Source organism: Neobacillus ginsengisoli, from assembly GCF_030813055.1.
On sequence record NZ_JAUSTW010000003.1, the window covers coordinates 519,043 to 576,713 of the forward strand.

Genomic DNA, 57,671 nt, shown 5'->3' on the forward strand with positions numbered 1-57,671 from the left:
CTGGGTAATCGTAGGCAGAATGACTTCGATTGTGGTTCCCTCATTTTCTTTACTGTGAATCCTTAACTCTCCGTAATGGCTCTCGATAATTTTATAGCAGGTCATAAGGCCAAGGCCGGTGCCCTTTTCCTTTGTGGTATAAAATGGTTCTCCCAGTGTCGAAATTCTATCTTTCGGTATTCCGATTCCTTGATCGCTAATTTGAATAATGATTTTGTCCTCTTCTTTTGACTTCACTTTAATATCAATATTTCCGCCTCGCGGCATGGCTTCAATTGCATTTTTAAGAAGGTTTAGAAAAACTTGTTTTAACTGATTTTCTTCGCAGCTGACCATGGGCAAATCGCTGTTAAACTCCGTAAAAATTTGGACATTGTTCAAAATAGACTGGGTATTAATTAAGGTGACGACATCCCTTATTAAAGCCCTTACATCTTTTTCTGCAAAAACAACAGCAGTCGGTTTGGCAAGAACAAGAAATTCACCCACAATGGAATTAATCCGTTCCAGCTCTGATAACACAATATCTATGTATTCTTCCTTCGGTGGACCGGATTTGAATAGCTGAACAAAACCTTTTATGGACGTGAGGGGATTACGGATTTCATGAGCAATGCCCGCTGCCATTTGGCCCAATAGCGCCAGTTTTTCTGACTTTTGCAACAGCCGTTCCGTTTCTTCCTTTCTTTCCGTGATATCCTTCCCAATGGAAAGCACAGCCTCTTTTCCGCCAAAAATGATATACATGGATGTTACTTCAAAGAAAAACGTCGTTCCATCCATTCGTTTTGCTTTATATTCGATTGTGTTTACCGGACATTTCGCTTTCTTTATCTGCTTATATCGTTCTATCATTCGTTCTTCATACTCAGGAGCAATAAAATCAAAAATAGATTTTCCGAGTAGTTCTTCCATGCTGGCAACTCCCGCCAGTTCCACTGCAGCTTTATTTGAATATAGAATCTTATGATCACTTGTGACATAAACAGGCTCCGGTAATGAATCTATTAATTGCTTATAGCTTGATTCACTGGCACGGGCTTTTTTTTCATAATATCTTGACTTATCATATTGCCATCCAACAAGCCAAGCAATAAAGGTAAAAATAAAAAAGTCTATCACAAAAAAAGGCCTATGGTCCACAAGCATTTGGTAGCAGGTAAATAAGATCGAAATGAACACCAGAATAATCTGACCTGATTTATTCATAACATTGCCCTCTTAAATTGTATATTCTGTTTATATAATAGCATAAATTAATTAGAATAAAATGATAGATTAATGGATTAAATAATTAGAGAAGCTGGGATATGCGCCTCTAGTCTCCTTTGATTTTTTCTATGTCTTATTTTCCACTGCAATCAAACCCTTTTTTACTGCCTCAAAACCGGCTCCATAAAGGTGGTTTGGCTCGTTGAAGAACAATTGCCGCCTTCAAAGAAATTGTCCACGAACGGTGCCTGTCACTGTTGTCTTATTATTAATATGACAATTGTGATAATTAAACAGAGAAAGGGAATGGTGCTGTTTTTATGAGGGTTCAAATGGAGGTCTTCTAAGATCAATAAGGTTGCTACATAAATAAGGGTCCCTGCTCCACCATAGATAAGGCTTGGGAATTTCACGATGAAGTTGGTAAAGAACGAGCTTATCCAGACCAACAGCGAAACACTGATACTTACTCCTAAAATAATTAATAGAAAGTTTCCCCGGGCTATTGCACTAATGGCCAAAATATTATCAAGGCTGATAATTAGATTAGTCGTTAATATAAACTTGATTGCACCTTTTACGCTCGCTGTCTTATTTCCGGAATAATTATTATTAACAAATAAATTGGTTGCAATCCAAATTAATACCAGTCCACCGGCCAATTTTATAAAAGGGATCTCAATAATGAAAGTAGCTAAACTTGAAAACAGGATATAAATGACACTGATTCCAAACATAACAGCACCCAAAACTTGTTTACGTTGTTCTGACGAAAGTTCGCGTATGGCGATCCCAATAATGAAGGCGCTGTCCGCACTAAGGATTAAGTTTATAAAAATTATTTTCAATAAATCAATTAGAACCGACTCACCCATGAACAATCTATCTCCTCATTTGGAAAGCCCTTAAGGGGGATGGACTTGAAATTTTTTAATAGCTTGATAGTGCATAACTTATATTATTCTAAAAAATAGTGTACACGAACAGAAATAACCGGGTTTTTCCATTATTATGTTTCCTTATGGCACGATGAAAGAAATATTTCCTGTTTCCTCCAAGCACTTGAAGTCCGCCGGCTACTTCCAAGGCTGAACCTAATGACACAAGATGTTGGCAATAAAGGCCCTCGAAGAACTGAAGCTTTTGGATAAGTTAGCGATTACTATTTTAAATAAATGCAATTCCAGCAAAAGCGTTTCGACGATCCTGATTTTATTATGCTTTTTTAGCTCCATGCTGGTAACGAATGATGCCACATTAATTACCTTTGTACCATTGACACTTATTATAAGTAAAATAACAGAAACAAGCATGTTGGATACCATTATCCTTCAAACAATTGCTGCTAATGTCGGCAGCAGTTTAACACCGATAGGGAATCCGCAAAATTTGTTCATATATACGTATTATGGAATTAAGCCGATGCATTTTTTTTCGACAGTCATTTTCTTAGCAGTGCTCGGAATAATTCTTTTATTTTTTAGGCGGACTTGGTACAATCATTGCTTCGCTGGCCAGCGTCATCTCCTATAAGCTGTTTATTAAAAGGAATCCTACGAAAAGTAAAAAATACCTAATTCGGTTTAGCCTATACAATTTTTCAAGTTTGGCATTTTTATCTATGGTTTATTATATTGTTATGAAAATCCTACATTTCTTTTAAAACACCACTTCAGAACCAACGCAAAAAAATAACCATCAGCAATCGTAAGGTAATTGTAAAAAGGGAATACTAGTTTCTAGTATCCCTTGTTTCCTTTTGCGTTTTGGCTTTAAAAAACAACTTCATCAAGGGAGGCGTAACAATGGTAGTTACAAGAACCACCACCACCATTACAGCAAACATAGTTTGACTTAATAGCTTTGATTCTAAACCAATCGAGGCAATAATTAATGCTACTTCACCGCGGGAAATCATGGCAGAACCTATCCCCAATGAGCTGTTCCAACCAAATCCGGCAGCTTTTGCACCAATCGCAGCACCAATTAATTTCGTAAGAATAGCTAAAATACTAAAGAGAGCGATAAGCCCTAAATTTTGTGAAATACCGGTAAACTCCGCCGTTATTCCAATAGAAGTAAAAAATATCGGAACAAAAATGGAATAACTAATCGTTTCAACCTTCTCAAAAACCTCGTGCTTGTAGTCCGTTACACTTATTGCCACACCCGCAATATAAGCTCCAATGATCGCTGCAACACCTGTGTATTCTGCTAAGTAAGCATATACAAAACAAATAATGAGAGCGGACGAAATGACAGTTTCCGTTACTTTTAACAAGGCAAATTTTTTCAAGAACCAAGGGACTGCTTTCCAGCCAACAAGAATAGCTCCGGCGAAAAATAATACCTTTTTTAAAATAACTGCAGTTAAATTAACCTCTCCGCCTGCAAAGCTCATTAAAAACGCCAGTGCAATAATGACGACCACATCATCAATTACTGCAGCACCTAAAATAGTAGCGCCTTCAGGAGTTTTTAACTGATTCATCTCTTTAAGTGCTTGGACGGAGATACTGACACTTGTTGCAGAAAGCAATAGCCCCAAAAACCAGGATTGCATCATAGAAAAATGAAAAATGCTGCCCGCAAAATACCCTAAAACAAGCGGAACAATTATGCCTCCAAAACCAACAAAGGTAGACGCCTTCCCCGTTCGTTTGAATTCATCCACATCCGTTTCCAATCCGGCAATGAACATTAATAGGATAACCCCGATTTGACTGAATTCAGCTAATGTTTTTGTCTCGTTGACTACCCCTAAAACCGATGGACCAAGGAGAATTCCAATCAAGAGTTTGCCAAGCACGGACGGCTGCCCTAATCTTACGCTAAGGCTTCCGGCTATTTTGGATGAAATTAAGATAATCGCTAGTTGTAGTAATAACAATTCATTACCGCCTTTCGTTATTATAATGAGATTTATTTTTAAAAAAATACAAAAAGAGCCTGTTACCAAAGGACATAATAATCCCTTGGTGACAGGCTCCTCCAAGTACGCTCAGTATTTTATTAAATATATTTTATCATAATCCTACGTGCTTTTATTAATTTACTTGAAATTACTTATAAATAATTGCAAATACGTAAATATATTGTATAATAAACTTACAAATACTTAAAAAAGTTGGTGTTATTCCTTGTATCAAGAGGAAAGATTAGTAGCTATTTTGGAATTCCTTAAAAGGAATAACAGGATTTCTGTTGAACAAATTTGTTCACTCTTTGATGTTTCAAGAGATACAGCCAGACGGGATCTTGTCAGGCTCGAAGAAGAAAAATCGATTGTGCGGACTCGTGGCGGGGCTATTCTTCCATCCGTTCATAATGAAGTAAAAAACTATTCTCATCGCCTGAAAACGGTATCTGAAGAAAAAAGGATAATTGGAAAAAAAGCTGCCTCTTTAATCTATCCCGGCGACAGGGTGATATTGGATGCCTCAACAACCGTTCAATCCTGTGCGGAACAAATCGAAAACACGGATTGTACCGTTATTACTAATTCCATCAACCTGGCTGAAGTATTATCCTCCAAACAGGACGTGAATATCCAGCTCTTAGGCGGGAAACTGCAAAAAGAGCACCGCTTTTTATACGGTTCATCTGTAGTCGAAAAACTCTCGGAATACCATGTAGATAAAGCTTTTATCGGTGTAGTTGGTATATCTGAAAGAGGATTAACGATTGCCCATGAGGAGGATGGCACGGTTAAACGAAAAATGATCCGGCAGGCGAAGCAAGTGATTGTTTTGGCAGACCATACAAAGTTAGGCATCACTGATTTTTTCCGTTTTGCTGATCTAAAAGATATTGATCTATTAATTACCGATAAAACGCCTCCGAAAGCGTTCATCGATTTGTTAAGAAAAAACAATGTAGAGCTCTTAACAGCAGAGCAGGAAAACGAGGGAGAGGATTAAAATGGTAAAATTGATTGCTGTCGATTTGGATGGTACGTTGCTGAATGAAGAAAACCAAGTAAGCAAAGGGAATTTGGAAGCCATCAAATTTGCTCAATCCAAGGGTGTTGAAGTCGTGATCGCGACAGGACGTGCCCATTTTGATGTTCAGACCATTTTTAAAAATATCGATATGAAAACCTGGATTATTGGGGCGAATGGAGCGACTATCCACCAGCCAAATGGCGAATTGTTTCACTCTGTACCTATCAATCGGCCGGATGCCTTAAACATTCTAAGCTGGCTTGAAAAAGAAGACTACTATTATGAAGTGTTTAGCAATCATTCCATATTGACGCCGCTGCATGGCCGGGAGCTTTTAACAATCGAAATGGACAGAGTGAAAAGTGCGAACCCGAAAGTAAGCATCGATCAATTGAAATACGCAGCTGAAAAGCAATTCAGCCAAACAGGATTTTCTTTTATCAACTCTTACAAAGACCTTTTAGAGGCTGATGTGGATTTTTATAATATCCTTGCCTTTTCATTTGATGAAGAAAAGCAAAGGAAAGGCTGGGCAAATTTTGAAGGTATGAAGGATGTAACGCTTGTTACATCTGCTAAACATAATTTTGAATTAGAGCACAAAAATGCCTCAAAAGGAATTGCCTTAGAAATTCTTGCCAACGAGCTGAAGATCAACTTAGCCGATACAGCTGCTGTTGGCGACAGCTTCAACGATTTATCGATGCTAAGAATTGCCGGAAGAAGTGCAGCAATGGGAAATGCCCAAAAGGAAATTAAAGATTGCTGTCAGGAAGTGACCCTTTCGAATGTCGAGGACGGAGTTGCTCATTTCATTTATTCATTAACACATGGTACCCGTCAACTTGCATTGTGATTTTTTTTTAAATCACGGTACTTAAATTCTCATTGGCGTAACGCAATTGCGGCGTGACAATCTGAGTTTGAGCAATAAATAAGCAGATATAAAAGAATAGTTGAGTTATTCTTCTTTGAGTGTTCAGTTAAGAACACTCATTTTTTTTGGTGATTATGAATACACTTTCTGCATGGCTCAAGGTTCATCATCTAGCTTTTCATTCGCTTCACTAAACGATTTATCAATGTTTATTACATAAATATCACCAGATGAATAGTCCGTTCTTAATTCCCATTCTTGTGGTATTTTTAATCTTTTGTAGATAGGGGTCAAAACTGCTTTTCTCTTTTGTTCTATTTGCTGAAAACGAGTGAGAAAAGCGTCAAAATCAGCAACATTAGAAACTGAAATATTCATTTTATTAATCGCTGTATCTATTGCCTCTAATTCAATAAAAGCTTTTGTTTCATCCTGTGTCAGTTTTCCAATTATCATTCCATCAACAGATTTATTATCTGTAATAGTAGCCGGAACCATGCTTTTGGGGACTACATTTATATCCTGTTTCGTTGTATTTTGGTATTCAGTCTTTTTTAATACAGACACGGTTCCATTTACCTCTAAAATCGCACACTCAACTTCCTCAATATTGAAGATATCCTTTCCCCTCAATGCCTGCTGAAGAGAATCTATTGTATATCCAATCTTCTGCATCGATTCTTCCAAGATTTGTCCTTTTTTTATTAAGGTAGTAGGTTCTCCAGCTATCCATTTCCTATAGCGCTGATTTCTAAAAGCAAGGTTATTCAAGATGAATACAACTCCACCCATAATAAAGAGTGCAAGAATAAAATACAGGAACTTAATTTTAATATTAAATGTTAAATTTCCTGCAATAGTACCCATTGTAATCGAAGCAATGTAAAGGTGATAAGTTTTATGGGCTATCGTCTGTTTGCCCAGAAGAAGTACAAAAATCCATAATAATAAGAAAGCTGTAAACGTTCTAAAGATGATTTCTACAGAATCTGGCATCACTTTTTCTCCCTTTAAAAATCAAAACTAAACTATTGGTTGGCTTATTATACCCAAAGATACGCATTTATATGGAACACACGAAGCGTTGTTTTTGTCCTCCTCAGATGGACAAAAATCCATTTTGTCCACAAAGGGTGACAGGCACCGTGTTCACTGTGGAATCCGTATCACAAACGTACTCCCTTTCCCCACTTCGCTACTCAATTGAATGGTTCCGCCATGGGTGTCGACAATCCACTTTGCGATGGAGAGTCCCAGGCCGTGGCCGCCCATTTGCCGGGAACGGGATTTGTCTGCACGATAGAAGCGTTCGAAAATATGGTTTTGATCCTCTTGTTTGATTCCGATACCAGTGTCCTGAACTTTAATGCACAGCTGACGTGCTTCTTCTGAAAGCGAAAGCTGGACTTCCCCTCCGTTTGGTGTGTATTTAATCGCATTGTCTAATAATATATATAATAGCTGTGATAATCGTTGCGGGTCTCCCGTTGCCATCAGTGTGGCCGGTGCCTGCAGGTTCAAAGAAATTTGCTTGGAAGCTGCCAGCGGATTGACAGACTCCATCGCTTTATCCGCTTGTGCGCGGAAGTCGAACGATTCCGTTTTCGTTTCGATGGTATTCGAATCGGAACGAGCCAGTGTCAAGAGGTCGCTAACCAAATTCGTCATCCGCTTCACTTCCTGCCTCATATTCGAAAGCAGCCTCCCAACAAAATCCCCCTCCTCCTCTTTCACCGGTTCGATCGTCATTTCCATCGCATCAATCGAAGATAACAACACACTTAATGGTGTCCGTAATTCATGTGAGGCATCTGCAACAAATTCCCGCTGCCTCGAAAATGCTCCGCTTATCGGGATCATCGCTCTTTTGGACATGACCACACTCATGAAGGTAGCAACACCGAAAAATACAATGCCTAACGCTACAAGAATCATGAGGAGCAAATGGAATAGCTGATAAGCAAATGAGATATCTTTTCCGATATACAACTGTCCAATGAATTGACCATTATTGTAAATCGAATGGCTCGCAACCATTAGCCGAATATCATGAGCATCCTCATGCGGATGAAATTCCCCCTTGTTGCCCCTTCCTCCGAGATTGCTTTCCACATGCAGTGTTACCTTGCGAATTTCATTTTGGAAACTGCTCTTCACAAGGTTCAGCAAATCCGGACGCAAGCGACGATCCGCTTCATTGCCCAAGATCAATTCTCCATTCGCATTGACAACATAATAAAAATATTGATTGACCCCGGCAAACACAATCTCTTGATTTTGAATTCCGTGCAGATCCCTTTGTTCATTTTTCATTAAATAATTCTCAATGAAGCTTGCTTCCTGGTTCACTAATGAATCCAGTTCATGCTCCTGATTCTTAAGGATAATCACATAGAGGACAGAATAGACAATCACAATAAAAAGGATGAGAAAAAGCATCAGCAGTCCGCTGTACATCCGAGTCAGCCGCCCTTGTGTGCTCTTAAAAACATCCTTCTCACTACGGTTGGTTACTGCCCGAAAGAATGAAAGAAGCTTAGTGTTCAACCTTGTAGCCCACCCCCCTGATACTTTGAAGCAAATTTTGTTTTCCCACGATGTCTAACTTCTTTCGAATCAATTTGACTGTGGCATCAATGGTTTTCAGTGCTACCTCCGAATCAAAGCCCCAGATTCGCTCAAGAATAACCTCACGCTGCAGCACTTGTCCTTTATTTTGCACCAATAAATCCAAAAGCTGAAATTCACGGGGACTTAACTGGACTTCTGCCCTTCCTAAACGAACCTCGTGGCTCATCCGATTTAGAACCAATCCATCAATCTCAATTTCCTCTTCAAAAATCGGCGCATAGTTTCGGCGGGAAAGAGCGCGCAGCCGCGCTAAAAGTTCGCCAATTTCAAACGGTTTGACAAGATAATCATCCGCTCCGGCATCCAGCCCCTCAATCCGATCCTCTACTGTGTCTTTTGCCGTTAACATCAGAATTGCACCCGCGTAACCTTGTTTTCGTAAGCGGCGGCAGACCTCGACCCCCGTCCCGTTCGGCATCATCCAATCCAGGATTAACACATCATAGTGTGTGGAGGTGGCATAATAGAAAGCATCTTCCCCTTCCATCACCCACTCAACCTTGTAATCTCCCTTCTTTTTTAACATATAAACAATCAATTCACCAAGCTGTGAATCATCTTCAGCTAATAAAATATTCATGGGTTTAAACTCCTTTAAAATCCGAGATTTTCCGCAACTGCCCGAATTATACCGGAGTTAACTTAAGATATTTTTAAAAATAAAATAGCCGGTAAAGAGAGACTGACTTAGCAAAACTATTCCCCATACCACCGCCGGAATCAATGCTCCTTGAGCAAGAACAGCCGTCCTCGCGGGGTTTTTCCGACGCATAAAGCTTTGCCGGCACAATTGGAAAGAATTTAAAACCGATTGAATCAGAATGAGAGATGCCAGGAAAATACTGATATGCATAATCGCCAGTTCATACCTGAAGTAAATCGGCACTGCAAGTAAGGAAACAAAGGAGAGTGCCCAGATAAAGCCAAAAAAATTACGAATCCATAGCAGCAATGATAGAACCAGTAAACTGATAAAGAAATAAATGATGCTATCGTAGTGACCTTTTGATACTAAATAAAATAACCCGATTGCCGTTAACGAGGTTCCCGTATACCCCGCATAGGCGATTAGGGCTTTTCTGAAGCGGGATTGTGCATGGTTTGCTGCCTGCCAAGAGCCATCCCTTTGCAATTTAATTTTTTCGCCGAAGCCTCCTTTTAAAAATAACACACAGATTACCTCGTAAAGCAGTGTGTAACAGAGAGATAGGTATACCCTTAAAAAAGGAATCCCGGTTACGAGCAATGCTGCTGCCAGATAAATCAGGATAAGGATAGTAGAATTCACGTTTAAGCTCCATTCTTTTTTTGTATAAAACCCACAAATATGAATAATTGTGAACTTCACGGATTCACGGCAAAAGTTCGCGGGATTACTGAAAAAGTTGGCGGAATCCCCCCTAGAATTCACGGAATGAGAAAAATCACCCCCGCTATAAAGAAAAAGAAGCACCTAACCAATCTCTCGGGGGTGCTTCCTTTCCTACTTGCGCGTCTATTTTCCTGCCTCTAACTAGATTACCTTTTCCTTCTCATTTTTCAATTTTTCAATTTTTCAATTTCCTTTTCCAATTCTTCATCGTTCACAAAATCCTGGTGCTCAAGCTTTGGATTGGAAAACTGACTGCCGGCCTGGACCTGCGCTTCCATCAATAAAATCCGCTCCTCCGCCCTGGCAACCCCTCTCGCGATATTTTCTGTTTGAAAACTGAAAGTTGCTTTCTGAATCTGTTTAATAGACTGGGCAACATTTGCCCGGGAAGCTAAAAGGATTTTCTTATGCTGCATTTCATTATACGTTTCTTTCAGTTGATTCAATTTTTCAATCAGAATCTGAGTTTGTCCTTTAATGGCTCCAAGCTGTTCCTTGTAAAGGCTTAGCTGCTTTTGATTGACAAGTTTTTCTTGAACCGCCAATTTCGCGATATCATCCTCGCCCCGTTCAATGGCCAATTTTGCCTGACGAACTCTCTTCGCTACCAATGCTTCTGTTTCCAAAATGAGCGCAGCTTGTTTTTTCTCCACAAAAATCTGGCTGGCCAAGGCTTTCTGACCCTTTGCAATCTCCTGCTCCATTTCTCTCGAATACTCATTCAACATCGCAATTGGATCCTCGATACCATCCAGCAATCCATTAATTTCCGCCATCGTAATCGTTTTAATTCGTTTAAAAATACCCATTTTTATTCAATCTCCTTTTCATTCGTTAAATTTTTTTCCCACTGATCTAAAATACGTGCATTATGGTTAATGACAGGTGTATGTGAACTCATTAAAGGTGTTTCAATAAACCGCTCCATCGAGGAAGCCTTTGCCTTCCTTCTAAGCCATCTCACTAAGAGAACCAGAACAGCCAGTCCGATAATGAGGAATAGTAATGGACCGAACAAATGGAAATCTCCTCCGTGATGCGGGCCGTTCATAAACTGCTGTTGTCTAAAGCCGCCTCGGCGCCCCCATCCTTCCGAGCGAAATCCATTAGGTCCCCCGTAAAAGTCGCGATGCCCTCCTAAAAGATGCCGGAAAAAATTAATTCCAACAATGATAGCAGCGACAATCGCTCCCCAGAAAATACCTAACTTTACTCGAGTATTCATCTCTATCTTTCCTCCTTTCATTACTTGATGAATTGAAGTTTAATAGAGAATGGTGAAAACTTGGTGAAAACTAATACTAGTAAAACTATTTTTTCACACCATGTCCATTACCCACCATCCTCCCTATATAGAAAGTGAAGGGCGGGGGGTGTTGGGAGTTGGGAATTCAAAACACCTGTCCTCTCTATACGGACAAACTCACCCAAGTGTCCACGAACGGTGCCTGTCACCACATCGATTTAAAGGTCATACATTATTTATGGGAGTGATTCTAAATGGGCTATATTGTTGATATTTCAAAGTACGAGCCATCTAACTAAATTGATTGGCCGACGTTTTCGAAGAAGGTGGATCTATTAAAAAATCTAACGGTAAAATAGATCATTTATGGTTTTATAATAGTCAGCATTTGGATATTAAAGGGGGAGAATCTCAGAAAGGAGATAAATTTATCATTACGGACGAGCTATTGGTATACGGTACTCGTATGGTGAAGTGCCATGATGGAAAATATCGGACAGCGGATCCTAAATATGTAGATGTGTCACCCAAGCCACTGGATTGGCCCTACCGTGTAATAGTTGAAGGCATCACCAATAAACTAGCAATTGAAATTGTCCGTTCCCTGCAATCACACTATCAAAAAGCATCGGTTCATGGAGAATCATTTTTGAATTACAAAGCCCATCAACAAGATGGGCTTTTGCTATATTTTCAGAATGAATGTCACCATCTACTCCAACACCCCAGGTCTTCCCAGCAGATATCCCTGGGTAAAACGGACTCCAATATATTTGGCTGCCGCCAGCTCGACATCCTTTTCGATGCCTTCTAAGATTAGCTTGCAGTTATATTGATCGCAATATTTAATCAGTAAGTCGATCATTGTTTGTTTTTGTTTCGATTGACACAAATCTTTAGCAAAATAGCGATCTAATTTTAAAAAGTTCGGAGCTATTTCAATTAATAGTTGCAAGGCATTATATCCTTTGCCAATATCATCTATTGCAATGAGGATTCCATGCTCTTTGATCTGAGCAATTTTTTCCTTAAAGGCTTCAAAATGAGTATCTGAGATAATTTCCGATTCTGCAATTTCAAGAACAATTTTAGTGTTTTCCTGATGACTATGAAGGCTTTTCTCCGTCAAAATCGTCTTTAAAACAGATAGGAAATCGGGATGTACGATCGATGATGGGAATACATTTATAAACAAATAACCATCCGTTTGGGGTCCTTCCGAAAAATAGCTTCGGACCGCTTTTTGCATGGAAAGCGAATCTAATTCAAAGAGCCGCTTCTCTCTTTTTGCCTCCTGAAAGGCGATTTCGGGATTGGCGGAAAAGCTAGTTCTTAATAGAACCTCATAGCCTATTTTACTCCAGTTATTGATCTCAAAAATCGGCTGAAAAACGTGGTAAAAATCTTCATTTTCAATTACCTGCTGAATGGACATAATAGGTGATAATTCCTCCCAAAATAAAAAAGAATGCACCCGAATAATAGGAACATCTTTATCCTTATTCCTTCGGTATCTCGTCTATCATAGCATGTGAATGCCTTAGACTCGCAGCTTTGCGTCCTAATCTTTCAACTAGTTTGCCATTTCGTTTATATGAAATTATAGTTATTTAGACACTCGAATAGATTATCACAAAACAAAAATTGGTACCACCAACTTTAGTAACACCTACTTAAAATTTAGAAAGAAAATTCTAAACTTTAATATTCCTCAATGTCCTTTCCACACGGACACTCATACCCCCTTGTCCACCGACGGTGCCTGTCACCATTTTTTCTGTTAACATAGTGATGAGGTGAATGTTATGGTTTGGAAGATAAATAGTTCTGTGAAGAAGAGTATCGATCGCTTTGGGGTCACGATTGATGAGGTGATACTTCCGAATGGGGAGGAAAAGACCTTTTCTTATTTGGATTTTGCGAAAGGTGTTTGTATTCTGCCGATTACGGAGGATCACGAAATTGTATGTTTAAAGCAATACCGTCATGCCATTAAAAGCTGGGAATGGGAGCTGCCTGCCGGAATGATTGACATAGATGGCACCCCGCCAATTGAAACCGCCAAGAAAGAGCTGGAGGAAGAAACAGGGTTTAAAGCAGATCAGTGGTTAGATTTAGGAAGCTTTTATCCTTCACCGGGCTCCACCAGTGAGGAAATCTTTTTGTTTGCCGCTGCCGGATTAACGGCTGCCGAACAAAATTTAGAAAGCAGCGAACAAATTGAATTACATAAAATCAGCATGGAAGAATTGAAGACCTTGATCAAAAAAGGTGACTTCAAGCATGGCGCAGGACTTGCAGCAATTCTACGATATAAATTCATAACTGATTAGCAATACAAAATTACAAACACCCCCGTCTCAAATCACCGATCGGAGACAGGGGTGTTTTGTTTTAACTTCTGGAAAATTTCGACTTATTTCCCGCTTTTCCCTTATTAATTAAACATTTGATTAACAATACCATCTAAAGGGCTACACGTTCCCCTCTAACTTTCTCTAATGAAGAATCTTTACGCGTTCGATGCATCCGGCTATAACAAATAGGAATCAGAAATAAGCTAATAAAGGTTGAACTGATGAGCCCTCCTACCACCACGATCCCGAGAGTTTGGGAGATGACCGTATCTGTCCGTGACGAAAGAGCAAGAGGCAGCAAGGTTAAAATGGTTGTGAACGCAGTCGTCAGAATCGGCCGTACGCGAGAAAGCGTCCCTTTTAATATGGCCTCTTCCGCTTTCATCCCGCTTGCCAAGTTTCTTTCAATTTTATCAACGAGGACAATTCCGTTCGTCACCACAATCCCCGTTAGCATCATAAGTCCGACGAAGGCCGCAAGATTCCATTCCTTTCCGAAGATAAACATTCCAATGACTGACCCGATGAATGCTAATGGAATGCAAACCAACACCGATAGCGGCGCTTTCCATCCGCGAAAAACGGCACTAATAATTAAGAGCACCAGCAATAAAGAAAAGAATAACGCAATCGCCATTTCATAAATCATTTCATACACTTGCTGAGGGGCACCGGCGAAGGAGTACTTTACACCCTCCGGTAACGGGATTTTCCCCAATGCCGTTTTAACTTGGTTCGTCACCTTTCCGATATCACTTGAAATGATATTGGCTGTTATGACAGCATACGGATGCCCATCCTTCTCTTGAATCATCGAAGAACCCGATGGCATTAGCAAAGCAAGCTGATCCAAAGTCACCTTTTGCCCATCCTTATTCACAAAGGTCTCTCCGCCCATTAAAGAAAAAATATCTTTAGAGGTACCTTTTTGTATATCGGAGTGAATAACAATGGGAAATGTATTTTGGTTAATGGAAATGAACCCTTTTGTTCCGTCTGCGGTATATTGCTGAATCCGATTTAAAACATAATCAAGCTTAATACCGTTATTTTCGATGGCCTTCCGATTTAGTGTGATCTGATACTGGGTTGTATGATCCCCATCATCCGCCGTCCCCTGCACAGCCAGTCCAGGCACCAGCTTCAGCTGATTGCGAACCGTTTGCGCCATCGATTCCAGCGTCTGACTATCAGCTCCCGTAAGATTGATCTTCAATTGCGTATCATCGCCAGCAATACTTGCATTTGAAACTGTATAGACAGCCTTGCTTGACAATGAATTTAATTGCTTCTGCAATTCAGGAATAAAAGCAGCTACATCTGTCCCCTTCTTAACAGTAACAGACAAATTAGCAATATTCGGTTTCTGAATCCATCCTCCTCCCGTATCAAAAACATCATCCGATTGCGGCGTAAAGGAGGAACCCAGTCCTGATGAAAATGAATCCACTTTAGGATTTGTTTTCATTAATGCTTCCAATCTCTGCACTTCTGCGTCCACTTCGGTTAATGAAGAAGTCTGCGGCATTTCCACTTGAACACCGATTTGACCGGTGTTATTGCTCGTTGGTAAAAAATTAACCGGAAGAAGGGCTGCGCCAACAGAAGCTAACAAAAATAAAGCTAAAAAGGCAATTACCACTTTCCGCTTACGTGCAAACACCCAGGTAAAAATTTTATGGGCAAATGGTTCTAAATTATCACCGACGGCAACCGGTTTTCCCTTCCAAAATAGATTGTAAAGAACCGGTACAACTAAGATCGAAACAAATAGGGAAAGGATAAGTGCAATCACAACTGACCATGCAAATCCCGAAAAGGCCGAACTGACCATCCCGCCAACAAGGGCAATCGGAACATAAACGGCAACAGTCGTTGCGGTAGAAGATACGATCGCAGGAATCATTTCCGACACGGCCTGTGTTAGTAAATGAACGCTGTTGATCCCTTTTGCCGCATGCACTTTTCGGTTCATATTATCCAGAATGACGATCGAGTCATCGACCACTCGGCCCATCGCCACGATAAGCCCTGAAACGGTAAGAATATTAAGGCTGATTCCCATTATTTTTAATAAACCGGTTGTCGCCAAAAGACAAATCGGCAGTGAAATAGCGATTAATAAGGTAGAACGGACTTTTCGGAAAAAAAGAAAAACGCAGACCATCGAAAATAAGCAGCCTAATAAGCCCTCTTTTATAAGACCTTTTAATGACGCATTGACCTGCTGACCTTGATCAAAAAGGATCGATAGTTTGATATCCTTATTTTTCAAAGCAGGAATATCCTTTATACTACTCTTAATTCGATCGGAAACATCCGTTATATTGGTTGAAGGAGTTTTTAAAACATCTAAAAGGACACTTGGCTCTCCGTTCGTTCTTGAAACCGTCTCCAGGTTGACAATAGAATTTGATATGTCAGCTACTTTCGAAAGCGGGACTGTTTTTCCATCACGGTCATGTATGGGCAACTGCATTAAATCCTGTTGATTTAACCCCCAGCCCGAAACTTGGAGCGGAATCGAAATCCGGTTGTTTGTCACCTTTCCTTCTACTCCGGTTGTATAGTTCTCTTCAAGTGACTGCTTTACATCAGTTACCGTTAATCCTGATTTGTTTAGATCGTTCATTCGAATGTTAACGGCATATCCCGCCGTTCCGCCACCGGATACCCGTACATCTTTTACACCGGGGACTGTTTTCAACCGGTTGACAACATCTTCTTGAATCGCCGTTCGAAGCGTATTCTCCGTTAGATTGTCAGAAGAACTCATCAGACTAATTCTCATAATCGGTAAGGAATGTGTACTAAGTCTAGTTACCAAAGGTTTATCAATACCAGTCGGCAGTTGGATTCCCTCTAAGGCTTTCGATACCTGTTCCTCCGCCTTCTCCATATCATAATTCATCGAAAAATTAAGACTTACCAATGAACCGCCATTAAATGAGTTCGTCTCTACATCTTGAAGGCCGTCTACTACCCGTACAGCCTGTTGAATCGGTTCTGTAATCTCCTTTTTGATTTGATCCGCTTGGAAATTTTCGGCACGAACAGTGACCATTAGGGTTGGATTATTAATTTCAGGCAGGTAATCCCGTTGAATTTGCAGTGCTGACATTCCACCCCATACGAGAATTAGGACGATCAAGGTTACAATCAAAATGGCACGTTTCATCGTTTCATCTATTATTCGTTTCATGTCATTGTATTCGGGCCTTGTTAAGCCCGAAATCGCTCCCCCTCTTATGAAAAACTAATGATTTACGTAACCCAATGGCAAACAGAGGCCCTGAAGATCTCCATACTTAATAAAAATAGCTACCTTTATGGGGTAGCTATTTTTATTTACCTTACCAGCCTCTTGCAATCGTATCCACGCATTGCATATCTGACTTTGTAAAATAAATTAATTGTCAGCAGGAGACGGAGCACTGCTTTCAGGTTGTTGCTGTACTTCATCTGGAGTAAGGGCCTTTTTCTCACCTGGATAAGGTTTATCAAAACCTTTTGTAGCGTACCAAACAGAGTGGTTCAGCATGTTGGCATTGACTGCATCCGGTGAAGCGTGCTTCCCGGAAAATTCATCCTTGTGTTTGTTGGACCATTCCGTCCACTTTTTCGAAAGATCCTGTGCTTCAGGTGTTACATTTGTTGTGTTGGCAAGTGCTGCCGTGTTGGAACCCGGTTGGCCATTTAACGTGTCAAGCGGAATTTGATTTGGTACAAAGTTGTATGGCGTGAAGTCCGGCTTATCTGTAAAGAGCTCACTCATCGGCTCTGCTGCTGCATCGTTTTGATTCATAGCAGGAAGTCCGAGAATTTGTTCAATACTGCGAACCATGTTGATAACTGTCCAATAATGGCTATCCGTAATTCCTTTTTTCACCCAAGGACTGATAACATATGCAGGCTCACGATGGCCGTCAACGTGGTCTAATCCATTTTGAGCATCATCTTCTGTGACAAAAATAGCCGAGTCTTTCCAATATGGGCTGTGAGAAATCAAGTCAACAATTTTACCTACAGCCAAGTCATTGTCGGCAACCATTGCTTGCGGTGTTGGATTGTTTGTTGAATTTCCAGCTGTGTGGTCATCCATTACCCACATTGTGTTTAATGCCGGTAAGTCATTATTTTTCACGTGTTTTTCAAATTGTTGCTTGAAAATTTCAAAACGGTACTGATCTGGGATATTCGTGTCAAACGTTGGGAAAGGCTTGTATGTGATCGGCCCAAGTGACGGAATATCATAGGTTGCCGAATAGTCGCCTACCGGTACATGAAGGCTACCTTGCTGCCCGCCGGAAAGGATTTGGTAATCTTTCCACCAGTCTATCCAATTTCCGTATGGTTCCGGACCGGTGAAGCCAGTCGTATCTTCCCCGAAGTTCTCAACAGATTTATTATATTTTGCTGCTTGATCCCATAAGTGGCCTGTAGGTGCATAGGCCATTGCGTCCCCTGCCCCGCCCGGGTAGCTTTTTACATTCGCTGTATCTGTTTCTTTATCTTCATAGTCTGTATTGGTTCCTTGCATAACCCATTGGTGTCCGCTTGCTGACTGGATGCCTGAAGTATAAACGTTGTCTAAAAGCGGGAAGGTAGATGCAAGTTTATGCAAGTTTGGAGTTACTTGTTGCGGGAACTGCGTTAAAGCCGGTTCGCCGTTTCCTTTTCCAAGGTCACCAAGTACTTGGTCATACGTTCTGTTTTCTTTGATAATATAGAATACGTGCTTAATCGTTGAAGGCTCGCCCACTCGTTCAGGCATAGCAACAGGTTTCTTATTTTCACGCGGCTTAGCGTTTAGATCTTTTAAGCCGTACCAGTTATTGTCAGCATATACCTGCTTTGTGCCCTTTACAAGATCCTCAGCAGTTGGGAATGGGATCAATGAAAGCGATCCTTCTTGTGCATAAGAAGAGTGGCCATGTACTGTAATACCTTGAATCGTTAGATCACGTGCGTCTCCGCGTGAACCAATTCCATCCGCATTCGCAACAACTAGATTTTTATTAGCAGAATCCACTGCGATATCAACTGGGAACCATGCTGTCGGTAAAAGTCCTTGTAGTTCAGGAGTCTTATCAGGGCCTTGCCAGTCATATACGGCAATCGCATTATCACGGCCAAGGCTGACCATTAACTTGTTATCTACAACTTTCACTGCGTTTGGTGCAGATCCCTTTTGAGCATTCGGGTATGGTTTAATATCAATTGTTTGAACTACGTTATTTGTCTTCGTGTCGATAACAGAAACGGTGTCACTGTTCGTGTTGGTTACGAATATGTACTGACCTGACTGTGTCATCCGTTCAGGCTGTACACCAACTTCAATCGTTTTTGTAACAGTGTTCGTAGCAAGGTCAACAACTGACACAGTTCCTGTTGTAGTGGCACCTGTTTTAGGATCTACGACAACTTTAGTACCAGAAGAGTCAACAGTCGTGTCTCCTGCCTTAGCTATTCTGCCGCCTTGGTTTGTAACGTATGCAGTATTGCCATCAACTAAAACGCTTGTTGGGGCATTTTCAACTGCAACTTTGGTTAATGCACCTGTTTGCGGGTCAATTACTCCAAGGCTGTTATCACGGTTTAGGGCAACTAGCAGTTTGCCTTGCGGTGTAACTGTGATATCAAGCGGATTAATATTTCCTCCAACTGTTGCTTTTGGAAGGCTAATGCTCTTTTGAATCACAGGAGTTCCGTCCGGATTGATGGACATTACCACAACTTTACCTGTTGTGCCTGATGAACCCGTTGCATAAAGCTGACTTCCATCCTTTGAATAAGCTAAGCCCCACATATGGGAAAGACCTAGTGAAAAATTTTGGGTAGTCAATTTTCCCGTTGCAAGATCAACGACATTGATTCCTTTTCCACCGTAATCACTTCGACCAACTATGGTCACGGCAGTTTTACCATTTGGATTTACTGCCACAGAAATCGGGTTCCCGCCAAATTCAATTTGTTTCCCAGCGGGTGTAATCAGCTGGTTAACAGGAGTTTGAACAGAACCATCAGCTTGTTTTCCAACAAGATTGCTTCCAAAGGGACCATCTTGTGCAGCGTAAACGCCTGCAGAACCAAGAAGGAAAGTACTTAGAGTAAGTCCGGCAATAAGCTTTTTCTTCTTTCTAAATTTCTTTAACAAAATTACCACTCCTATCAATTTGTTTGTACTGCTACAAATCTAGGATACTTAGAATTTATTAATCCATCATTTCGGTAGTGTAAAGAAGTATTAAGTGTTTGTAAAATTATGGAACATTTACTCAAGCGGGTAGAAAGGCACTTGAATTGTTGATTGACTAAGGGACTCCAGGTAAAATTACCCGGCAAAAAACGAATTCAACGGGAATTTACTCCCCCTGCAATCCATTCTTCGACTAGATTCACTGGTTTATTTGATTAAATCTACAACGAGACCTTTAGATAAATAATTTTCCCTTCGAAAATTAAAAGAAGAATGTCGACTATTGTCCGGGAAATTCTATTCGATTCCAATAATCCACCTAAAAAAACATTTTCCTACATTCTTAGACCAGGTTCCTTCTTAACTTAAAAAGGACACCATCCTCTTCACAAAAGGATTTTTAATAAAGCAGAAAATATTATGTCGATGATTGACGGAGAATTATTTCCAATTCACGGATGGTGCCTGGCACCAAAACTTGTAGTAAGATTAGAGGTAGTAACTTTTACAGGGGGATAAAATGAAACAGGGAGACAATTCAAGATCTATCGCTTTGCCGTTAGTCATTTCGATTATTGCCATATCGTTTTCAGCTATCTTTGTGAAATGGTCTGCTGCACCGGCCTCCATTTTGAGTATGTATCGGATGATATTTGCCAGTATCCTCATGGTGCCGATTGTATGGAAAAACCGGGAGGAATTTAAGAAAATTAGAAAAAAAGATTGGTTCTTTTTAATTTTTTCCGGCATGTTTTTAGCTTTGCATTTTGCCCTGTGGTTCGGGTCTTTGAAGCTAACAACGGTAGCCAGTTCAACCATCATCCTTGCCCTGCAGCCGATTGTATCGTTAATAGGCGGATTTTTTCTATTTAAAGAACGATCATCCGCAGCCGCATTGTTGACGATGGGAATTGCTATTGTAGGAGCGGTCATGATTGGTTGGGGAGATGTCGGGTTAAGCAAAGAAGCCATTTTAGGTGATTTTCTTTCTTTTTTTAGTGTCATTGCTGTAGTGGGCTACTTACTAATCGGCCAAAGCATTGTGAAAAAAGTATCGCATTGGATTTACAGCTTTAGTGTATTTTTAATAGCTTCGATTGTTTTGGTAATCTATAACGTCGGTGCAGGTGTTGATTTTAGCGGATATAAAGCCCCTGAATGGGGAATCTTCCTGTTATTAGCCATTGTTCCGACAATGAGTCACGTAATTAATAACTGGCTCTTAAACTATGTAAATGCTACGACGATTTCGATGAGTATTTTAGGAGAACCAGTAGGAGCAACTTCCTTGGCTTTCTTTTTACTGGGAGAACAACTCGTAAGTTCACAAATTGCCGGAGGCTTACTCGTCCTTCTCGGGGTCTTCTTCTTTTTGATTCAGCAGCAAAAACCGATTTCGCTTAAAAAAGCGGTAAAAAATGGAACATACAATTAGAATGAGTCCTTATTTACCATAATAAAAGGAAAACGAGATCACTTATATAGAAAGTGTTTTCCCGTTTTCCTTTTATTTTACTTCCATCCTACCGACAGACACGTGCCCCCGTCTCCAACCATTTCAGTTCCCTATTCATCTGTTTCAACAAATCCTGCGCTTCCGTAAGCCCTACTTCTTTAAACATAATGAGAGTACCCGGAAGGGCCTGCGCAAGGAGCGGGATGTCTGCAGAAATGACTGTGCCGATTCTTGTATAACCGCCGGTTGTTTGACGTTCAGCCATTAAAATAATCGGTTGTCCGCTAGCCGGTACTTGGATTCCACCGAGTGGTATTGCATCGGAGATAATATCTGCACTGTTACTATGTTCTAATGTTGGACCGATTAATTGATACCCCATACGGTTTGACTGTGGGGACACCGTATACTCTTTCGTCAAAAATGTTCCAATGGTCGCCTCGGTAAATTTTTCTAAATGAGGTCCTAAAATCACTCTCACTGTTAACTTCTGATTATACTTCGGGACAAGGTCAGGATGTACGAATCGGTTCATCACCGTAAACGGGGCTCCGTGCAGAATATCGCCCGCTTTTAGCGCCCTGCCTTCATAACCGCCAAATTTCCCATTTACAAATGTTGATTTACTGTTTAATACAAGTGGTACATTTATTCCGCCAGCCATGCTAATATACGCTCTGCCGCCTTCCTTACAAGGACCAAAAGAAAGCACCTGACCTTTTTTTATCACCCTGCTTTTCCAGAGAGGGACATCCTGCCCGTCAATACGGGGAGATAGATTTCCGCCGCAAATCGCAATCGATACGCTATCTAAAGCTTCAAGACTAGGTCCAATAAGAACAGCTTCCAGGGCCGCTTCACCTGAACGGTTTCCAACCAGCAGATTGGCAATTTGTAAGGAATACGGATCCATTGCCCCTGACGGACTGATCCCATATTGCTGAAATCCGTTTCTTCCCAGGTCTTGTACGGTTGTTTGCAGCCCAGGTTTTAAATAAACAGGAATCGTACAAACAATCGGCTCAACAGATGATGTTGCATCTTTTCATCATCAAGATTACGTAAAAATTGCTGTATTTGCCGATGAATTTTTTCGTTTATTTCATTTCCGAAAGAAACGCGAATGGCGACATCTCCAAAGGGGACGATTTCAATACCCATATATTTCATCTACCTCACCTGATAGGATTACTTACGCTAATTATACAAAATTTTTAAACTATTTTCATAACTCAAATCCCGCGATAGACAAAAAGACCTTCTGCAATCGAAGGTCTTTCATTCGGAAAACTAGCTATATGTCCTTCTCACGTGGACACTTTAATCGAAATGTCCACGAAGGGTGACAGGCACTATTTTAAATCTATCGAATATTTCGCAAATCCCCCGACGGACGGTCCAATATACTTCAGGTTTTGGGACTTCTCAGCGTATGGCTGCGCTTTTGGTGATGAGTCAAATACAGCGGTTGCTGCACCTTTGAATTTTGCCAGTGACCAGTTTTGGTCGGCTGATGGATTAATCGTTTTGTTCGTTTGAATATAGTTCGTGATGATTTGACGGTTTTCATCCGGTGCTTTTAAAATGACCTCACCCTGACTAACTCCAGGGAACGTGGTACTTGAAGCACGGTAGTTATTGGTTGCGACGATAAACTTTTGGTCTGCTGTTACAGGTTTACTCAGATAAGTTAGGTTAACAATTCGACTGGAATCGGAGTTAATAATCTTCCCATTCGGGTCAAATTTTGCCGGCTTTGTCACATCAATTTGATACTGTACTCCGTCAATCACATCAAAATTAAACGATGGAAAATCAAGGTTAATTAACGGCTGCTCACCGCTTTTCGCGGGATCAATTTGATTAAATTGCACGGCACTCATTTCCAGCCAGTCTTTAAGCTGTGCCCCATTAATCAGTTTTGCCTGAAGGGTATTCGGGTACAAATACAAATCCGCGACGTTTTTTATCGCCAATGTTCCCGCAGGAATGTCAGTATAATAATCCGGACCCATCCGTCCGCCTGCTTTAAATGGCGCTGCCGCTGAGAGAACAGGTATGCCTGCATACTTACTGTAGGCAGGGTCTTTTAGTTTTTCCATTAAATATGCGCCTTGCGCATTATTCACAATTTGTACAGAAGGATCATCCTGTACGAGCGCAAAATAGCTAAAAATAGGTGCTGTCGTTTCACCGACAGGTTGACTTACGTATTTAATGGTTGCTTCGTGCTCCGGTAAAATGGCGTTCATTAACTTATTATCGGTTTGGACGATTGATTTTCCGGTTGCATCTACAATCGGTCTTAAAGCCCCCTTACCTGTGACTACATTCCATTTTCCGCGGTGCTTCTGTAATTGCAGGTCAATCAATCCAAGATGACTGCCAAATGCCCCCGCCATTACAACGGGTTTCCCATTGATTGTTCCTTGCTCAAGATTCACATTCGGTAAATTCTGATAAACCGGACCTGGGAAGGTGTTATGCTGATGGCCGGTAAATACGGCATCAATACCGTTTACTTGAGTCAAATAGTAGGCTGCATTCTCCATTCCGGGCTGATAAGGCTCTGCGCTTATTCCTGTGTGGGCAAGGGCAACAATGATATCGGCGCCTTTCTTTTTCATAATCGGAACATATTTTTTCGCTGACTCGACAATCGATTTCGTCTCCACTTTTCCTTCCAAATTTCCTTTATCCCATTCCATGATTTGCGGCGTAACAAAACCAATGACTCCTACTTTGATGGTATGCTTTTTCCCACGGTCATCCACTACTGTTTTCTTTAAAATAACATAGGGTTCAAAATAGGGCTTTTCTGTTCCGGCCTTATACACATTGGCATTGACCACAGGCATTTTCGCATCATTAAGTGTTTCGTTTAAAAAGTCTAAACCGTAATTAAATTCATGGTTACCGACCGTGGTTGCGTCGTATCCTAACAAATTAAACGCACGGTAAATAGGCTGCACTTCGCCCTTCTTTAAGCCTTTCACTTTGGCAACATAATCGCCTAACGGATTACCTTGGATCTCGTCACCATTATCAAACAGCATTGAATTTTTCACTTCATCCCGTGCTTGTTTGATGAGGGTGGCTGTTTTCACCAAACCGACTTTGTCGTCCTGTTTTGTCTGATAATAATCATAATTAGCTAAGAACATATGCAAATCGGTGGTTTCCAGCAAGCGTAACCGAACCGTGCGATCCGCCTTTGCTGCAGTGGCGAGTGTAGGAACGAGCTGTCCTACAATCACGAATAATATAACGAGAAGAACATTTAACGATTTTAACAACTGATAATCCTCCCTTTTTTGTAAAAAAAATCATATAAACGAAGGTAGTATTTGTATGATTTATCCGGAATATGACTCTTTCAATGGAAAATTTTATAAAAATGCAAGTGTAAAAAAGCGAAGCGATGGTAATTAACGTGGATAGCTATAAAAGGCTAATTTGTTGATTTTTGCAATAAATACGCTTTATATAATAGGGAAGTTCTAATTTGAAAAGAGGGATTTTTATGAATATATTATGGGATTTCGATGGGACTCTTTTTGACACGTACCCGTCGCTTGTAGAGGGCTTTGTCCAATTAAGCAAAAAAGAGCTTGATAAAAGAGAAGTGTTGAAATGGCTTAAAATTGACTCGAAAACAGCATTTAAACATTATGGAGTTGATGAGAATAAAAGAGAAGAATATCAAAGGTTATATAATTATTATGCAAAAACGACAAGCAGGCCTTTTGATTATTTAGAGGATGTTTTATCGTCTGTTGATAACAACATTATAGTTACACACCGGGAAAGGGAATCCACAGCAGCCCTTCTGGAAAAATTCCAATTAAAAAAATACTTTACAGAGATTGTTTCAGTCGAAGAGGATGGATTCATAAGAAAGCCTCATATCTCCTCTTATAAACATGTATTGGAAAATTACAACATAGATCTCGTTGTCGGAGACCGCGAATTAGATTTAATTCCGGCCAGACAGTTAAATATTAAAACGGTTGCCTTTCAAAACAGAAACATTGAAGCGGATTATTATATAGATTCCTATGTAGATTTTTTACCTGTAGTGCTTAATACTAAATCTGAATAGTGATGGGCGAAGGGCACTATTGTGTCGTAAATGATTCCTATAAAATTGTTCATTTAAAATAACCTTAATGATTTATTCATAGTTTTTTCATTTTTTCAGGGTAAGATAAATACATGAAACGGACATGATCTTTTTCATACAACCCCCTTTTTAATATATTTTATTGTTGATCCGGCATATTGCCGGATCTTTTTTTGCTTACCCCAGAAATAACTCATATAACCGACTGTCCACTGTACAGAGACAAAACTGCCGAAGTGTCCACGAACGGTGACAGGCACCGATAGGCATGATAAAATATTCAAAATAAATGGATAAAAAAGGATTCGATTCAATTGAGGTCTTTCATTACCACCGCTACAGAATTTATGAGCTATAACAATAACATTTTATTTGAGCGGGTAAAGCTCGTTTCTTATATGCTTATTTTCTCTTATCCCTGTTTTTTCATTGTTGATTTTTTCCTATTTAATAACCTAAGTAAGCCTACCTTTAAATTTATACTTTCTGCAGTCCACATAACAGGACTTGTAATCTCGCTTATTTTTATCGGGATCTATCATTTATCCAAAAATATATCCCAAGGTCTCATCATTCATTGCTATATCCTCCTTTATTTAATGATTGGAGCAGTCACTTCTATTAACAGTCAGTTATTCACAGGGAATATATATGCCTATATCATTATTTTAATGGGGGTAGCCGTCATCTTCCCGGTCCGGCCAAGGACCTTTTCTTTCCTAGTCTCGGGGGTACATCTTTTCTTCCTGATAGGTTTATTCCTAATGGACCATGACCACTTCTCGTTTTTGTCAAAAATGATTAACTCAACAGGAACTGCCGTGATTTCTTGTACGATTTCACTATCATTCTATACATCTCGTAAAAATGATTTTATCAACAAATTGAAACTAAGAAGGAATGAGGAGAGTTTTCGAAGCTTATTTAACATGAATCCCAATCCCTTAATCCTTATAAAACCGAATAATAATAAAATTTTGCTAATGAATAGACATGCAGTTGAATACTATCATCTTCAAAATAAAGACTTGGCTCAAATGGATGCTGGGTTCTTGTTTAAAGACCTCCAAGAAAGACTGGACATCATAAAAAGGCTAAAAAAACAGGAAAGCATCAGAAACTATGTCACCGAGCAGCAAATCACACCAGAGATGTGCAAATGGACAATGTTAAGTTTCGAATGGGTTGATTACTTGGATGACACCTGTATTCTGATTGGCGCCACTGACATTACAGATTTCAAGAAAAATGAAGAAGAGCTTTATAAACATGCTTCTATCGATATCCTCACAGGTGTGATGAATAGACGAAGCGGGATGGAATTGCTTCGCGAGAAACTATCTAGCAGCTCCAGTTCGCAAGAATTTATTATTTGCTATATCGACATAAACAACTTAAAAATGGTAAATGATTGTTACGGTCATTCTATAGGAGATGATCTGATCAAGACATGCTGCGAAACAATCAGCCGACATCTTGCTCCCAATGACGTTTTATTTCGTCTGGGCGGAGATGAATTTGTGATAATTTTCCACAAAAAGCAAATGCAAGTCGCGCAGCAGCTGTGGAACAACATCAAACGTGAATTTCAGGACATCAATGATACGAACCAAAAGCCATATCCGATCTCTGCCAGCCATGGTTTTTACCACTATAAAACCGGCTCCGATATGACTGTGGAACAACTTCTGGAAATGGCTGACAAAGAAATGTATAAGGAAAAGTTCCTTCAAAAAACAGCACGTTATCAATAAATAAGCAAGGAAAAACCTGACCCTACTCACAAAAGAAGCACGCATGACAGTAAATCGTCATGCGTGCTTCTTCTATTGTTCCAGTTTTCGCATGATTCGCGGCACCTCCAGTGTCCACCGTACAAGGACAAAACCGCTGTATTGTCCACGAACGGTGCCTGTCACCTAAAAAGCACCACTATAGCATCGCACCGTTCCAGCCTAGTTTGTATTTGCCAATGGTCGTGTTGGCAGCCATTGATCCATTTGAGTAGAAGTAATACCATTTGTTGTTAATGAGTTTCCATCCCGTTTCCATGGCGCCTGATCTATTTAGGAAGTACCATTTACCGCCCCACATTATCCAACCTGTTTTCATTGCCCCCGAGCCGGCTAAATAGTACCAATGACCTCCGGTATATACCCATCCGGTTTTCATCACACCCGTTTTCAAATCATAGTAAAACCAATTGCCCTTCTCAAAAACCCAACCTCTTTTGACGGTACCTTTTACGGTTACACTGGTTGCCGTACTAACATTTCCTAGAGCATCTTTGGCATAGACTTGGATAATGGTCCCTACCAGTTGTTTCGGAATGGTTATCGTGAAAGCACCCGTACCGCTATTGACCCTTCCAATTTCCGTTTTCCCTGCCATCGCAACTACTGTTGCATTCGGTGCAGCAGTTCCTTTCAGTTGCGTATCAGCATCCCCAACCGGGTTAACCTTCGGACTTGCCGGAGGTACGGTCACAACCGTTCCTGCCCTGTTATTCATATCCAAGAGTGTATAGGTTATATTTTGCCCTTTATCCAAAGGCACGGCCAAGCCGTCGTTTGGATTAAAGGCAGTGACAACTGAACCTCCGCCATGCAGGCTAACGGAAGTACCGGTATAAACCTTCGCCTGTAATGAATTAAAGAAGGGATCCCCTTTAAATCCGTATAAACCCGTAGGCTGTTTTAAAAGCAGCGCAATCCTGAAATCGGTCATTAATTTTCCAAAAGTCATAGCGGGACTGATATATTTTTTAGCAACATCTTCAATTGCCTTATAATTATTATTTGGATCTTGTAATATTTCTTTAAAAATTCGATCTCCTTGATTTGCTTGAATTTTAATATACTGTGTAAACAAATAGGACAAAGAGTAATTTGATAGTAAATCACCGCTTTCATCCCAATACAAAAGCGACTGCCCATTTTGGATGGCGGATGATTCATTATAGTAAGCTAATCGGTCCGTGAGGCCATGACCCATATAAATTTGTTCTGCGGCCATTGCCAGCCCCTCATCTAACCAAGTATCCATACTGCTATTTCCTTCAACAAGCACATTTTGGTTGTAATTTACCATATGTTGAAACTCATGTGCCAATGTGGAATAGACGCCTGATACATCTTTTACGGAGCCGGTTCCCATTGTTGGGTATGTGTCGATATAAAAAGTTTCCGATTGATTGGAATGGGCTGTAATATATAAATCTCCCGGATAAAAATATCCGGCTACATAACCGCCGCTGCCTGAGAAGCCATCTTGAATGTCATAGCATAAAATATTAATTTTTCCATCCTTATTAACATCCGATTCCGTGCCAAAATTAGCGGTCACAGTGGAATAGATTTTATTATCAAATTCCATGCCCAGCTTCGCTGCATCTGCATCAGAGAGTTGGTTATTATTTACCCATACTTCTGCTTTCGTACCGATATAAGCTAACCTGGCGTTAATTTGATAGTCCGAATTAGTAGTTAGATTGGAAACCCAAAAAAGTTTACTATCACCGACTTTGTAAGGCTGTACCAACAGGCTTGTACTTTTCCTGACAAGGCTCCCTTTCATACTGGAAAGATCGAAAGGTATAGTTACATCTACTTTATATGTACTTGGTTTCAAGATCTTATCCATTGATAACTTCATATTTTTAAGATTAAAAGTACCTGTCGGTTGAGATGATACCGAATCTGTCGATTCATTGCTTATTACGGCATAATCCGTAGATCCCCCATTTACCGTTTGTAGATTAGTAGAAGGATTGAGGGCGTTGGCACTGTTTTGCGCTTGCCTTCCGGGATCTCCATTCAATGGAGTAGAATTTATATTTTTCTCTGGCTGAGGTACTTCCACTGCCGTATTTTGAGCAAATACAGCTCCCGGTAAAATTAGCATCTGAAGTGCAACAATCATTGGTACAATCTTTTTCAAAACCCCTGCTCCCTTCTTAACTCTATCAATTAGTACTAGATTACCAGATAATCCTACGATTATATATTACTAAAATTATTTAAGTAAATAATACTAGTTAAAAATGACCCCCTGTCACTTTCCCCGTACGTTACATGCGGTTTCGACGGATTTCCTTTTTCTTCGATAAAAAATGATTTCATCGATTTTATATCGCTTTCAATCGAAAAAACTACCAAACTCCAATAAAATCCGGCAGTGATTGGCTCAGTTCAAAAATGTACATACTAATTAAAAACAAATTCAGGTGATGAAAGTTGAAAAAACTTGTTTTTATTCGGCATGGACAAAGCCATTACAACCTTGAAAATCGCTTCACAGGCTGGAAGGATGTGGATTTAACCGATGAGGGCTATAACGGGGCAAGAGAAGCGGGCTCTATCCTAAAAAAACACGGGTTCATCTTTGACATTGCTCATACTTCCGTTTTAAAACGGGCCATCCGAACATTATGGATACTCCTTCATGAAATGGATTTAATGTGGATTCCCATTCAAAAATCCTGGAGATTAAATGAGCGACATTACGGTTCCTTACAAGGGATGGACAAGGATGAGGTCATTGCGAAATTCGGTGAGGAGCAAGTAAATGAATGGCGGAGATCAGCCAGTGTCCGTCCGCCGGACATTTCCCCGGAAGAGCATTTCCGTGACGTGTCCGACCCTAAATATGCGAGCATTGGAAAAGAACGTATTCCATTATCCGAGAGTCTTCTCGATACAGAGGAACGCGCGTTAGTTTATTGGAATGAGCAGATTGTTCCGAGCTTAAAACACAATCAACGTGTCATCATCTCCGCACACGGCAATACCTTAAGAGCACTGGTCAAATATCTCGACAACATTCCCGACGACGGCGTGGTCAGCCTCAATATTCCCAATAGCATCCCCCTCGTCTACGAGCTGGATGACAACCTAAAACCAATCCGGCACTACTACCTTTGCCAGGATGGCGAAATACCACATGATTCCATCCCGCTGCATACAGACTGCGATTGGATGGGGTGACAGGCACCGTTCGTGGACACTCCGTCACATTTGTCCGCGCACAGTGGACACAAGGTTTTACGAAAAAATGGCTAGCCGATTTTAAAAGACGTGCTGCTTTTTTAAATTTTTAGTTTTTTGATTGAGTTCTTATAGTCCCTCCATTAAAATCTAAAATAGGGTTTAAAATTCGAGGAGGCTTTCCATGAAACTGAGCACTGAAGAAATTGAGATTTTAAAGATTATTGAAGAAAATCACAAAGCATCGCTGGAAACCGTCGCGCTTATGGCCATGTGCAGCGAAGAAACCGTCAGAAATACCATTAAAAAATTAGAAGAAGAAAAAATAATAATGAGCTACCCGACCTTAATCGATTGGACGAAGGTAGAGGGCCAGGAAAGCATCGTAGCCATGATTGATGTAAAGGTAACCCCGAAACGCGGAGTTGGATTCGATGAAGTAGCTGAACGAATTTATCGTTTTCCCGAAGTATCTTCACTCTATCTCATGTCCGGTGCCTACGATTTGTCGATAACCGTTGAAGGAAAAACGATGAACCAGATCGCCACCTTTGTATCGGAAAAATTATCAACAATTGAAAATGTGATTTCCACCACCACCCATTTCATGTTGAAAAAATACAAACATGACGGGGTTATTTTTGAAAGTGGCAATGACAAAGATCGCAGGATGGTTGTTTCGCCATGAGTAAGGATTATTCTAGCTATATTTCCGATACAGCTCATCAGCTACAGCCATCCGGCATAAGAAAATTTTTCGATTTGGCAGCCGGGATGAAGGGGGTTATTTCCCTAGGGGTCGGCGAACCGGACTTCATCACCCCTTGGAATATAAGAGAAGCAACCCTTTTATCGATCGAAGAGGGCTTTACCTCCTATACGGCAAACGCCGGCTTGCTGGAATTACGAGAAGAAATCTCTATCTACTTACAGAAAAGATTTGCTGTTAATTATGACCCGAAGAATCAAATTATTGTCACAGTCGGCGCCAGCCAGGCACTGGACTTGGCCTTTCGCGCGATTATCAACCCCGGGGATGAGGTCCTTATTGTTGAACCTGCATTTGTGTCCTATGCCCCGTTGGTTTTTATGGCAGGAGGTAGACCTATTGCCATTTCCACATCGCCCGAAAATGACTTTAAAGTAACAGCCGAACAAATTGAAAATGCGATAACGGAAAAAACAAAAGCGATTTTGTTGTGTTCCCCAAACAACCCAACAGGCAGTACGTTAAACAAAGCAGAACTGACCGAAATCGCTAAAATTGTTGAAAAGTATGATTTAATCATGGTTTCCGATGAAATCTATGCGGAATTAACCTACGATGAAACCTTTACCAGCTTCGCCGCGATCGAAGGAATGTATGACCGGACGATTTTAATCAACGGATTTTCCAAAGGATTTGCAATGACAGGCTGGCGATTAGGTTTCATCGCAGCCCCTGCAGAATTAGTTCAAGTGATGCTGAAAATTCACCAATATACCGTCATGTGCGCTCCGCATATGCTACAGCTTGGAGCTATCGAAGCATTGCGCAATACGTATGATGAAGTGGAAAATATGAAAAGAAGCTACCTGAGAAGACGGAACTATATGGTCCAGAGGCTAAACCAAATCGGTTTGGACTGCCATACACCGGGCGGCGCCTTTTATGTCTTTCCTTCAATAAGGGCAACCGGCCTCTCCTCCGAACAATTCGCGGAAGAGCTTCTCATCCAAGAGAAAGTCGCGGTCGTTCCAGGTAATGTATTCGGGGAGAGCGGAGAAGGTTATATTCGCTGTTCCTACGCAACCTCGATGGAGCAGCTTCAAGAAGCATTGAAACGGATTCAACGGTTTATTGAAACAAAGGGAATCTATGGTAAGCAAACTTCGAAGAAAATGCCGGAGGATTCATTATTATAATAGTGAAAAAAGTAACCGCCTGAAAATCCGGAACGGTTACTTTTTTCTTTGCAAAAAAAATCCTACACTCTATAAAAATCAGCCTTCCAATTTGTAATCTGTTTTTTAATATCATCCGGACTTAAATTTTGGGAAGCGGCCTTAGCACTTAAATCTGCTAGCTCCGCGTCACCTGCAAAACGCAGGGCGATAATTTGAGCAACCGATAGTCGTGGATCAAGTAATTTTCCTGTTAACACAAAATGACGCAGATTTTCCTCTGCCCGTATCGCGCGATCCTGTGCTTTTAATGGATAAGTGCGAATTAAGATAAACATGATGACCAGGATTACAACGATGGCTAAAATGAGAATAGACGATAGACTTATTCCATTTTTAATAACTAAAACGATTGCACCCACCAAGGTAATGACGACTAATAACGATAAGATATAATGAAAAAGAGGGTGAAATCTTCGGTGATTTTGGTAATTTTGATTCATACGTTTTTCCTCCTAAAATTGATTTTTACTCCCATTTAAATGTATAACTGGCAACCGCAAATGCGGCAATTAACCAACCGCCTAAAATAGCCGTTTCCATTCCCAAGCTCGCCCATCCTGCTCCTACATTCATGATTTCACGCAATGCCGTGCTTAAATGGGAAATCGGCAGGATCTTTACAATGGGCTGAAGAAACGCAGGCATATTTTTAATCGGGAAGAAAACGCCTCCCAAAAATAACATTGGAAAGGATAGAACACCTGCAATAGGCGCAGCACTTTCAGGTGTTTTGGCAATCCCCGCAATGATAAAGCCGATTGCCATAAACGCAAGGGTTCCAAGAATAATAAAACTGATTAAGGTGAACCAGGAACCGCGGACTTCTACCCCAAATAACAGATGGGCAACGAGTAAGACGATCAGTGCCTGCAATCCATTCATCAGCAGCCTTGCAGTAATTTGCGCAGCAATAAACGTTGAGGCTTTGAGTGTGGTCCCCTGCATCCTCCGTAAAATCCCCCGTTCTCTCCAGGCAGCAATCTGACCGGCGACACCATTCATGTTGTTACTCATAATCATCATCGCCACAATTCCCGGCACCAAGAAATCAATATACTGCAAATGAAGAGCTTGGATACCGTGAGATTCCATCACCACAGCGGGCTTATAGGAAACTCTTTGCTTACTAATCTCATCGATTACTCCATTGACAAGCGCTAATCCAACTTGTGAAACAGCATAATTCGTATCATTATAATAAACAGGAATGGTAAATGGCTTTGCTTGTGGCCCATTATTTTTCAAACTAGTTTCATAATCCTTTGGAATGGTGACGATGAGTTGCAGATCGCCATTTTTCAGACTCGTTTTTGCCAACGCTTCATCTTTTTGTATCTCTAAATGAATGGCTTCATTTTTTTGCAGGGTTTTCACAAACTCACTTGAAAACGATGAATGATCATCATCAATCAAGCCGATTGATAGAGAAAGCCCATTTCCTTTACCTAAAAATAACCCCAACATGGTCATGAGAAGGATCGGGAGGACCAAAGTCCAAATCAGCACTTGGCGATTCCTGAGAAAAATCCGCAGCTGTGCAAGAGTTAACTGCCAGTAAGCCTTCATCCTTCCCTCAAACTCCTTCCCGTCATGTGAATAAATACATCCTCCAGCGTCGCAGTCCTTGTTTGCAAATCAACTAATTCAAGATTTTTTTCAGCTGCAAAATGGATTAAGCCGGTTAATGTGCTCTGTAAATGATCCGAATAAAGTACATGGACATCTTTATGATTTCCCACTTGCTTTACCCCTTCAATACTAGAGAAATCAAAGGATTCTTCATGGTGTAAAACTCTAAACTCCAAGGCGCTATCCGATTGGAGCGATTTCACTAATTGGGCCGGAGTATCCAAAGCAATTAGCTCACCCTGATCCATAATCGCAATCCGATCGCATAGAATGTGAGCTTCATCCATGTAATGAGTGGTTAACACGATCGTTTTGCCTTTATTTTTTAATTGAAGAACAATGTCCCATAAGGTTCGTCTGGCCTGTGGATCTAAGCCGGTTGTCGGTTCATCCAGAAAAACGACCTGCGGATCGTGAACTAAGGCCAGCGCAATCGCTAAACGCTGCTTTTGACCACCTGAAAGACCTTTTATCCGGCTTTTCATTTTCTCCGAAAGCAACACATCATCAATTAATTGCGAAATAGAAAGATGTGATGGATAAAAGCTTGCGTACATTTTCATGATTTCTTCGACAGTCAGCAGTTCAAAAAGCGAGGTAGATTGTAACTGAACACCGATGATTTCCTTTACTTTCTTAAGATCCCGTAAAATATCGCAGGAACCAATAACGGCTGTTCCTTTGTCCGGTTTCCGCAGGCCGACCAGCATTTCAAGCGTCGTCGTTTTTCCTGCACCATTTGGTCCTAAGAGACCGAATATTTCCCCCTTGCGCACTTGAAAATCGACACCATTCACCGCTTTAAATGACCCGTAGCTCTTGACAAGTCCTTTTACATCAATAATCGTTTCTTGAAATAAATTCATATAAGTTTATTCCTTCTTTGGATTATTATTCAAATACTTTTCCAGGCATGTTAATTGTGATGCCCAATATTTCCTCAAGTCAGTCAACCATTGGGAAGCATAGTCTACCGATGCTGGGTTTAAATAGTAATAACGATAACGTCCCTCCTTCCTTTGGGAAATTAATCCCGCCTTCACCAACACCTTAAGATGTTTTGAAATCGCCGGTAATGACATCTCAAAAGGCTCAGCCAATTTCATGACCGTCATTTCCCCTCTGGCTAACTGATTGATGATTTCTCTTCTCGTAGGATCTGAAAGAACAGAAAATACTTCATTTAAGATTTTATCATCATTATATTTAACCATATGGTTAAATATAATGTGTTCACTATTTATTGTCAAGCTTTCCTTTTTCTTTCAAAACCGACTGCTGCTTTTTCAAAGGAAAAATATGTAAAAACATGAAAAAAAGATGCCCCCTTAAATTCAGGCTTGGACATCCTCCTATCTGCACTAATTGATTCCTTCTAGCCGAACAGTGATCCCCTTCTACACTAAGGATCACTGCCAGTTAGAACATTGAATCAAATTACAGTCTGCTTAATTTTGATATATTATTTTCCAGTTTGTCCTGAACCCTGATCTGATCCGTTGTTTTGCGACTGATCAGATCCGTTGTTTTGGGATTGATCAGATCCGTTGTTTTGCGACTGATCTGATCTGTTGTTTTGCGACCCACTAGAGCCATTGTCTTGATTTTGCTGTGGACTTGTATCCGTTTTTTGCTGATTATTGCTACAACCTGAGGCAACACCTACTAACATGAAAGACGCCAATAATGCTAAACTCCATTTTTTTAAATCTTTCATTTTTCAATTCCTCCTTGATTGTTTCAAAATTTGGTACAATCCCATCTTACAAAAATCCTTGAAAAAAAGAATTCAAACAACTATTTCTTAACATTAATTAACAGATTGTTAAAAATTTTCATAAAAACTTATTGGATTTTTAAAATTAACTAGCACTTTCCGCTCTTTCTTTTTATCTTTGTATTAACTATAAGAAATCCGCCCCTTCAAGAGGAATTTCTTTCTTTATCTTATTATCCGGGATTTTGGATATTTGCAATTGATGCAATTACACAATCCAACTATGTTCGTAAAATTAGCCTATTTTGGTAGCTTTCCCATTGAGCTTCCCGCTTCTCTATAAAGTTTTTTATGTATAAAATGTAAAATACTGAGAATAAAATTAATAAATAATCAAATACTACTATTAAATATTTAATGGGAGGTTTATTATGCGCTCCGATAATTACTTTGCTGTATTTGTTTTTTTTTCAATCCTTGGCATTGCTGCAACTACTATATTTAGCAGCATTATGATTTCTCAAAACAACAAGTTGATGTATATGCAACAAAATAAAAAATAATTTTAAACAAAAAAGCACTCAATTGAGCGCTTTTTTCGTATTTTTTGGTATGTAAATTAAGTCAGCTTCTCAGTACATACAAGATTAATTTGTATGAACAACCTTTCATTTGAACAAAAATAAGCGACATTTTTTTATAATAAAAATGTCGCTTTTACTTTCTCATATTCATCATTCGTTTACCATATTATCTTCGACATGTTTAGGAAAATAGTCATTTAATTGATTAAATAAATAAGTAAGATAAGAATTTAGTTCAAATCGGTCTTCACGGATAAAATCATCAAACAGGATTTTACTTTTTTCCATGTCTCTCTCCCCTTTATTTTTTCTTCGACAGGCTCCCCTCGAGACAAAACAGGATAGATATATATTTTTCACGAATTGATCGATCTATCTGGCAATCAGTTAAAATTAAAGTATTGGCCCCGCCTACGCCAAATACCATGATGGCCACGCACGCCATCCGCCTGTTTTTATTATAAATGAAAGCGTTTCCAGAACCAAGTGTTTTCATTATACAAGTTCCGACAAGTACTGCGAATTTAGTCGTAATGCCTAATGCCTAGTTTTATAGAAAACTCTCTGCTAGCTTAGTGATCGTTTATGGTGTAACCATTGCAGGATGCCATTACCACTATTCCCTCCCCCAAAATAGTAAATTAAAAGTTTACTACTAGTATGGAGCCGGAATTAGAAATTTATACATCAATTTATGAAACTTTTAATCTAAAAAAATTCTTCTGTCAAAAAAGATCCGTCAACCCAATTGGAATCTTATCATTAATAACCAAAATTGCTATTGTTATTTTGGGTTGATAAACTGATTATATAGAATGAAATGATTAAAAGGAGATTTACGATGATTAATAAAATTGGAAAAGTTACCGTATATGTTCAAGATCAAGAAGAGGCAAAAGATTTTTGGTTAAATAAAGTTGGCTTTGTTTTAAAACTGGAACAACCAATGGGACCGGACTTCTCTTGGATAGAAGTCGGACCAAGTGATGACGAATTTACCACATTAGTTCTTTATTCTAAGGAAGCTATGGAACAACATGATCCATCTAAAGTTGCACATCCATCCATTCTTTTCAGCACATCAGATATAGAATCCGCTTATGAGAAGATGAAACAAAATGGTGTAAAAGTAGAGGATATGTTAAGAATGCCATTTGGAACAATGTTCTCCTTTAAAGATCAAGATGGAAATGATTATTTATTAAGGGAAGATAAATAGGACAAACAGGTTACACTTGGATTTCTTAACTGACTTAAATTTATCAAAAAAGTTGTACCCATTAAAAAAGCAGGGTTATTTTGACTTTACGTCAAAATAACCTTGCTTTTTCAGTATCATCGAAAAACCGGTTTTTATATTCTAATTATTCATTATCACCATAACTACTTTTTTAAAACTTTAATCAATAAGTATACCCCGCCAAATACGAGAGCTAAAATCAATAACGGAATTAATATATTCGATAACATATTAACACCCCTAATTTACTAGTTAATTCATATAAATTCCATTTAGAAACATCAAATTCCTTCTTAATCTTATCTGCATTGTTCACACAATTTTTATAAAGTATTTTGGTCTAAATTTAACCATAATCATATATTTTATATGAAGGATACAAAATGAGCATTTTTATGTAACCCATTCTATTATGAAATAGGTGAGACCAAAATGTTTGTTGTTCATTTTTTCGAAAACAAAAATCTTTTATTAAGTCAGCTGCTTAATCGTGTTCCAACCGTAGGTGAATTTTTAACAATTAAAGGTCGTAAAGGAAAGGTTTCAAGTGTTAAAAGTATTGATGAAAAAAATATTCATTTGCAAGTTATCATAGAAAACGTTAATAAAAATAAACAAATTGTTGTAGATAATTCAAAAAAGAAAAAAAGGTAAGTAAACGTCCTTTGTAAATTCTTTTTAGTTAGGGCAAACAGATGAAAACAAAAAGAATGCACATGTTTGATAGGTCTAATATGTGCATTCTTTAATGAATGTACATTTTGTTCTCCCAGCACTGAAGAAATGAATAGTATTTGTCCAAATTATGGAGGAGAATTTATAAGAAGACCTAAGAAGCCACAAAATGTTTGTTCACTTTGAAATGATTAAACAGGGTTTAGCCCTGTTTTTTTGTGCAGCTTTTGTCATTCACTGCAATTCTTTACTCATGTTGTACCAAACGACTCCACCATGCTCAGAGTTGGAAACACCTTTGTTGAGGTATCCAAAGTTTTCATAGAAGCGAATTAAGTTTTCTTTACAAGTGAGGGTAATCGTTTTACGTTTTTCCCCTCTTGCTTCGTTTTCAAAATAAGCAAGTAACGCTGATGCCACGCCCCGTTTTTGATATTGCGGGGACACTGCTAATCCTAAAATAGTTTGATGACCGCCGGAGGTTGGATTTGCCTTTATATTGCTAAAGAGGTCATCTGTAATGTAGGCAGCTTCTATGACGGGGCCATTAATCAAACCCACGATCACACCCTCCTCTTCAGCTACAAAAAAACTATCTGGAATGAACTGAATGCGCTTTTCAAATGCTTCTTTCGTCGCAGCCTCTTCTTTTGTAAAGCAAAGATGTTCAATAACTACAAGTTCAGGTAAATCCTTCATTTTTACATTTCGTATGTTCAACAAAGCCATCATCCCTTCAAATTTGAAATGTGCCAAGGTGGTTGCTGGTTATTTACCATTAATGGAAATATTCTATATTATAGCAGCTGATAAACAAAGGATGGCGTTCATATAATGAGCATAATACATCAGCTCCTTAATGAGATTATACGCAATTTCCAATAAGTGGTAAAATAATATTTAAATGACAAAGGGACAATCATCATAGGTTTGGCAAAATCAGCAATTTGCTTTATGAATTTCTTAAAACCAACAGAAGCGTCTGCTTTTCATGCAAACGCCTCTTAGAGGGTAATGACAGATGTTGTTGCTTTGGTGGTAATAATAACATATGCACTCAGAATAAAAGGGAATGGACAAGTGCTGATTAAAGTAAATTAAATAGAGAAATGACAAAACAGCTTCTTTTCTATTAATGGACAAGCGTCCACACCCTGTTACAGAACCAATCATATTTTATCTAAAAGAATGAGTATGAAAGGAAGAAGAGGTCATTGGTGGAGAATGATAATAAACCGAACCGAGAAGTTGACCGTTTCTCAAGATTTATGTTTGGAAACAGGAAATACAGAGAAACTTACAAATCAGTCGAAAATACTTTACATGAAGAGCCCGAACAAAAAGAGCAATCACTTTTCGATAGCAGATCAAATCGGTCCGATGATTGGTTTTTCGGGATTAGGAGAAAGGAATCTGCGGCCAACACTCACACCACTCCAAATCAGATAGATAATTTTCTTAACAATGTGGATTATGATTTGCTTATGGAAACTATCGATATGTTTGTTACTACGTCTAAACAATTAAAACCATTATTTAAAGAATTCACCCCTCTTTTGCAGCGATTTAGTAAAAAATTCACCTCCAATGAAGATGAGGCCTAAAATATGTAACAGTTGTTTTAAAATGGAGAGAGTAGAGAAAGGGATTGCCGAAGCAGTCCCTTTCTTCTACTCTTGCAACAGCTTGTTCAATAAAATGGATTTACATAACAAAAAAACTGCCGCAAGCGACAGCTTTTTTTCTTTATAAACGATTTTCTACGTACACATAACAACCTATTTTTTTCGAACTCCAAGGAAAATGGCTACGATTGAAAGTAGTGCAGAAAGTACTGATATGATAAGTGGTAGCGAACTTGTTCCTGTTGATGTAGAAACTGTATTTTGTTTTACATCCTGCTTAGTTGTCTGGTCAACTGCTGTATCTGAGACTATATTAGTGATTGAATGCGGTGTCTCTGAACCTTGGTCCCCTGTCCATTCCACCACACTGCCATCTTTATAATATTGGTAAGCATCCCAAGCAGCTTTCGTTGCTTTGTCCGGATTTTTCGCAACAAATACAAAGCGTTGGAATTGATCAGGCAAAATGCCTTGTCCAGTCGTTTCAAATGTAATTGACGTTACCTTGCCATCAGAACCTTTTTGTGTTGTAAAATTCCATCCTGCAAGCGGTTCGAACGAATCAAAATCTAAACCGGAAGGTATTTTTATCGTAAACTTAGTAGTAGGCACATCCTTTTCGGAAGGAACTTTTACGGTATACGTTTCCTCTTCTCCAGTTGTGGAAGTTTTTGGAGTCACCTCAACATGAGCACTAGCAATACTACCAAACAAAAATAAACCTAATAGGGTTGGTAAAAAAACTCTCGATATTTTTTTAATAGTATGTTTCATTTTCATTCCCCTTTAACTAAAGCTTGGCTTCACCATAATATTAACTTAAAACATGAAAAGAACATAAACAATATATAAATGTGAATAATTTGTGAAAAACGTGTTAAAAAGTAACATTTTTTCACAACAAAAAGTCATTCAACTCTTGTTCAACTACATTGCCCCTTTTGTTTCACAACACATGACAAAGAACTCGGAATTTCTCCAAGCTCTTTTTATAGTCAATTACTATGTAATTTTGTGGGATTTGACTTGTTTTTTCTGCGTTGCATCTCAAGTTAATACAATTATATTATTGACCGGATTGTTCCGTACCTTGATCAAATGACGGAGTAGAACCATTGTCTTCATTCAGTTGCGTATTAGCTTCAGTTTTCTTTTCATTTGAACTACAACCTGAGGCAACACCTATTAACATGAAAGACGCCATTAATGTTAAAAGCCATTTTTTAAGATCTTTCATCTTCCAATTCCTCCTTGATTGTTCCAAAAAGATTACAATCTCAGCATACAGGAATTCTTTAAAAAAACACCCATTCTTTATCTAAATTTACAAACAATTTAAAATATTTATAGAAATTTAGCAATAGTTCTAAATTTTTTAGTTCTTTCACCCCTTTTAAAAATGAACCTTGTTTAAAAGCTGAAAGAAGTTTAAGAATGCTAAGGATTTTAACCTTCTTAAAACGGGTTGTATGTAATTTATCCCAACAATCGGCTTTTTAAACGTTTATTTATTATCGCATCTAATTCTTGATTTACAACGGGTTGCATAATTATATACAATGCAGTCAAACCATGCGCGATCTAAAAGGGGAGTGCATGTCATTACTCACGAATTTCATCATAAGGGACAAATAGTAGCTATGGCACGCAAGATGGGATATGTACCTCCAAATACAGATGTATTAGGAACAGATTAGAGGAATTTCCGTTTGAGTAAAAAGCAGGCAAAAATTTGTTTATAAAGGTATAAGAATTAATCACTATTTATACGCAAAAGAGGGTGCCCGTCTTGGAACACCCTCCATAGTATATTACAAACTAGGTACGGAAATTTTTTCACACCTGCATAATTATTTTCCTGATAGTCCATTTACGTCAATAAATGGAGTCGCACCACTTGTAACACTTGGCAGGTGTCCATCCCATTTTTCCAAAGCCTTTTCTTGCACTTCAATTTGTTTTAATTGGATTAACTCCGGTGTTACTTCCTGCTTTTTCAATTTCAAAGCTTCCGCTTCGGCACCAGCTTGCGCGATTTGCTGCTGTGCCTCGATTTTAATTCGATCCAGATCCCTTTGTGCTTTTAGGGCGTTTTGTTCGGCCGTTTGTTTGGCTTCGATGGCTTTATTGAATTCCTCGCTAAAGGCAAATTCTTTAATATTAATATCTTCCAGTTTCATATAGTATTTTGTTAATTTAACTTTGAGCATATCTTTTACTTCCGCGGAAACCTCGGGACGTTTGGAAATTAATTCTTCGGCTGTGTACTTAGCCGTTACGGCTTTTAATGATTCTGCAATCGCCGGGTCCACAATCCGTGAACGATAATCTAATCCGATATTTTGATAAAGTTTATTAACCGCTTCGGGATCAACAGAGTAGTTGACGGCAACCGTTGTTGTGACCGTTTGAAGATCCTTTGACGCAGCCGTTTGAGCACTTTCTTCTTTTTGTACCCGGACTTCAATCGGTTGAACAGATTGTATAAACGGAATTTTAAAATGAAAACCTTCACTTAAAATGGTCGGTTTAACTGCACCTAATTGTAAAAGAACACCTCGATAACCAGATTGAACGGTTGTAACGGAAGAAAAAATAAGAAATATCACGACAATCCCAATAAAACCGCCAATAATCGATTTCGCGTATTTCATTCCATACCCCTCCCTTTAGTAATCTGATCAGCTCTTTTGTAAAAGATTATTGCAATCCTCAATAAATTGCACAGCTTTTTCTTGATTCGCGGATAATATTCGGCTTTTCGTTGAATCATGTTCCCATTATAGAAAGAAGAAGGAAGTGCTTGGTTAGAATCCACCACCAAATTGATACATTAATATGCAATGAATACTTATCCGAGTACGCACTTTTACAAAGATGAAAAATGGGTCAACTTTTTATAATTTTAGCCATTTAGAAAGCTCCCATTTCCTTCGTAACAATCTGTTCAAAACTTATTTACAAATATGTGAAACAATGAACAAATTACGCTCAATTCAAGATAAAAGGATTATAATAGCAATGTAATCAAGTTAATAATAAAACTTTTTCACAAAGGAGTCTTTTATATGTTTAACCAATTTTTAAGACAGAACAAAGTGGCTTCTGCTATTCTTACCGTCTTGCGCTTATATCTCGGATATGAATGGCTAACAGCCGGTCTCCACAAACTTACAAGCGGTTTTGATGCTTCCGGATTTCTAAAAGGCGCAATCGCGAATCCTGTGAAAGGTCCGGATGGCAGCATGGTCTATGCCACTTATGTCGGATTCCTAAAACACATTGCCTTACCAAACGCTCACATCTTTAATACCATTATTCCGTTAGGTGAATTCCTTGTCGGTCTTGGACTCATTCTTGGATGCTTAACAACAGCGGCGATGTTCTTCGGCTTAGTCATGAACTTCTCTTATGTGATGGCCGGTACTGTGTCTACTAACCCGCTTGATATTTTACTAGGTGTGATCATTATTGCTGCCGGATACAACGCTGGCCGAATTGGTCTTGACCGTTGGGTCGTTCCATTCATTCATAAAACTGCCGCTAAAGGAAACAAAGCAGCAAACAACAATAGGGCTTAACACAAAAGGACCTCATTCCTGGACGTTCAGGAATGAGGTCCTTTTTCTTTTAACTGTAAATCGGCCGAAACAAAGTGTATCCAGCTTTACTTTTACTGGTTTCGGATTAAATACTTTAGTATAAAATTCAATCGACTTATCTAAATCAATGACATTTATCCCAACATGCATTTTCATCTTAAACCCTCCAAACGTCTATTAAATCAAATAAATTTGATTTTATAATCTAAGTATATTAGCAAGTTTTCCTAATTATAACCACTAAATCAATTTTTTTTGATAAAGGCGATTGACATATAAAAATATTGGATATATGATAAATGCATCAAGATTATTTGATTTATAAAGTAGGTGAAAAAAATGAAAGAAGAAATTCAATTACAAGACCTAACATTAGAAAAAGTATTTGAAGAATATGAGTTAAAATTTAAAGCAATTGCAGATAAAAAGAGACTTCAAATCATGAATATTCTAACTCAAAAAGGGGCTATGTGTGTTTGTGATCTTGCCCCAATGCTGGATATGGCTCAATCAAAGCTATCCTATCATTTAAAGATTTTATTAGATGCCAATATTATAACAAAAGAAACACGAGGAACATGGAGTTATTATGATCTAAATCAAGAAGAACTCAATCATTTGTTATCCCATGAACTTTGTTGCATATTCAAGCCGACCTGCTGCTAAATTTTTTTAAAGTAATCATCTCTATTAAAATTGAATATAAAAATTTGCTTATATAAACAGTAAAGGTGATGCCAAGAGTCAAGATACTCTTGGCTATTTATTTCTTACTCGCCAGTTTCTGCAAAATGCTTAATGCGATCACCGATTTCATCACGGACACGTTGGAAGAATGCCCATTTTTCTTTATCTGTTCCTTGTGCTTTTGCCGGGTCATCAAATCCCCAGTGTACTCGTTTTACTTTTGGTGGTGTAATTGGACACTTATCAGCTGCGTCTCCACATAACGTTACAACCAAATCAGCATTGTTTAAATATTCAGGATCGATAATATCAGATGTATGATTTGAAATGTCGATTCCAGCTTCTTTCATCGCTTTTACAGCATTTGGGTTTAATCCGTGAGCTTCAATACCGGCACTGCGTACTTCCCACTCGTCACCTAAATGTTTTTTTGCCCATCCTTCTGCCATTTGGCTTCTGCAAGAATTTCCTGTACATAAGAAGTAAAGTTTCTTTTTAGACATGACTATTCTCCTTTAATCTTCGTGTAGTAGTTTATAAATAACCGCCGCACAACTTGCTCCTAAAATAGTTGCGACAATATACACCCATAAATATTGAGTTGTTCCTGATACAATGGCGGGGCCAATGGATCTGGCAGGATTCATCGAAGCACCGCAGATTGGACCTGCAAACATGGCTTCTAAGCCGACTGTTGCACCAATAGCAATTCCTGCAAAGGATTTTACCGCTTTTCCATGGACCGCTGACCCGAAAATAACCATCATCAAGAAAAATGTAAGGATAAATTCCAATACAAACGATTGTCCCCATGAACCTCTCGGTAAGGTGGTTCCGAGTGTTGCAACATTTCCAAATAAACATAATAACGTTGCACTCGCTGCAATCCCTGCAATGACTTGAATACTAATATAGTTAAGTGCTTCCTTCTTATTTATATCCCCATGAATTAAAAACCCAATGGTAACAGCTGGATTGAAGTGAGCACCGGAAAGGTGACCAAACGTGAAAATTAATGCCATTACCACCAGCCCAAATGTAAGGGCTACACCTACATGAGTTAAACTTTTCGTAATCGAATCTATTACTACTGCACCCGTTCCCGCAAAAACCAGAAAGTAGGTTCCTAAAAATTCGCTGATTAACTTTTTTTTCATTCTGTTCTAATCCCCTCGTTGATTCATATGCTTAACAACCACAACGAAGCGTAGGATTGCTTTTTTCAATCTGTTTGATTTTCTCTGTCTGAACTGGCACATGCTCTAAAACGTCTTCTATAAGTCCATATAAATCACTTTGTGAATTCAAGGAATAATAGATCCACTGACCTCTGCGATCCTCTTTAACTACCCCTAAATCCTTCAGTTTTCGAAGATGCTGACTGATAGACGGCTGACTCATATCAAACACTTCGAAAAATTCACACACACAACATTCTCTTTGTTTTAAAATGGCCACAATAGTTAAGCGTGTTTTATCCCCTAATAATTTTAAAACGTTGGCAGCTTGTTCTATTTCAACTATTGATTCCAACATATCGGACACCTACTTAAATATAATATAAGTAAATAATAATATACTTATTTAAATTCCATGTAATATATAGTGTTCTAATTTTCCGTTGATTCAACAAAATTTATACATATCTTCACAGATTTCTATTCACATTCTCATCATTTAATGCAAATTGATACATAACTATTTGCTTATATATTAAAACTGTAAATAATTTAATGCAAGTACTCTATTGTAAAGTTAGTGTAAATAAAAAGATTGATAACCGAAGCTATCAATCAATATTTGGAGATTACAATAATTTTTCCATTGCCATAACATCAACAAAATTCCCATCTAGCATCCCCTGATTTTTAAATACACCTACTTCTCGAAAACCCATTTTTTTATACAAACCTTGACCTAATTGATTAAATGGGAACGTAAACAGTACCATTTTATGAAAACCATTTTCTTTGGAAAGGAATTCGAGTTCTGTCAGTAATTTCCTTCCAATTCCCTTTCCTCTATATTCCTTGCAAATATAAACGGATAGATCAGCCACTCCATCATAGGCACACCGATTATTGTATTGGTTTAGAGAAGCCCACCCAACAATTTGTCCAGCATGTTCAGCTACAATTACTTTATATCGACCGTTATGCTTATTAAACCATTCCTTCATATAGGAGTAATCTTTTATTTCTGTTTCAAGGGTTGCAATCCTATCTTCGATGCCTTGATTGTAAATAGTTAGGATGGACTTAATATCCGTCTCGTTTGATATTCTTATATTTATATCCTTCAACATTTTTAACCTCCTTCTATCAAAATCATTATAATTTAAAAAATCATTTTTTCTTAAATTTACGAAAACAGCCAAATCAATAAACAGGTTCTCCCTCCACCAAGACGATTTTGTCCTTTAACGAGCTTTTCAAGGACAGGTTCTCCCTCAGGGGTCTTACCAATTCTCCAGTTCAACAAAACATGGGATAAAAACCGCCTACCGCAGCCCAATCATAGGCACACTACGCCATGTTACAAAGGCAGTTGTTACAGTTTTAACCCAAACAATTATTATAAATGTAAATAGATATTCAATGTCTTGTAACATTTTTCTTGTAAAGTTTACTTAACCCCAAAAAGAGACTGTTTCCTACTAGACATTAAATTATTATTCCGATATAGTGTATTAAACAAAAAATTCGTGGAGGTGTTACGAAAATGACTTCCTCCTCAAGAAGAAGTCTTTACTTTGACAACGCAAAATTCTTTCTAATTTTTTTAGTCGTATTCGGTCATGTCATTAGTCCAATTAAGGATAACAACAACATTCTATTTACCTTATATTCCGTCATCTTTCTATTTCATATGCCCGCCTTCATTTTTATTTCCGGTTATTTTTCCAAGGGATTCAATAAGAAAGGCTATCTTTTAAAAATACTTAAGAAGATATTATTGCCGTATTTAATTTTCCAAGTCCTCTATTCTCTTTTCTATTATCTGGACGGAGAGGTTCCTAGTCTTAAAGTGGACATGCTTCAACCACATTGGTCACTATGGTTCCTATTGAGCTTGTTCTGTTGGAATCTTTTTCTCTATATTTTTGCCCGATTAAAATGGACCGGCTTAGTTATCTCAATAGCAATCGGGGTCGGAATCGGTTATTTTGATCATGTTGGCAGCTTTTTATCATTATCAAGAACGCTTGTATTCTTTCCCTATTTTCTTTTAGGATATTTAGTAGAACCCAAACATCTAAAAATAGTTAAAAAAGCTAGATTTTCCCCTTTAATTGGTTTTGCTATCCTCCTAGGAACGGCATTAGTATTTGCGGCCTTGTTCCCAAAGGGGGCAATGCCATGGTTATTTGGTGATACCTCCTATGCCAATATGGGCGTAAAGGAATTAACAAGTGTGCTCAAGCGATCCTCACAGTATTTAGTAACCTTAATTGTTACGTACGGATTTTTGGCGATGGTTCCAACCAAAGGCTTTAAATTCACCATAATCGGGGAACGAACCTTATATGTCTACCTTTTGCATGGATTTATCATAAAAACGATTGAAATGTTCGTTTCTTATGACACACTAAATGGCTTTTCTACTCATTATGTAATACTAACGGTTTTTTCGTTAGTAATTTGTTTTTTACTAGGAAGCTTTTTCATTAAAAAATATACATGTCCATTAGTTGAGATGAGGATTTTCAATACAAAAAGCTTACTGCCGTAAACCAGTTAGCTATTATTTAAAAAATGGGGACGTTATTCGGTAACGTCCCCTTTTTTTGATTAAATTTAATGCTACCTCTAGCAGTTCTATTTTACAATATGATTATATGTTTAAGGCTGGTTGATTACGGACAATTTGATCGGAGGAAAAGGCATGAAGGAAAACGCAATCGTAATTGGGGGAGGTATTGCAGGAAAATTAGCTGCTAAGGCTTTATCTTCTTATTTTCAACAAGTAATCATTCTTGAAGCTGATCAGGAGTGTAAAGAAAAAGTGCCCAGAAAGAGGGTACCTCAGAGCTCTCAACCCCATGTCCTATTAAAAAGCGGAGAAGAAGCCATTGAGAAATTGTTCCCACAGTTCGTGGCCCAATTGATAGAAGATGGAAGTATTGTGTCTAATTTTACTAAAGATTTGAAATGGCATCATTTTGGTTTCTGGAAACAACCATTTTCAGGAGAATTGACCATGGTGCAACAAAGTCGCCCGATGCTTGAATGGCATTTACAAAGACGCATTGATCAAGTTTCCAATATTACCACTAGATACGAAACAATGACGGAGCAGCTGATCGTAGATTGTCAGAATAACAAAGTACTTGGTGTACGGGTACGCTCCCTGAGAACAGGAATGGAAGATGAGCTTCATGCGGATTTGGTGGTTGATGCGAGCGGATTTGGTTCAAAGAGTATAGATTGGTTAAAAACATATGGAATAGAAGTTGAAGAAGAAAAGGTATGGATTCAGTTATTCTATGCTACTAGATTATTTCGTTTAAAAAACCAAGATCGTCCAGAATGGACTAACCTCCTTATTTCACCTGGTTTCCCTGAAAACCCTTACGGTGCTTTTATCCAAACCCTTGAAGAGAATCGGTTCTCTGTGACTTTTAGCGGCTACGCTAATGAGCGTGCACCGCAAACAAATGAAGAATTTTTTGCTTATGCAGGGCGTTTACCTGTTCCTGACGTGCTTGATTTCCTTAAACAATCAGAACCGATTACAGATATAAAAATTCATAAAATCCCTTACCAGGTACGTAGACGCTTTGACTTAGCGACAGAAATTCCCAAGGGTTTCTTAGTGATTGGAGATGCTCATTGCCGGTTTGATCCGCTTTTTGGTCAAGGGATATCTGTCGCTGCGATGGAAGCTTTAGAGTTACAAAAATGCCTTCAACAAGCTGAAAAACAGGGATTGGGTTTCACACAAAGTTTTCATAAAAGAATTTCAAAATTGATCGCAACTCCATGGGACATGGCTACTACAGAAGCATTTCGCCATCCTCAAATAAAAGGTGAAAAATCCCCCTTTCAGCCGTTTAAACAGTGGTATACCAAGAGAGTTTATCAAGCTTCGGCTCTCGATTCAGATATATACATCCGACTCGCAAGGGTAATGAATTTAATTCGATCTCCTTTACACCTTTTTCATCCAAAAGTTTTAACTGCCATAGTTACCGGTTTACAAAAAAAGAAGGCTTAACTACAATAGAGGGGGCTGTTTTGAGGTGCTTTTCTCAAATTTACAGTTAAAATGACATCCTGTTTGTCACAATAATCGGTAGATAAAAACACAATAAAACTCGTTTTTTTTGGCGAGCTTTTTCAATTATTTTGTTCTAGGCTCAGGAACTCCTTGATTATGGCAAGCACCCGTTCGATTTGTGCTTACCATAATCAAGGAAAAAACAACAAAGTCCATTTATGGATTCAATAAAGGGTAGCATTAAAATAATGTGGTTGGGTCCTGAAGCAGGTATAAAGTCTTAAGGATAATAGAAGGATTTATTTTCCTCTTTAATCTTTTAAAATACATAGAAGGAGGTAGAGTAACATGTTCAAAAGAATAATCATTCTTTTGGTGCTCTCATCAATTTTATTAGCATTAGTATTAGTTAGAGCTCATACAGCTGATCCTGTTAACAATACAAGTACGAAAAGCAATGGTTCCTCTGGGTACACTACGCTGGAATACAAGATTAGCAGTATTAATGGGAATCAATACTACGGAAAAAGTGAAGACGGGACAGGAATCCATTTTTCTTCTAAAAACATCCTCTCGGGTGATAAAATACAAGTTAATGATGTGGTCATATGCTACTTTGAAAAGAATAATTTAGGTAAGGGATTAGTAAAAGTCGAGAAGAAATAATATCACGAGGTGCCCCTTGCAGTCGCTTCTATCCGCTTAATACAAGGGAAGATTAAATATATGAATTTTACAGATGTACTGTTGCAAAAGGTGAAGTTCTTTTCTACTCATAACCAAAATTAATAATAGAAAGGGAAATTAGTTTGAAGGAATTTACGGTTTGCTATACGTTTGATAATGATATAATAACCGAAAAAATGATAAAAGAATTAGATGTTAGGAAAGAAGATGTTGTTCAAGAAGTAGTTGAGAAGATGGATTGTAACAAATACTTTATTGTGAAAAATGATCAAGGGAATTATATGATAAATTCAGATTTAGTACGTTATGTACGGATAATAAACGAAAAGATAGTAGTCAAATAATAGGGTTATTGTAAACAATAGACATTTGAAAATCCATCATAATGATGATTTGAATAAATGCTGATATATCAGCATTTATTCATATTAGAATCGTGTATAAAATTATTCTTGATTTTGAATAGCTTCCATAAATTTAAGTGAATATTAAAGGCCATACCAAGCCATTAGCTCAATAGTCGCCGCCACAACCTCATCGTCAATTCATGAACTCCGTTGCCCAACCCAAAAGTACCTCAAAACGGAACTTTTTAAACACAATCAAGCCCGTTTGAAAAACGTTAACAAATTCCCTCCTACCAATCATTCAAATAAGCAAGAGATAATGCTTTCGTTTGTGCATTGCAGACAATCCGGAATATCCTTGCGGTTTGAAGTCAACCCCCAGTAATAGGTGTCCCCCGATTCGTCACACAAATTAAATCGTACTATTTTTGCTTCACTCGAAAGTGTGTTTACAAGCCTCTCATAAAATTCTCCGTGCGTCATCATGTCTACTGAACCCAAGTGAAAAATTCCTTTTAAGTGATTTTCAATGATAAATCGCAGTTGCTTTGCTAACTGAGTGTCCAAAAGGTTGTTACATACTAAATTACTGTACACGTTGATCATCTGATTTTTTTCGATACTTTCCTTAATTAAATTCATTCTTGGGGAATCTTTACCCCAAATGGCGGGAATTCGGATCATAATGGCACGGTCCTCTAAAATTTGTTTTAATATATTCTCACAGTCGATTTTGAATTTTCCATAATCCGATTGGGCAACAGGTATATCTGCTTCTGTATGGTGCCGCGAATAGTCCCCATCAAATACATTTGCCGTAGAAAAGTAATAGAGTACACTACTGCTGTTGTGTAATTCCATCGCCAATTCTTTATGAAACTCGATTTGTTGAGTAAACTCCCCTCTTAGGCAAGAAATCACAATATCCGGTTTAATAGACTGTAAAATCTCCTTCATTTTAACAATTTGCTGAACATCTAATTGGAACTGCTTATCTTTTGGAAGATTGGTAGATGATGAACAATAGGTTCCATAAAGGTCATATCCATCTTTACATTCCTCAATTAAAGCTTTCCCGACAAGCCCGCTTGCACCAAGAATTAGTACCTTCTCCATCACGATTCCTCCATTTCTACAAATACTCTTATAATTATTATCTTACTCTTCATAATTTGGTTAAATAATAAGCGACAGGATAAAACACTACTCTCCATTTTCATCCTCTCACCTCATAGCTAACGTTCACTAATACATCTAAGGTCGGCATATTAACCCCCTCTGAGTGTTAAAGTCACTTTCATTTGCGAAATGCATAAACTGATATTTTAGCTAAGATCTGCTCTGAAGGTAGGCCTGGTTCCGATGACAACTGTAGCATCAAGTTCTTCGTCATTTACCACCTGCGGTATTAGTCCGTTTTGAGTAAAGATCTCGACTGTTTGCTTCGCCTGTCTCTCGCTAGTCTCGACTAGCAGGTGACCGCCCGGTGCCAGCCAAAGTAGCGCCTCGGCTGCCACCAGCCGCTGGATGTCCAGCCCATCCGTGCCCCCGTCGAGCGCTACCCTTGCCTCATGTATGCGTGCTTCAGACGGTAACAGACCGATTACCTCGGTAGGAACGTAGGGCGCGTTGGCGACCAGGATGTCGACGCGGCCCTGCAGTGTCGCCGGCAGCGGCTTGTAGAGGTCACCTTCGTACACATGACTACCGATGGAAGTGATGTTGCGTCTGGCACACCGAACTGCGGCAGGGTCGATGTCGACGGCGTACAACTCGATATCTTCCAGAATCTCGGCCAGAACGGAACCCACCGCTCCCGTACCGCAGCATAAGTCGACCACGACAGCTCCCGGCATAGCGAGTGAAGCTGCTTGGCGGACTAAAAACTCGGTACGGCGGCGGGGTACGAAGACTCTTGCATCCACCTCTATCCGGATACCGCAGAACTCCGCCCAGCCAATGATGTGTTCTAGGGGCAAGCCCGCGGTTCGTCTGTCCACCATATCGGCAAGCTCAGCCGGCGTTTTTGCCGCAGAGATGATCAACCGGGTCTCATCTTCGGCGAAAACACAACCGGCGGCCCGAAGCGTTGTGACGATGATCGGAAAAAGGGTATCTTCATTATTAACAATTGACCCTACCTTGGTAAGGATTGATATATCATCAACTTTTTTTAAAGTGTCATCTCTTTTTATAATGTTAAAAGAAGCCTTCCTAAAGTCCATTTGTTCCCCTCATTCGGAATATTATAAATTTTACCATAATTATAACATACAGGTTCCAACTCTCCCCAATAAAGAAACTTCTCCAATTAGCTTATTAAAAAAAGACAGACTGCTCGTTTAGCAGTCTCAGGCTGTCGAAAAACCCTCGGCAGCCTCTTATTTTATTCATTTAATTCAATAATTCACCGCATTAATTCGTTATAATATTATTGATATATAGGCTTTTCAACAGGCCCATTTGCAGGGACAATCAATAAATTTGGTATGATTCTGACAAAATAAAAAATTGCCGAGAAAAATACCCTTTCTCGACAATCTGAGACTGCTCGTTTAGCAGTCTGTCTTTGTAGGAAACAAGCCTTATAATGGCAAATCTCGTTTCCGAAAAATTGAAATACCTATTCCTATGGAAGCTATGCTAATTACAGATAAAATGTCTACCCATTATGGAAAGCTTAGGGACTTGCGCAATTTTCCGTATTTTTTTAGAGACGGTCAAATACCGAACTCATGTATTAATTTTTTAAATGTATTGTAAGCGGGTTTTGCCGAATAATCATCCCGCATAATCCCAAATTGATGGAAAAGATCATCTTTGGAGCTATCGGCATCCCGGAGTCCAAAAAGCTCATAATGGGAAATATTAAGCTCGTCCCGCAAATGATAGATTGTTCGAATAACTGTCTCAAGAACTTTCGCTTGCTGCTCATAAGACCTTTCCATATTGGTAAAAGGATTTTTTCCTGTAGGCCAACCATTTTCGGTAACACGGATAGGGACGGAAGCGGGTATTCCGCAAGCATTAAGATTCTTTTCCCTTAAATTACGAAGCGTCTTTTCCACAGAAATCGGTATTTCTTTTAAATTAAGCGGTTCTTCGAATACATCCACATAAAAATTATGTCCTACAAAATCGAGGGAATCTATAAACGGCTTCCCTCCAGCCTTTGCGAGGTTTTCCCAAAAATGAGGTACTGCCATAGGACCATCCGGCACCGAACCAAAGCCAATTTTTATTGGAAGATTGCGATCTTGAGTTTCCTTCTTTGCTGCAATCACTCCTTCTACAAGACCCTTTATTACATATGCCTTGGATCCTTCCATAAACGTCAAGTTGGGTTCGTTCGTAATTTGAAGTGATGCCAAATGAGTGCCATATTGGCTAATAATTTTTCGAATAAAACCAAGATAGCGATCAAGGTCTATATCCGGTTCTTGGAGACATCCTACTGTCAAGTCCCCTAATAACCCGGCTGAAAGATAGCGTTCCGCAACAGATAACATTTTTTCTTCCGATTCCGGTCCGTAATAAATGATATAGTTTCTAGGATGCAGCGTTTTGGTCTCACCTCGAAGGTCTTGGAGCGCAATTTGAATTTTTTCGTAGTTATCCTTCGGTCCGACAGCCAAACCAGAAGGTGTGCCTGCCACACTTAGCGGGTAAATTCCAAACGTTAATTCTGATGAAATCATACTATCTCTCTCCCCTTTTTAATATTTTTAAAATGAGGTATTTACCATTGTTGATACTTAAATTTTAGTTTATGCCGTGCATTTATATTTACTACCTGACGCTAATTATGTTTTAATAACTGAACTAAATAAAGATGGCTCTCATACATTTCAACTGCATCCGTTATATCTTTAAGAGTAATTTCATATATGTACGGTCTGCTCATTAAAAACGGTAGAATGGGTTTCCAATCAATCCTGCCAGCTCCCAGTTGTAATCCATCATGTTTCTGACCTTCACTATCTACAACGTGAAAATATTGGATATATGAATCTAATTTTTCTATCTGCTCTAACAATAATCTCTTATTACCTCTGAAGGAAATAAAAGCGTGGCTAATATCATAAGCCAATGGCAACTTTAATGGCCTAACAATTTCTTCGAACCAATTCGGGTTTTGGGCAGTAAAAAGACCATAAATGGAATTTTCCCATAAAAAAACACCTTTGCCATATGACAAAATATGCTTGATCTCATTTACAATTTTATCATTATTTTCTTTATTGATAGAAGAGGTGTCTGTCTGTATATAATGAGGGTGAATCACACATTTAATAGAATGTGATAAACAAATATCAGCTAGAATCCTTGTAGATAAATGATAGAAAAGATAATCTTCTTTTTGTTCGTGGATAATATTTAAATATCTCCCATTGTATTTTGAAGGGTGATGTAAATACACCTCAATATCCTCTCTTAAGAGCATTGAGATGGTATTTTCTAATTTTTTTCTCTTGTCTCCAAACAAATCGTCATCATTTAAATGCAATTCAATAATATCCGGCCTATATTGTAATCGGTCATACAGCTGTTCCGGAAAATACGAACATTTTAACCCTAACTTTAACAAAACACATCACCACTTTCGCATAATCCTATATTATTAAGAAATGAATGGCTTCTTCCATTATAGCAAAATTGCAGATATAATTTTCTGAATATATAAAAAACTCTGGCTAGATGCCAAATAAACGGAGCGATCCTAAGGAAAGCGCTCCGAGATCTCTTATTTTTTTTCCAGTAAATAATAGTTCAGTAAAATTAACATATTTAACTTTGTGGTAGTTTGGGGGGATCATTATATGATAAGCGATTCATAGGCAACATTTGATTATTTAATACAAGTCGTCCAGCCTGATAGCCAACGCTTGTTCCAATCCGATTCCCAATTATACTGCCGATTATCGATCCTATTATTGTTCCTGGTCCCGGGAAAATAGCTGTCCCCAGCATAGCTCCGTATTCAATCCCTGCCATTAAACCTAAGCCCCCGGTAACATTTTTAGAAGTTTGAATAGCATACTCCTTTTTATCCATATTACCGGATGTCATTGCCTGAGTATCTTTTAATTGAGCCAATCCCCCTGAAATGACACCCGCCCAAAGCGAGGTTCCATTAAACATATGTATTTACCTCCTTTTTCTGTTACTTTCACCATTTAATTTAAAATTATGTATGTGAGTTAAAAAGAACAATTAGTCATCCGAATGAAAGAAAAAGAATGGTATAACTAGCTAAAAACTAGACATAATTTAAAAAACGACCTGTTAAAAGTTCGGCTAGTTCTCATTAACTGAGATCTTAATTACTTTCCGACACTGTCGCAATCCTAATAAGAAATCCCTTACTAAATGTAAAACTTTGCTTAAAATTTTTTAAAAAAAAGGAATTATTTTCAAATTATCGAACAAAATAAATTTTATACTTATAGGATCAATTCAAATGCTACTTAATAAACGATAATGAGTAAATTTATGCACTTAGGACAAAACTTTACTTATTTTAAATTTCCATACTCTTAATAATGAGTGCATATATATGTATTTAAAAAGTATACTTTCCACTTTCGAAAGTACACTTTTTTAGCAAATCTTGGTCTATTTTCCCTAAATGATTTTTAATATGTTCAATCGAACGTCAATATAAAATATTCCAAATAATCAGGAGGAATTGGCATGTTCAAATCCCAAAAACACACAGCTAGATGGAAATACAAACGATTATGTAGAATTAGAAAATTGATGGCTATGTTGTGTTGATTTGCTGCATTAAGAGCGTGAAAACCTTTGGTGACAGTAGGTAACTTTACTGTTCCCACCTTTTTTGTTTTTATTTTAATCTTAAAGAATAAGACAAAATAATGTAAAAATACAATATAAAATAAAACCATTGTAGAGGAATACTGACCATAAAGATCCCTAATTAACGTATTCAAAAATAGATAAGAGGTGATTATATGACTTGGCTTAATGCTTTTATCATTGCCAATCTGATTGGCATTGGATCCAACCTTGACAATACCGGTGTGGGTATGGCATATGGAATTGAGAAAATTAAATTTCCTCATTGGGTCAATATAATTATTAATTTTTTAGGCTTTTTCACCGCTTTTTTAGGCGCATATATGGGTAAAGTTTTTTCTCAGTATACCTCAAAAAATTCTGCACAATTAGTTTCTTGCATCGTATTATGTGGAGTTGGTTTATTTATTTTATATACAGCTTATTTACATCCACGGATTTCAAAAGAAACATCACAAATTAAATTGCAAAAACCTGGATTCAAACAAGCGATACTCCTTGGATTTGGTTTATCGTTTTCAAACATTGCAACTGGTTTTAGTTCCACGATTTCCAATTCTTTGTCTTTATGGACAACAGTCATTAGTATTTCTGCCTGGGGATACTTTTTAATTTTTTTTGGTAATATAATCGGAATCGGAGTTGTATCCAGATTTCTAGGAAAATATTCTTCAATGGTCTCTGGATTTTTATTAATCGGCGTTGGCGTTCATCAGATTATATAATACAGTTTTTAGGAAAAGTTCTGCCTTTCCCTTACATTATATGTAATACCTCCAAATATATTGTTAAACATGCGTAAATTTTGAGTAAAGATTTTATAAAATAATGAGTAAAATAAATTTCTTCAAAATAAGAAATGGTACCTAAACTAAAACGGTACCATTTTTTTATGTTCACTTCTATTTTCCATTCTAATGGTATATGTTTGTACAAAAGAATTTTAAATTAGGTAGTAAACATCTTTCATGATACCTTCTTACCCAGTTGGAAAATATATTAAAAAAATTAAATAAAACTGGAGGAAACAAAATGAGTTGGCTGCAAGTTTTATCCTTAATAGGAATTGACATTTTACTTTCTGGAGATAATGCTATTGTCATCGCTCTTGCCGCTAGTCATGTTCCTAAACATCTACAAGGAAAAGCAATTATGGGTGGGATGTTAGGCGCCATTATTCTTCGGATTGTAGCAGCAACTTTTGTAATCAAGTTCTTAGAATATCCATTTGTCCAAGCAGTTGGCGGAGTCATTCTCTTACGGATTGCTTATTATCTAATTGTTCAAAGAGATGAAGAACAATTAGATATTAAAGCATCCGATCGGATTTGGCTCGCAATTCGAATTATTGCTATTTCAGATTTAGCCATGTCCATAGATAATGTTATTGCATTAGCTAGTGTTGCAAGAGGAATTTTCCCAATAGTAATGGGTATTATTATTTCGATTCCTATAATTATTTTAGGAAGTCGACTTTTGATGATGCTTA

General features: G+C 38.6%; 57 protein-coding genes, 2 pseudogenes and 1 riboswitch (2 of these 60 only partly in view). Of the genes and pseudogenes, 23 read left to right on the forward strand and 36 right to left on the reverse strand.

What is annotated here, in order from left to right; all coding sequences use genetic code 11:
* Both J2S10_RS11580 and J2S10_RS11585 read right to left on the reverse strand, forming a co-directional pair.
* Nucleotides 1-1,209, reverse strand: the 5' portion of a protein-coding gene (locus J2S10_RS11580) for an ATP-binding protein (protein WP_307407799.1). 30 nt of this gene lie to the left of the window's left edge; only the first 1,209 of its 1,239 coding nucleotides appear in the window; the start codon lies at nt 1,207-1,209; its stop codon lies beyond the left edge, outside the window.
* Nucleotides 1,210-1,463: 254 nt separating this feature from the next.
* Entirely contained in the window at nt 1,464-2,087 is a 624-nt protein-coding gene (locus tag J2S10_RS11585) for a TerC family protein (RefSeq protein ID WP_307407801.1), read from the reverse strand.
* Between the two features lie 232 nt (nt 2,088-2,319).
* On the opposite strand from J2S10_RS11585, the pseudogene J2S10_RS11590 reads away from it, so the two are divergent.
* Nucleotides 2,320-2,875 (forward strand): annotated as a pseudogene (locus J2S10_RS11590) (SLC13 family permease); the annotation flags it as partial.
* A 69-nt stretch (nt 2,876-2,944) separates the two neighbouring features.
* Here J2S10_RS11590 and J2S10_RS11595 read toward each other — a convergent pair.
* Complete coding sequence (locus tag J2S10_RS11595) at nt 2,945-4,102, reverse strand: cation:proton antiporter (RefSeq protein ID WP_307407803.1); 1,158 nt, start codon at nt 4,100-4,102, stop codon at nt 2,945-2,947.
* 250 nt (nt 4,103-4,352) lie between these two features.
* Here J2S10_RS11595 and J2S10_RS11600 point away from each other — a divergent pair, with 250 nt between their 5' ends.
* Both J2S10_RS11600 and J2S10_RS11605 read left to right on the forward strand, forming a co-directional pair.
* Nucleotides 4,353-5,132: a DeoR/GlpR family DNA-binding transcription regulator gene (locus J2S10_RS11600; RefSeq protein WP_307407805.1), complete on the forward strand. Its 780-nt coding sequence runs from the start codon at nt 4,353-4,355 to the stop codon at nt 5,130-5,132.
* Between the two features lies 1 nt (nt 5,133).
* A complete protein-coding gene (locus tag J2S10_RS11605) occupies nt 5,134-6,012 on the forward strand; it encodes a Cof-type HAD-IIB family hydrolase (protein WP_307407807.1) in 879 nt (292 codons plus the stop codon).
* Between the two features lie 177 nt (nt 6,013-6,189).
* On the opposite strand, the gene J2S10_RS11610 is transcribed toward J2S10_RS11605, so the two are convergent.
* The 7 genes from J2S10_RS11610 to J2S10_RS11640 all read right to left on the reverse strand — a co-directional run bounded on the left by J2S10_RS11610 (nt 6,190) and on the right by J2S10_RS11640 (nt 12,717).
* Nucleotides 6,190-7,029, reverse strand: coding sequence for a DUF421 domain-containing protein (locus J2S10_RS11610; protein WP_307407808.1), 840 nt, complete (start codon nt 7,027-7,029; stop codon nt 6,190-6,192).
* A 153-nt stretch (nt 7,030-7,182) separates the two neighbouring features.
* Nucleotides 7,183-8,580: a sensor histidine kinase gene (locus J2S10_RS11615; RefSeq protein WP_307407810.1), complete on the reverse strand. Its 1,398-nt coding sequence runs from the start codon at nt 8,578-8,580 to the stop codon at nt 7,183-7,185.
* The gene (locus J2S10_RS11620; RefSeq protein ID WP_307407812.1) at nt 8,570-9,244 is read right to left on the reverse strand and encodes a response regulator transcription factor; all 675 of its coding nucleotides are present in this window, start codon (nt 9,242-9,244) and stop codon (nt 8,570-8,572) included. Before J2S10_RS11620 ends, J2S10_RS11615 begins: the two co-directional genes overlap by 11 nt.
* Before the next feature lie 57 nt (nt 9,245-9,301).
* Nucleotides 9,302-9,952: a M50 family metallopeptidase gene (locus J2S10_RS11625; protein ID WP_307407817.1), complete on the reverse strand. Its 651-nt coding sequence runs from the start codon at nt 9,950-9,952 to the stop codon at nt 9,302-9,304.
* 251 nt (nt 9,953-10,203) lie between these two features.
* Nucleotides 10,204-10,845, reverse strand: coding sequence for a PspA/IM30 family protein (locus J2S10_RS11630; RefSeq protein WP_307407819.1), 642 nt, complete (start codon nt 10,843-10,845; stop codon nt 10,204-10,206).
* Nucleotides 10,846-10,847: 2 nt separating this feature from the next.
* Nucleotides 10,848-11,261 carry a hypothetical protein gene (locus J2S10_RS11635; RefSeq protein WP_307407821.1) on the reverse strand — a complete coding sequence of 138 codons (414 nt, stop codon included), beginning with the start codon at nt 11,259-11,261 and terminating at the stop codon, nt 10,848-10,850.
* A 733-nt stretch (nt 11,262-11,994) separates the two neighbouring features.
* On the reverse strand, nt 11,995-12,717 hold the full coding sequence (locus J2S10_RS11640; RefSeq protein ID WP_307407822.1) for an EAL domain-containing protein: 723 nt from the start codon (nt 12,715-12,717) through the stop codon (nt 11,995-11,997).
* A gap of 71 nt (nt 12,718-12,788) precedes the next feature.
* A riboswitch (cyclic di-GMP riboswitch) is annotated at nt 12,789-12,875 on the reverse strand.
* A 212-nt stretch (nt 12,876-13,087) separates the two neighbouring features.
* On the opposite strand from J2S10_RS11640, the gene J2S10_RS11645 reads away from it, so the two are divergent.
* Nucleotides 13,088-13,615, forward strand: coding sequence for an NUDIX hydrolase (locus J2S10_RS11645; protein WP_307407824.1), 528 nt, complete (start codon nt 13,088-13,090; stop codon nt 13,613-13,615).
* Nucleotides 13,616-13,748: 133 nt separating this feature from the next.
* Here J2S10_RS11645 and J2S10_RS11650 read toward each other — a convergent pair whose 3' ends face one another.
* Together J2S10_RS11650 and J2S10_RS11655 are read right to left on the reverse strand one after the other, a co-directional pair.
* Nucleotides 13,749-16,841, reverse strand: coding sequence for an efflux RND transporter permease subunit (locus J2S10_RS11650; RefSeq protein WP_307407826.1), 3,093 nt, complete (start codon nt 16,839-16,841; stop codon nt 13,749-13,751).
* Nucleotides 16,842-17,048: 207 nt separating this feature from the next.
* The gene (locus J2S10_RS11655; protein WP_307407828.1) at nt 17,049-19,796 is read right to left on the reverse strand and encodes a bifunctional YncE family protein/alkaline phosphatase family protein; all 2,748 of its coding nucleotides are present in this window, start codon (nt 19,794-19,796) and stop codon (nt 17,049-17,051) included.
* A 562-nt stretch (nt 19,797-20,358) separates the two neighbouring features.
* Here J2S10_RS11655 and J2S10_RS11660 point away from each other — a divergent pair.
* Nucleotides 20,359-21,273, forward strand: a complete 915-nt coding sequence (locus tag J2S10_RS11660; protein ID WP_307407830.1) for a DMT family transporter — start codon at nt 20,359-20,361, stop codon at nt 21,271-21,273.
* Between the two features lie 88 nt (nt 21,274-21,361).
* On the opposite strand, the gene J2S10_RS11665 is transcribed toward J2S10_RS11660, so the two are convergent.
* The 3 genes from J2S10_RS11665 to J2S10_RS11675 form a co-directional block, all read right to left on the reverse strand.
* Nucleotides 21,362-22,312: a 5-oxoprolinase subunit C family protein gene (locus J2S10_RS11665; RefSeq protein ID WP_307408133.1), complete on the reverse strand. Its 951-nt coding sequence runs from the start codon at nt 22,310-22,312 to the stop codon at nt 21,362-21,364.
* Nucleotides 22,285-22,464 carry a hypothetical protein gene (locus tag J2S10_RS11670; protein WP_307407832.1) on the reverse strand — a complete coding sequence of 60 codons (180 nt, stop codon included), beginning with the start codon at nt 22,462-22,464 and terminating at the stop codon, nt 22,285-22,287. The genes J2S10_RS11665 and J2S10_RS11670 overlap by 28 nt, the downstream gene beginning before the upstream one ends.
* A 182-nt stretch (nt 22,465-22,646) precedes the next feature.
* Nucleotides 22,647-24,590: a bifunctional 2',3'-cyclic-nucleotide 2'-phosphodiesterase/3'-nucleotidase gene (locus J2S10_RS11675; RefSeq protein WP_307407834.1), complete on the reverse strand. Its 1,944-nt coding sequence runs from the start codon at nt 24,588-24,590 to the stop codon at nt 22,647-22,649.
* Nucleotides 24,591-24,817: 227 nt separating this feature from the next.
* Here J2S10_RS11675 and J2S10_RS11680 point away from each other — a divergent pair, with 227 nt between their 5' ends.
* Both J2S10_RS11680 and J2S10_RS11685 read left to right on the forward strand, forming a co-directional pair.
* The gene (locus tag J2S10_RS11680) at nt 24,818-25,396 is read left to right on the forward strand and encodes an HAD-IA family hydrolase (protein WP_307407836.1); all 579 of its coding nucleotides are present in this window, start codon (nt 24,818-24,820) and stop codon (nt 25,394-25,396) included.
* A gap of 335 nt (nt 25,397-25,731) precedes the next feature.
* Entirely contained in the window at nt 25,732-27,171 is a 1,440-nt protein-coding gene (locus tag J2S10_RS11685; RefSeq protein WP_307407838.1) for a sensor domain-containing diguanylate cyclase, read from the forward strand.
* Nucleotides 27,172-27,349: 178 nt separating this feature from the next.
* On the opposite strand, the gene J2S10_RS11690 is transcribed toward J2S10_RS11685, so the two are convergent.
* Nucleotides 27,350-29,356, reverse strand: coding sequence for an Ig-like domain-containing protein (locus J2S10_RS11690; RefSeq protein ID WP_307407841.1), 2,007 nt, complete (start codon nt 29,354-29,356; stop codon nt 27,350-27,352).
* Between the two features lie 296 nt (nt 29,357-29,652).
* Here J2S10_RS11690 and gpmA point away from each other — a divergent pair, with 296 nt between their 5' ends.
* The 3 genes from gpmA to J2S10_RS11705 all read left to right on the forward strand — a co-directional run bounded on the left by gpmA (nt 29,653) and on the right by J2S10_RS11705 (nt 32,307).
* The gene (gpmA, locus tag J2S10_RS11695) at nt 29,653-30,402 is read left to right on the forward strand and encodes a 2,3-diphosphoglycerate-dependent phosphoglycerate mutase (protein ID WP_307407842.1); all 750 of its coding nucleotides are present in this window, start codon (nt 29,653-29,655) and stop codon (nt 30,400-30,402) included.
* 184 nt (nt 30,403-30,586) lie between these two features.
* Nucleotides 30,587-31,090 carry an Lrp/AsnC family transcriptional regulator gene (locus tag J2S10_RS11700; protein ID WP_307407845.1) on the forward strand — a complete coding sequence of 168 codons (504 nt, stop codon included), beginning with the start codon at nt 30,587-30,589 and terminating at the stop codon, nt 31,088-31,090.
* Entirely contained in the window at nt 31,087-32,307 is a 1,221-nt protein-coding gene (locus J2S10_RS11705; RefSeq protein ID WP_307407847.1) for an aminotransferase, read from the forward strand. Before J2S10_RS11700 ends, J2S10_RS11705 begins: the two co-directional genes overlap by 4 nt.
* Before the next feature lie 62 nt (nt 32,308-32,369).
* Here J2S10_RS11705 and J2S10_RS11710 read toward each other — a convergent pair whose 3' ends face one another.
* The 6 genes from J2S10_RS11710 to J2S10_RS11735 all read right to left on the reverse strand — a co-directional run bounded on the left by J2S10_RS11710 (nt 32,370) and on the right by J2S10_RS11735 (nt 36,567).
* Complete coding sequence (locus tag J2S10_RS11710) at nt 32,370-32,789, reverse strand: DUF6526 family protein (RefSeq protein ID WP_307407849.1); 420 nt, start codon at nt 32,787-32,789, stop codon at nt 32,370-32,372.
* Between the two features lie 25 nt (nt 32,790-32,814).
* Nucleotides 32,815-33,915, reverse strand: coding sequence for an ABC transporter permease (locus J2S10_RS11715; protein WP_307407851.1), 1,101 nt, complete (start codon nt 33,913-33,915; stop codon nt 32,815-32,817).
* Nucleotides 33,912-34,844: an ABC transporter ATP-binding protein gene (locus J2S10_RS11720; protein ID WP_307407853.1), complete on the reverse strand. Its 933-nt coding sequence runs from the start codon at nt 34,842-34,844 to the stop codon at nt 33,912-33,914. Before J2S10_RS11720 ends, J2S10_RS11715 begins: the two co-directional genes overlap by 4 nt.
* A 6-nt stretch (nt 34,845-34,850) precedes the next feature.
* Nucleotides 34,851-35,228 carry an ArsR/SmtB family transcription factor gene (locus tag J2S10_RS11725; protein ID WP_307407855.1) on the reverse strand — a complete coding sequence of 126 codons (378 nt, stop codon included), beginning with the start codon at nt 35,226-35,228 and terminating at the stop codon, nt 34,851-34,853.
* Between the two features lie 212 nt (nt 35,229-35,440).
* Complete coding sequence (locus J2S10_RS11730) at nt 35,441-35,695, reverse strand: hypothetical protein (RefSeq protein ID WP_307407857.1); 255 nt, start codon at nt 35,693-35,695, stop codon at nt 35,441-35,443.
* Between the two features lie 734 nt (nt 35,696-36,429).
* A complete protein-coding gene (locus J2S10_RS11735) occupies nt 36,430-36,567 on the reverse strand; it encodes a hypothetical protein (RefSeq protein ID WP_307407859.1) in 138 nt (45 codons plus the stop codon).
* A gap of 553 nt (nt 36,568-37,120) precedes the next feature.
* On the opposite strand from J2S10_RS11735, the gene J2S10_RS11740 reads away from it, so the two are divergent.
* The 3 genes from J2S10_RS11740 to J2S10_RS11750 all read left to right on the forward strand — a co-directional run bounded on the left by J2S10_RS11740 (nt 37,121) and on the right by J2S10_RS11750 (nt 38,380).
* Nucleotides 37,121-37,498: a VOC family protein gene (locus J2S10_RS11740; RefSeq protein ID WP_307407861.1), complete on the forward strand. Its 378-nt coding sequence runs from the start codon at nt 37,121-37,123 to the stop codon at nt 37,496-37,498.
* A gap of 453 nt (nt 37,499-37,951) precedes the next feature.
* Nucleotides 37,952-38,173: a hypothetical protein gene (locus J2S10_RS11745; RefSeq protein ID WP_307407862.1), complete on the forward strand. Its 222-nt coding sequence runs from the start codon at nt 37,952-37,954 to the stop codon at nt 38,171-38,173.
* Between the two features lie 66 nt (nt 38,174-38,239).
* Complete coding sequence (locus J2S10_RS11750; protein ID WP_370876188.1) at nt 38,240-38,380, forward strand: DUF1272 domain-containing protein; 141 nt, start codon at nt 38,240-38,242, stop codon at nt 38,378-38,380.
* Between the two features lie 48 nt (nt 38,381-38,428).
* Here J2S10_RS11750 and J2S10_RS11755 read toward each other — a convergent pair whose 3' ends face one another.
* Nucleotides 38,429-38,917, reverse strand: a complete 489-nt coding sequence (locus J2S10_RS11755; protein ID WP_307407864.1) for a GNAT family N-acetyltransferase — start codon at nt 38,915-38,917, stop codon at nt 38,429-38,431.
* A 494-nt stretch (nt 38,918-39,411) separates the two neighbouring features.
* Between J2S10_RS11755 and J2S10_RS11760 the strand changes: the two genes are divergently transcribed.
* A complete protein-coding gene (locus J2S10_RS11760) occupies nt 39,412-39,798 on the forward strand; it encodes a hypothetical protein (protein ID WP_307407867.1) in 387 nt (128 codons plus the stop codon).
* A 174-nt stretch (nt 39,799-39,972) separates the two neighbouring features.
* On the opposite strand, the gene J2S10_RS11765 is transcribed toward J2S10_RS11760, so the two are convergent.
* On the reverse strand, nt 39,973-40,593 hold the full coding sequence (locus J2S10_RS11765; protein ID WP_307407869.1) for a YcnI family copper-binding membrane protein: 621 nt from the start codon (nt 40,591-40,593) through the stop codon (nt 39,973-39,975).
* Between the two features lie 292 nt (nt 40,594-40,885).
* Nucleotides 40,886-41,056: a hypothetical protein gene (locus J2S10_RS11770; RefSeq protein WP_307407871.1), complete on the reverse strand. Its 171-nt coding sequence runs from the start codon at nt 41,054-41,056 to the stop codon at nt 40,886-40,888.
* Between the two features lie 358 nt (nt 41,057-41,414).
* Here J2S10_RS11770 and J2S10_RS11775 point away from each other — a divergent pair.
* Nucleotides 41,415-41,516, forward strand: a pseudogene (locus tag J2S10_RS11775) (DinB family protein); the annotation flags it as partial.
* A 153-nt stretch (nt 41,517-41,669) separates the two neighbouring features.
* On the opposite strand, the gene J2S10_RS11780 reads toward J2S10_RS11775, so the two are convergent.
* Nucleotides 41,670-42,473: a prohibitin family protein gene (locus tag J2S10_RS11780; protein WP_307407873.1), complete on the reverse strand. Its 804-nt coding sequence runs from the start codon at nt 42,471-42,473 to the stop codon at nt 41,670-41,672.
* Between the two features lie 414 nt (nt 42,474-42,887).
* Here J2S10_RS11780 and J2S10_RS11785 point away from each other — a divergent pair, with 414 nt between their 5' ends.
* On the forward strand, nt 42,888-43,400 hold the full coding sequence (locus J2S10_RS11785) for a DoxX family protein (protein WP_307407875.1): 513 nt from the start codon (nt 42,888-42,890) through the stop codon (nt 43,398-43,400).
* Between the two features lie 12 nt (nt 43,401-43,412).
* On the opposite strand, the gene J2S10_RS11790 is transcribed toward J2S10_RS11785, so the two are convergent.
* Nucleotides 43,413-43,577, reverse strand: coding sequence for a VOC family protein (locus J2S10_RS11790; RefSeq protein WP_307407878.1), 165 nt, complete (start codon nt 43,575-43,577; stop codon nt 43,413-43,415).
* A 183-nt stretch (nt 43,578-43,760) separates the two neighbouring features.
* Between J2S10_RS11790 and J2S10_RS11795 the strand changes: the two genes are divergently transcribed.
* The gene (locus J2S10_RS11795; RefSeq protein WP_307407880.1) at nt 43,761-44,087 is read left to right on the forward strand and encodes an ArsR/SmtB family transcription factor; all 327 of its coding nucleotides are present in this window, start codon (nt 43,761-43,763) and stop codon (nt 44,085-44,087) included.
* A gap of 104 nt (nt 44,088-44,191) precedes the next feature.
* Here the strand turns inward: J2S10_RS11795 and arsC are convergent, their stop codons facing one another.
* The 4 genes from arsC to J2S10_RS11815 all read right to left on the reverse strand — a co-directional run bounded on the left by arsC (nt 44,192) and on the right by J2S10_RS11815 (nt 46,410).
* Nucleotides 44,192-44,611 (reverse strand): arsenate reductase (thioredoxin), encoded by a 420-nt coding sequence (gene arsC / locus J2S10_RS11800; RefSeq protein ID WP_307407882.1) that lies wholly within the window; start codon nt 44,609-44,611, stop codon nt 44,192-44,194.
* A gap of 12 nt (nt 44,612-44,623) precedes the next feature.
* The gene (locus tag J2S10_RS11805; protein WP_307407884.1) at nt 44,624-45,265 is read right to left on the reverse strand and encodes an MIP/aquaporin family protein; all 642 of its coding nucleotides are present in this window, start codon (nt 45,263-45,265) and stop codon (nt 44,624-44,626) included.
* Between the two features lie 31 nt (nt 45,266-45,296).
* Nucleotides 45,297-45,644 carry an ArsR/SmtB family transcription factor gene (locus J2S10_RS11810; protein ID WP_307407886.1) on the reverse strand — a complete coding sequence of 116 codons (348 nt, stop codon included), beginning with the start codon at nt 45,642-45,644 and terminating at the stop codon, nt 45,297-45,299.
* 271 nt (nt 45,645-45,915) lie between these two features.
* On the reverse strand, nt 45,916-46,410 hold the full coding sequence (locus tag J2S10_RS11815) for an arsinothricin resistance N-acetyltransferase ArsN1 family A (protein ID WP_307408135.1): 495 nt from the start codon (nt 46,408-46,410) through the stop codon (nt 45,916-45,918).
* Between the two features lie 419 nt (nt 46,411-46,829).
* Here J2S10_RS11815 and J2S10_RS11820 point away from each other — a divergent pair, with 419 nt between their 5' ends.
* From J2S10_RS11820 to J2S10_RS11835, 4 genes are all read left to right on the forward strand, one after another.
* Nucleotides 46,830-47,840: an acyltransferase family protein gene (locus J2S10_RS11820; protein WP_307407888.1), complete on the forward strand. Its 1,011-nt coding sequence runs from the start codon at nt 46,830-46,832 to the stop codon at nt 47,838-47,840.
* A gap of 153 nt (nt 47,841-47,993) precedes the next feature.
* Nucleotides 47,994-49,325, forward strand: coding sequence for an FAD-dependent oxidoreductase (locus J2S10_RS11825; protein WP_307407893.1), 1,332 nt, complete (start codon nt 47,994-47,996; stop codon nt 49,323-49,325).
* A gap of 351 nt (nt 49,326-49,676) precedes the next feature.
* A complete protein-coding gene (locus J2S10_RS11830) occupies nt 49,677-49,994 on the forward strand; it encodes a hypothetical protein (RefSeq protein ID WP_307407895.1) in 318 nt (105 codons plus the stop codon).
* 143 nt (nt 49,995-50,137) lie between these two features.
* Nucleotides 50,138-50,359, forward strand: coding sequence for a hypothetical protein (locus J2S10_RS11835; protein ID WP_307407897.1), 222 nt, complete (start codon nt 50,138-50,140; stop codon nt 50,357-50,359).
* Nucleotides 50,360-50,659: 300 nt separating this feature from the next.
* On the opposite strand, the gene J2S10_RS11840 is transcribed toward J2S10_RS11835, so the two are convergent.
* The 5 genes from J2S10_RS11840 to J2S10_RS11860 all read right to left on the reverse strand — a co-directional run bounded on the left by J2S10_RS11840 (nt 50,660) and on the right by J2S10_RS11860 (nt 55,504).
* Complete coding sequence (locus tag J2S10_RS11840; RefSeq protein ID WP_307407900.1) at nt 50,660-51,478, reverse strand: sugar nucleotide-binding protein; 819 nt, start codon at nt 51,476-51,478, stop codon at nt 50,660-50,662.
* A 209-nt stretch (nt 51,479-51,687) separates the two neighbouring features.
* Nucleotides 51,688-52,587 (reverse strand): putative protein N(5)-glutamine methyltransferase, encoded by a 900-nt coding sequence (locus tag J2S10_RS11845; protein ID WP_307407902.1) that lies wholly within the window; start codon nt 52,585-52,587, stop codon nt 51,688-51,690.
* 495 nt (nt 52,588-53,082) lie between these two features.
* Nucleotides 53,083-54,060, reverse strand: coding sequence for a hypothetical protein (locus tag J2S10_RS11850; protein ID WP_307407904.1), 978 nt, complete (start codon nt 54,058-54,060; stop codon nt 53,083-53,085).
* Between the two features lie 101 nt (nt 54,061-54,161).
* Entirely contained in the window at nt 54,162-54,950 is a 789-nt protein-coding gene (locus tag J2S10_RS11855; protein ID WP_307407906.1) for a TIM barrel protein, read from the reverse strand.
* A 200-nt stretch (nt 54,951-55,150) separates the two neighbouring features.
* Nucleotides 55,151-55,504: a hypothetical protein gene (locus J2S10_RS11860; RefSeq protein ID WP_307407908.1), complete on the reverse strand. Its 354-nt coding sequence runs from the start codon at nt 55,502-55,504 to the stop codon at nt 55,151-55,153.
* A gap of 833 nt (nt 55,505-56,337) precedes the next feature.
* Here J2S10_RS11860 and J2S10_RS11865 point away from each other — a divergent pair.
* Both J2S10_RS11865 and J2S10_RS11870 read left to right on the forward strand, forming a co-directional pair.
* Nucleotides 56,338-56,907: a manganese efflux pump MntP gene (locus J2S10_RS11865; protein ID WP_307407910.1), complete on the forward strand. Its 570-nt coding sequence runs from the start codon at nt 56,338-56,340 to the stop codon at nt 56,905-56,907.
* Between the two features lie 307 nt (nt 56,908-57,214).
* Nucleotides 57,215-57,671, forward strand: the 5' portion of a protein-coding gene (locus tag J2S10_RS11870; RefSeq protein WP_307407912.1) for a YjbE family putative metal transport protein. Its footprint extends 209 nt past the window's final position; only the first 457 of its 666 coding nucleotides appear in the window; it begins with the start codon at nt 57,215-57,217; the stop codon falls past the right edge of the window.

Bases quoted from the DNA above. Each gene is read 5' to 3' on its own strand.
- J2S10_RS11585 (WP_307407801.1), bottom strand. From the start codon at position 2,087: ATGGGTGAGTCGGTTCTAATTGATTTATTGAAAATAATTTTTATAAAC.
- J2S10_RS11605 (WP_307407807.1), top strand. From the start codon at position 5,134: ATGGTAAAATTGATTGCTGTCGATTTGGATGGTACGTTGCTGAATGAA.
- J2S10_RS11610 (WP_307407808.1), bottom strand. From the start codon at position 7,029: ATGCCAGATTCTGTAGAAATCATCTTTAGAACGTTTACAGCTTTCTTA.
- J2S10_RS11620 (WP_307407812.1), bottom strand. From the start codon at position 9,244: ATGAATATTTTATTAGCTGAAGATGATTCACAGCTTGGTGAATTGATT.
- J2S10_RS11630 (WP_307407819.1), bottom strand. From the start codon at position 10,845: ATGGGTATTTTTAAACGAATTAAAACGATTACGATGGCGGAAATTAAT.
- J2S10_RS11635 (WP_307407821.1), bottom strand. From the start codon at position 11,261: ATGAATACTCGAGTAAAGTTAGGTATTTTCTGGGGAGCGATTGTCGCT.
- J2S10_RS11640 (WP_307407822.1), bottom strand. From the start codon at position 12,717: ATGTCCATTCAGCAGGTAATTGAAAATGAAGATTTTTACCACGTTTTT.
- J2S10_RS11645 (WP_307407824.1), top strand. From the start codon at position 13,088: ATGGTTTGGAAGATAAATAGTTCTGTGAAGAAGAGTATCGATCGCTTT.
- J2S10_RS11650 (WP_307407826.1), bottom strand. From the start codon at position 16,841: ATGAAACGAATAATAGATGAAACGATGAAACGTGCCATTTTGATTGTA.
- J2S10_RS11660 (WP_307407830.1), top strand. From the start codon at position 20,359: ATGAAACAGGGAGACAATTCAAGATCTATCGCTTTGCCGTTAGTCATT.
- J2S10_RS11670 (WP_307407832.1), bottom strand. From the start codon at position 22,464: ATGAAATATATGGGTATTGAAATCGTCCCCTTTGGAGATGTCGCCATT.
- J2S10_RS11680 (WP_307407836.1), top strand. From the start codon at position 24,818: ATGAATATATTATGGGATTTCGATGGGACTCTTTTTGACACGTACCCG.
- J2S10_RS11700 (WP_307407845.1), top strand. From the start codon at position 30,587: ATGAAACTGAGCACTGAAGAAATTGAGATTTTAAAGATTATTGAAGAA.
- J2S10_RS11705 (WP_307407847.1), top strand. From the start codon at position 31,087: ATGAGTAAGGATTATTCTAGCTATATTTCCGATACAGCTCATCAGCTA.
- J2S10_RS11710 (WP_307407849.1), bottom strand. From the start codon at position 32,789: ATGAATCAAAATTACCAAAATCACCGAAGATTTCACCCTCTTTTTCAT.
- J2S10_RS11715 (WP_307407851.1), bottom strand. From the start codon at position 33,915: ATGAAGGCTTACTGGCAGTTAACTCTTGCACAGCTGCGGATTTTTCTC.
- J2S10_RS11720 (WP_307407853.1), bottom strand. From the start codon at position 34,844: ATGAATTTATTTCAAGAAACGATTATTGATGTAAAAGGACTTGTCAAG.
- J2S10_RS11730 (WP_307407857.1), bottom strand. From the start codon at position 35,695: ATGAAAGATTTAAAAAAATGGAGTTTAGCATTATTGGCGTCTTTCATG.
- J2S10_RS11735 (WP_307407859.1), bottom strand. From the start codon at position 36,567: ATGGAAAAAAGTAAAATCCTGTTTGATGATTTTATCCGTGAAGACCGA.
- J2S10_RS11740 (WP_307407861.1), top strand. From the start codon at position 37,121: ATGATTAATAAAATTGGAAAAGTTACCGTATATGTTCAAGATCAAGAA.
- J2S10_RS11745 (WP_307407862.1), top strand. From the start codon at position 37,952: ATGTTTGTTGTTCATTTTTTCGAAAACAAAAATCTTTTATTAAGTCAG.
- J2S10_RS11765 (WP_307407869.1), bottom strand. From the start codon at position 40,593: ATGAAACATACTATTAAAAAAATATCGAGAGTTTTTTTACCAACCCTA.
- J2S10_RS11770 (WP_307407871.1), bottom strand. From the start codon at position 41,056: ATGAAAGATCTTAAAAAATGGCTTTTAACATTAATGGCGTCTTTCATG.
- J2S10_RS11780 (WP_307407873.1), bottom strand. From the start codon at position 42,473: ATGAAATACGCGAAATCGATTATTGGCGGTTTTATTGGGATTGTCGTG.
- J2S10_RS11785 (WP_307407875.1), top strand. From the start codon at position 42,888: ATGTTTAACCAATTTTTAAGACAGAACAAAGTGGCTTCTGCTATTCTT.
- J2S10_RS11790 (WP_307407878.1), bottom strand. From the start codon at position 43,577: ATGAAAATGCATGTTGGGATAAATGTCATTGATTTAGATAAGTCGATT.
- J2S10_RS11795 (WP_307407880.1), top strand. From the start codon at position 43,761: ATGAAAGAAGAAATTCAATTACAAGACCTAACATTAGAAAAAGTATTT.
- arsC (WP_307407882.1), bottom strand. From the start codon at position 44,611: ATGTCTAAAAAGAAACTTTACTTCTTATGTACAGGAAATTCTTGCAGA.
- J2S10_RS11805 (WP_307407884.1), bottom strand. From the start codon at position 45,265: ATGAAAAAAAAGTTAATCAGCGAATTTTTAGGAACCTACTTTCTGGTT.
- J2S10_RS11810 (WP_307407886.1), bottom strand. From the start codon at position 45,644: ATGTTGGAATCAATAGTTGAAATAGAACAAGCTGCCAACGTTTTAAAA.
- J2S10_RS11820 (WP_307407888.1), top strand. From the start codon at position 46,830: ATGACTTCCTCCTCAAGAAGAAGTCTTTACTTTGACAACGCAAAATTC.
- J2S10_RS11825 (WP_307407893.1), top strand. From the start codon at position 47,994: ATGAAGGAAAACGCAATCGTAATTGGGGGAGGTATTGCAGGAAAATTA.
- J2S10_RS11830 (WP_307407895.1), top strand. From the start codon at position 49,677: ATGTTCAAAAGAATAATCATTCTTTTGGTGCTCTCATCAATTTTATTA.
- J2S10_RS11840 (WP_307407900.1), bottom strand. From the start codon at position 51,478: ATGGAGAAGGTACTAATTCTTGGTGCAAGCGGGCTTGTCGGGAAAGCT.
- J2S10_RS11845 (WP_307407902.1), bottom strand. From the start codon at position 52,587: ATGGACTTTAGGAAGGCTTCTTTTAACATTATAAAAAGAGATGACACT.
- J2S10_RS11850 (WP_307407904.1), bottom strand. From the start codon at position 54,060: ATGATTTCATCAGAATTAACGTTTGGAATTTACCCGCTAAGTGTGGCA.
- J2S10_RS11860 (WP_307407908.1), bottom strand. From the start codon at position 55,504: ATGTTTAATGGAACCTCGCTTTGGGCGGGTGTCATTTCAGGGGGATTG.
- J2S10_RS11865 (WP_307407910.1), top strand. From the start codon at position 56,338: ATGACTTGGCTTAATGCTTTTATCATTGCCAATCTGATTGGCATTGGA.